The following is a 57,671-nucleotide window of genomic DNA, read 5'->3' on the forward strand; positions in this document are numbered from 1 at the left end:
TACCGGTGCGTATATGGCGGAAATTATCCGTTCTGGTATTCAGTCAGTAGACCGTGGACAAAGTGAAGCCGCCCGTTCAATCGGTATGACATCGATTCAGACGATGCGTTATGTTATTCTGCCGCAGGCTATTAAGAACGCATTCCCGTCAATCGGCAATGAGTTTATCGTTAATATTAAGGACAGCAGTGTTCTGTCAGTAATCGGTTTCTCAGAGTTATTCTGGCAGGCAAAAAGTATTGCCGGTTCAACGTTCTCAACAAGTGAACCATTCTTAGTTGTTGCGGTAATGTATTTTATTCTGACTTACGCGACAGCGATGCTTCTGAATTATTTTGAAGGCCGTATTAATCATACTAAATCAAGCTTCCCAGCTTCTCAGACTGTGGAAGATTCAACATACTAGGAGGTTGTCAAATGGAGAATATTATTGAAGTCAATCATTTACGCAAAAGCTTTGGCAGCCTTGAGGTATTAAAGGATATTAACTTTAATGTTGAAAAGGGCGAGGTAGTTACCGTCATCGGTTCTTCTGGTTCTGGTAAATCAACAATGCTGCGCTGCATCAATCTGCTTGAGACGCCGGACAGCGGTGAAATCCTGGTAAATGGCGTCAATGTCATGGAGGGAGATATCAATAAGCACCGCAGTGAGGTGGGAATGGTTTTCCAATCCTTTAATCTATTCAATAATTATACTGTGCTTGATAACTGTGTGCTCGGCCAGACTAAGGTTTTGAAGCGTTCACATAAGGAAGCGGTTGACAAGGCACATCAGTATCTGAAAAAGGTCGGCATGGATGAATTCGCGGATAAACCTAGTACCTTATTGTCTGGCGGTCAGAAGCAGCGTGTCGCGATTGCCCGTGCTTTATGCATGGATTGTGTGGTACTGCTGTTTGATGAACCGACCAGTGCGCTGGACCCGGTAACCGTCGGTGAGGTGCTTGATGTTATGAAGCAGCTGGCTGATGAGGGCTTGACTATGGTTGTGGTTACTCATGAAATGGGTTTTGCCAGAGATGTCAGTGACCGCGTCGTGTTCATGGAAAACGGTGTTATCGTAGAAGAAGGCAAGCCTGAGGATATCTTCACGGCGCCTAAGAGTGAAAGTCTGCAGCGTTTTCTAGGCCGCTTTATTAATCAAAATTAAGATGCTCCGGCATCTTTTTTTTCAATGGAAAGCGTGCTAGAATGGATGAAGATAGTTGGAGGAGCTTATGAAAATGGAAGTAAACAGAGATTTGATTGTCGATATTACAAGAGATTTTATTAATACGCCTTCACCGGTGAGCTATTATGATGAAATTCATCAGCTGCTTGAAAAAACCGCGGCACGATTTGGCTGTGAGGTCAGCTATGACCGCAAACGGACGGCTTACATCACCTTAGCGGGTGAGGATGATTCAAAATGTGTTTGTGTCGGCGCGCATTTGGATACGCTGGGCATGATGGTACGTCAGATTAATCGTGATGGAACGATTATGACCAGAGCCTTAGGCGGCGTCAGCTATGCCAGCTTGGAGGGCGAGAGTGTCATTGTCCATACCCGTAATGGTCAAAAATACAGCGGCTTGATGATGTGCAAATCACATTCCGTTCATGTCTTTGATGATGCCCGTACTGTTGAACGTGATGAAAACAGCATGATGGTCATTCTCGATGAAGAGGTAAGCAGTGATGAAGAAGTCTATGCGTTAGGCATTGAGCATGGTGATATCATATCGGTAGAACCGCGTTTTCAGCTGAGTGCTTCAGGCTATATTAAAAGCCGCTACATTGATGACAAAGCCGCGGTCGGAGTGGTATTCGGCATGCTGGATTATCTTAAGCAGCATCAATTAAAACCTAAGTATAAGACCTTATTGGCATTTCCTATTTATGAGGAAATCAACCATGGCGGTGCTTATGTGCCTGCGGAAGTCAGTGAATATGTAGCTATTGATATCGGCTTGATCGGCCCGGATTATCATGGCAGCGAACATAAAGTTTCCATTTGTGCCAAGGATGCTTTTTCACCTTATGACCGCGGTTTAACAACTAGAATTATCGAACAGGCCAAAAAGGTTGGAGCCGATTATTGTGTTGATATTTTTTACCGCTATGGCACTGATGCGAATGCGGCAATCCGTGCCGGCAATAATCTGTATGCGGCTGCGTTTGGCATGGGCTGTCTTTGTTCCCATGGAATGGAGCGCACCCACATAAAAGCTCTTGAGGAAACTACAAAATTATTGATTGCTTATGTATTAGATTTATAGAAAAAGAAGGATCGCATCCAAAGGACAGCACCCATAAGGAAGTAATTTAGTAACCGCAGGGCGGCATAGTCAAAAGCTATGCCGTTCTGCTTTTTCTCTGCCTTTCAATGGTCTGCTTATCCTCGTCTGTTCCAGTTCTCCGATAAAGTTCCAGACAATTTCTATCCACTGTCTGCGGTGTCCGGTGGACTTGTCCGGCGCATAGACTATGATTTTCTTCACAAACTTATTGACGATAGTAGGCGCTAATTCCCGTATTCCCACTTACTTGCGGTAAACAGAAGAGAAGCTGTCAAAATCCGTCTTGTCCATCTGAACAAAATGTTAAAATAGTTTTCCACTGTTTTCTGTACCCCATTGACACATACTTTCCATAATTGGGAGCAAAGAACGACCTTTATTAGAAAGACTGTATTCAACCTTAGGTGGAATTTGCGGATACTCTTTTCGGATAATAAGACCATCTGCTTCCATTGCTTTTAATTCCGTACTTAAAGTTTTGAATGTGATTGTTCCGATTTTTCGTTGCAATTCATTGAAGCGAATTGCTTCATATTCAACAAGCCAGTAAAGAATGACCAATCTCCATTTTCCGCCAATCATGGATAGGGTATAGCCAAATGGTGTATCAGTTAAAGACTCTATTCTCTTTTCAAATTTTTCCATACTCATAGTAGATACTTTCCTTTACGATAGTATTTGTCAAAAAAGTGCGTACTTTTCTTTTTGACACTTTATATATAAAATAACATAAAGAGATAAATCAAACAAGGGGTGCGAACTTTTATGAAGAAAAAAATTTTGATTATTTTGGGTGGCGGACGTTCAAATGGAAATACGGTACAGTTAGCTAAAGCATTTATGAGAGGAGCCACAGAAGCCGGGCATCATGTGCAATTTATATCATTGAATAATATAAATGTGAATGGTTGTTTAGGCTGTAATGCTTGCCGCTATGAAAAGCCTTGTGTACAAAAAGACGATTTTAATTCTCTTATTCCAAAGATAAAAACAGCAGACTTAATTGTATTTGCTTCACCCTTATATTTCTGGACTATATCATCAAAAATCAAAGCATTCATTGAACGCTTTTACTGCATAGCAAAGCAGGATGAAAATCCACCTTTGGGGCGGTATGAAAAATACCCGATACACGATTGTGCTTTGCTTATGACTTCTGCTGATAACTTTTTTTGGACGTTTGAGCAGGCTGTTTCTTACTACAAATTTACGTTGATAAATTATATTGGTTTTCAGGACAAGGGTATGCTGCTTGCTGGTGGCTGTGGTAATACAAATGGTAAACCGCAGATACATTCAACAAATTATTTAAGAGAAGCGTTTGAATTTGGAAAAAGAATATATGAAGATGAAGAAATGTACAGAAATAAAGGAGAAGAAGATGAAGAAAGTGAAAATAACTATTTTGAAAACTATGTTAAATGTTGAACTTGCAAAAGAATATGGTGTTGATGGTCTGACCGTCTGCCCTATGATGAAGGAAGGGCAGGTTTTCTTTGCTGACTATGCGAAGCCAGAAGGGTTTTGCGATGAAGCATGGAAAGCTATTTATCAGTATGTTTTTGCTCTGGCACATGGAATGGGAAAAGAGTTATTTTACTACGGCGACTGGATAAAAAAACCCGGTGTCGCCATTTGCAGCTGTAATGACGGATTGCGACCAGTTATTATGAAACTTGAAGCTACTGAAGATGAAGCGGAAATTAATTACACATCAGTTAGATAGAAAAATCAAACAACAACAAAACCGTTACTCTGACGGAAAACGATTGTTGTGATGTTAAGCGGCGGCTTTCATAAATCACAATCAAAGCCGCCGTTTTCCTTTTCAAAATGAAAATACGGAGAGTGTATTAAAATTGCCTGTTTTTAAGAATTTGACGGTATTAAATGCTCAAAAGCATTGGAGGTATGCTATGTCCTTTTTCTATATATCGAACACTATGAAATCATCAAAAAAAGCCTGTCTAATTCAACGGGATATTATGACTATAAAGATGAACACACATATCATGTAGTATGTTTTAATAATTCGTATTACTCAGCGCCTATACAGTTTTCTATCGTATGGGCGCTTGTTGTAATAGCCCCCTACTGGGAAGAAAGGGGGTGAGAAAAATGAGTTATTCCGAAGAATACAGGGAACATATTGAGTACGCCTTTGCAGCCTTTTGTAAAATCGTTCTCCGTAACGCCGCCATGTCTGCCTATCGGGATATTGGCAGAAAATGGAAGCACGAAATCTCTCTTGATTATCTCATGGACGAACAATATTATAACCCGTCTACGACAGATAGCTACTTTGAAGAATCGATAAAACTAACACAACCGACGGAATTTGTAGTGTGTGGAGAGATAATCGAAATTGAAGATGAACGATTAGCAAAAGTGTTTTCCACTTTGCCGAAACTGCGACAGGAAGTTTTGGTACTGTATTTCTTCTTGCGATATACGGATAGGAAAATCGGAGAAGTGTATGGCAGAAGCCGTACAACGGTAAACTACTGGAAGTTAGCCGCATTGAAGCAGCTAAGAAAAGAATGGGAGAGATTGGAGCATGAGGAACGAAAAGCTGATACCTTTTGAAGTGCTTGAAAAAGCGGTTGCCAAAGAGCCGGAAGCTATACACTTTGTCTTGTGCCATTACAGAGGATACATAAAATATCGGTCTGTATTTCAAGGGCATTTTAACGCCGATATACAAGATAGATTAGAAGCACAGCTAATTAAGGCAATCTTTCAGTTTCGCTTCGACAGGTAGGAAATAGCAAAGCCAAAGAAAACCGTCAAGGATAAAATACACGCTTCGCGTCCTTGACGGTTTTCTCTGTCTTTGTTGTTAGGCAACTAAGAGGGGGCAATCGGATAAACTGCTTGCCCCCTCTGTAAATTATCCTATATGTGAAAACGGAATGTCTGTATTTTCCTTTCCTTTCGCTTCCGTTCCGTGAGTTTTGTTATTAGGGAAAGAATTATTGGAAAGGAATATTTGTAATTCTTTAATCTTTATTTTATATATCTTTATTTAATTGCATTGGATTTTCCAACGTTGGAAAATTTAATATAGGTAGATTTAATATCGGACAATTTGACGCTTTTATAAAACGACTGAATTTCGGGTAAGAATGTTACGCAGTAGAGGGCAAAATCCCCTTGATTTATGCGGTTTTCAGATCATGAAAATTATATAGCCGATATTTTATACTTAAACCCTCAAAATTGGCGTTCTACTGCGTAACAAAAAGCAGAGAGCTGGCTACTTATGAAAGTGATTTACTCTCTGCTTTGCTGCACTTGTTTGTCGGCCGTTAGATTAGTTCGTTTTTAAAACTTCCTTATCGGCATTCATCCAATTTTGCGGTCCTTTATGATTTGTTAGCTACCAGCGCGCGCAAGGCTTGATATTTATCCTTGGCGATATCCAGGTAAACTTGTTCATGACGGGATTCAGCCATCATCATAGCCCAAGTACACCAAAGGACATCTTCAAAGATTTCCCATTCTTTCAGTTGATTTAAAAGCAGAATGTCAGGAGCAGCGTTAAAGTAAGCGAGATAAAACCGCTGCCGCAGCTCTTCATCAAAAATTTGATTTTCACTGAGAAATGAAATGACATCAAAAAGCGGATCATTCATGGCCGCGTATTCATAATCAATCAGATATAGCCGATCTTTTGAAAATAAGAGATTGCCGCTGACCAAATCGTTGTGACAAAGCACCTGATGCTGATTCTGACTGGCAATCTCACGCATCCTTGCCTCATAACAAGTTAAATCATAGATTGGTTTCTGCACGTGAGCTTTATATTGCAGATAGCGCTCATATGGATCGAAGGCATAAGGGCAATGTAAGTCTGCCTGATGGAATTTTCTGAGCAGCCGGCCGACCTGTTCAATTTTATCCTGGGCGGTGCAAGGCTCATATTCCTGACAGTCAGGGATAAATTCTGTAATCTTGATGCCGCTTTTTTCATCGTAATAAATAGTAGGTACGTCAAAGTCCAGATTTTGAATGGCTCGTAATGCGGCTGTTTCGTGGCTTCGGCTGACTACCTGTTCGTTATCGGCACGGGGAACTCGGACAATATAAGCCTGATTTTTTGTTTCAGCATAGTAATTATGGTTGGTCAATCCTTTTTCATATCGTTCAAAGCGAACTAATTCACCAAGGATCTGTTCAATCGTATTTTTAAGTTTCATAAAATCACCTGTACCAATGATAGCATATTTGACTGAATTTTAGTATAATAGGGCGTAGAGAATTGAAGAAGGTGAAGGTATGAAGGTCGTGCTGACTACTTTAAATGCAAAATATATCCATAAGAATTTAGCTCTGCGCTGGCTTTATGTAACCTCGCCGATCAAGGAGCAGGTTGTATTAAAAGAATTTACCATCAAGGATGCTCATGAAAAGGTGCTTGACTGGCTGATTGCACAAAAGGCGGATGTTTACTGCTTTAGCTGTTATATTTGGAATATTAAGCAAACCCAGCTCTTGATCAAGGATTTGAAGCGGCAGCATCCATGTACGGTTTTAGCCGGCGGCCCTGAGGTGACTTTTGAATCAGAGGCTCTGCTTCAGGAGGGCGTTGATGCCATTAGTATCGGTGAGGGAGAATTGAGTGTTTGGGAGTATATCCAATCCATCATCGATCAAAATCCGCATCCTATATTAGGGATAAATACATTGGCTTATCCTGATACGACGTATGCTTACAGTGATCTGACGTTTAATGAAGCGTGTGAGAGTCCTTATTTTCTTCCTTTTGATGAAGCGGATATGGATAAACGTTATTTATATTTTGAAACCAGCCGCGGCTGTCCGTATGGCTGTGAATACTGTCTCAGCTCAACGGATAAGCGGGTGCGTCAGTTTTCAGAGGCTTATATCTTTAAAGAACTCGCGAAGATCAGTCAAAGCAAGGTACGTCAGGTAAAGTTTCTTGACCGTACCTTTAATACAGATCCTAAACGAGCATTGCGGATTGCCCGCTACATCAATGAACATTGTACTGGGCAAATTTTTCAGTTTGAGGTGGTAGCGGAAACCCTGAGTGAGGAGCTGCTTGATTTCTTCATCAATGAGGCAGACAAAAGCCGTTTCCGCTTTGAGGTAGGTGTTCAGTCATTTAATGGCAATACATTAAAGGCGGTAGGCAGAATTCAGAATAATGAACGGTTAAAGGAAGTCATTCACCGCATGCGTGAGGCAGGTCTTATTCTTCATGTAGACTTAATTGCGGGTCTGCCTTATGAGGGCTTAGCTTCCTTTAATGCTTCTTTTAATGAATTGTTCTCCTTAAAAGCGAGTGAGCTTCAATTAGGAATCTTAAAGCTGCTTAAGGGTACCAGCCTGAAACGAAAAGCTGAATTGTATGATTTTGATTATGACAGCGATCCGCCTTATGAGATTTTATCGACGAAGTGGCTCAGCAAAGAGGAACTTTGCAGTATTAACCATACAGCCTTGGCGGTTGAGAAATTTTGGAACAGCGGTAAATGCCGCAGGGCCATCGATACTTTTTTAGAGCTAAAGCTAAGGGAGAACGCGTTCAGCTTATTTATGGCTTTAGGTCAGCGCTTAGCTGAATACGAACGGCGCTATCATGACCATGATTTGTTTCTGATTCTGAAACAGGAACTGAGTGATTGTGATGAAAGACTTGTAGAGGCTGTCTTAATGAATGATTATATGCGTTTGTTTAAACAAAAGCCAAAACGATGGAATACATATCGTGTTGATCACGAAACGATGAAGCATTGTTTTCAGCTGCTGATTGATGCTCATGAGAGCAGTCAGAATGAGCTATACCATTATGGCTGTGTGGAGTATGCGTATTCAGAGGGAATTTGTTACCAAGTATGTGTTTATAATGCCAGTCAGACTTATCCAAAACGCTGGCTGATTAAAGAAAAGGAAAGGATTGAGAAAATATGAAAGAAATATTAATTGCCACAAGCAATCTGCATAAAGTTGAGGAATTTAAGAAAATGTTAGAACCGTTAGGCTATACGATTAAAAGCTGTCTGGATCTCGATGAACCAGTAGAAATTGATGAAACCGGAACGACATTTGAGGAGAATTCTTTGATTAAGGCACGGACGCTTCATGAGATGTTTCATACCGCGGTTATGGCTGATGATTCTGGCTTAGCGGTTGACGCGATGGATGGGGCACCTGGTGTATACAGCGCACGTTTCATGGGGCATGATACGAGCTATACGGTAAAAAACAATGCGATCATTGAGGCGGTTAAAGGAAAACCGCGCGGGGCACAGTTTGTCTGCGCGATTGCTTATGTTGAGGAAGATGGCACTGAGCATGTGTTTAAAGGTGTAGTTGAGGGTGAAATCGCAGAGACAATTATCGGTGAGCATGGCTTTGGCTATGATCCGATTTTCTACTATCCGCCTTATGGCACCACCTTGGCAAATGTGAGTGATGAAATGAAAAATGCCGTATCACACCGCGGCCGCGCATTGAAACAATGTGTGGAATATCTTGAAGGAGGCAGATAAGATGATTCATGTAGTTTTATATGAGCCGGAAATTCCTCAAAATACCGGTAATATGATGCGTACATGCATGGCAGCCGGATGTAAGCTGCATCTGATTGAGCCCTTAGGCTTTTCACTTGATGAACAGCATCTGCGCCGTGCTGGCATGGATTACATCAGTGAATTAGATTATGAAATTCATAAATCATGGGATGATTTTGTTAGTAAAAATCCTGCTGAGCATTATTATTATCTGACCCGCTATGGCAAGAAGGCACCGTCACAGTTTGATTTTACTGAATGCAAGGGTGATCTGTATTTTATCTTAGGGAAGGAAAGCACCGGTATTCCTAAATCCATTTTAAGCAAGGATCTGGATCATTGCATGCGTTTGCCGATGAAGGCCAGCGCCCGTTCGCTGAATCTGTCCAACTGCGCGGCAATCATTGTCTATGAAGCGCTGCGGCAGCTTGATTATCCAGGCTTGAGCCGGGTTGAAGTAATTAAAGGTGAAGATTGGATCTATGAATAGGATTGATGCCTTTTTAAATACCCGGGCTAAACGCAGCTGTCTGTTTTCACTTATCCTTTATGGTCTTTTATGTTTTATTACAGCGCTGCATGTTTATTTGGGAATGGTAGTCATTAAAGCGGCAACCTATGAACAAATCGTATCGTTATTGAATATGAAAATTGTTCAGCTGGCTTTTTTGGGACGGATGGTGCTTAGCTTTATCTCAACAACATCGATTTCACTCTTGCCGCTGCTGTCAACCTTCTTCCGTTCATTATATTTATATGAAATTTTATTCTTTTTATTTTCGATGATTGTTATTTTCAGTCATGCTAAAACACGGCTTGAAAAGAGTCTGAAAAAGATGACTTGTCTGAATTTGTGTGTCTTTTTGCTGATTTGTGTGCTGTTTGCGATTGCGGCGATGATGGCGATGAAGTCCGGTTCCTTATTTTCCGGCTTCTCATTAATTCACTTATTTGGTTATGGCTTAATTGCCGCTAATGGTCTCTTATTGATTCTGGATGGCTTTGCATTTTGTCAGATTTTGCTGATTGATTATCCTCAGGCGATGGCTTATGATGTCATCGAGGAAATCCAGTGAATACCCTGAAACGGGCGGCAATCGGCTTGTTTTGTCTGCTTCTTTTAGTTGGCAGCATCATACTCGCGGTATGGATTGTGCGTCCGCAGTGGCTGCAGCTAAAGCCGGATGAAAAGGTTGAAGCGGATCACGAACCGGAACCAATCAAACCCGTTGAACCCAGTAAACCGGTGATTGTGAAAACCCGGGCTGAGGAACTGCTTTCGGAAATGAGTCTGGAAGATAAAATCGGTCAGATCTTTTTTATCCGCTGTCCGCTTGATGAGGAGCTTGAATCCGTGATGGAATTGCAGCCCGGCGGTGTGATTTTATTTGGCCGAGACTTAAATGGAAAAACCAGTCAGGAAGTGATCGATAAGAATGCGCTGCTGCAGTCTATGAGCAAGCTGCCTTTACTGATCGGTGTTGATGAGGAGGGTGGTATTGTTAATCGTGTCTCCTGGAATCCAGCCTTAGTGCCGACGCCTTTTCCAAGCCCGCAGGCATTATATAATGAAGGCGGTCTGGCCGAGGTCAGTCAAGACGCTAAAACTAAGAGCAGCTACTTGCTGGCGCTTGGCATCAATGTAAATCTAGCGCCGGTAGCCGATGTGACTGATAATCCTGAGGATTATATGTATCCGCGAACGGTTGGCTTAGACAGTGAGGGAACAGCCGCTTATGTGGCAGCGGTGGTTGATGCGATGAATGAGATGCAAATCGGTTCCTGTCTGAAGCATTTTCCCGGCTATGGCAGCAATATCGATACTCATGAAGATATTGCCGTTGATGAACGGGCAAAGGAAGTTTTTTATAATCAGGATTTTATTCCCTTTAAAACGGGTATTGACCATCAGGCGCCAGCCATTTTAGTCGCTCATAATATTGTCACCTGTTTTGATGAGCTGCCGGCTTCCTTATCGCCGACGATTCATGAATTATTGCGCAATGAACTCAATTTTCAAGGTGTTATCATGAGCGATGACCTATCAATGCAGGCAATCCGTAAGTTTACCGATGAAAAGGAACCAAGTGTTGAGGCATTTCTGGCGGGCAATGATTTACTCATCATCACTGATTTTAAAGCTGGGGCAGCGGCAATGAAGCAGGCAGTTGATGAGGGCAAGGTCAGTGAGGAGCGCTTAAATGAATCAGTGCTGCGTATTTTAAACTGGAAGCTGTCATTAAATTTGATGGATTAAAAAAAGTCACAGTGAATATTCACCATGACTTTTTTTCAATGTTTGAACTCTATTAATTAGAATTCTTTTAAGTTAGATAAGTTAGTTGACTCATCGCCATCGTTGATACCACGGATATGACGAGCGCCATCACGGCCAGTAAATGGCAGAGCGTTTTCAATCATTCCGTTTTCAACAGCTTCCAGTGCTTGTTCGTAATCGTATACTTTACCAGTATTTGATTTAAATTCCTTTAAAGTACCATCAGGGTTACGACGTGCAGCTACAAACTTTTCTTGCTTAGAGCTTTCTTTAGAAGATTTTTTCATTTTTTTTTACCTCCTGATGTTATTGTAGACAAAGCTAAAATCATTATCCAAAATTGATGTTGAGAAATTTTGGAAAATTTATTAATGTATAGAATTAGTGAATTGCTGCATTATTTAGGATAGCCATTGTGTACTTCGTTTGAATTTTAACTGCTTTTATCGTATAATATCAAAAGAGGTGATTTGATGATTGAAAATATTAATGACTTATTGTCGATCTTATGTCTGCTTGGACTAATCGGCGGCATTGCTTTTATATCCATCAATCATCTGCTTCAGAAAAGGCTTAAAAAGAAAAGAACACTGGCAGGTAAGTTTTACCGCGAATGGTAGAGGAGGATTTCATGTTTTTACAAGCAATTAAACCAGCTAATGGACCGGAAGCAATCGGACCCTATTCACCGGCTGTAAAATTAGGTGATTTCGTATATGTATCCGGACAGCTGCCGGCTGATCCAAAAAGCGGCGATATTGTTGGGACAACCATTAAGGAACAGACTCAACAGGCTATCGCTAATCTTGAAAATGTATTAGCTGAAATGAATTTGGAATTGCGTCATGTCGTTAAGACAACGGTATTTATGAGTGATTTGAATGAATTTAATGAATTTAATGAGGCTTATGCTGAGGCATTTACCGCTCCATATCCAGCCCGCAGCTGTGTGCAGGTAGCCGCGCTGCCTAAGGGTGCTAAGGTGGAAATTGAATGTCTGGTTATCGATACGTTGATTTATGAACAGCAGATGGCAGCTTCAAGCTGTGGCGGCTGCTGCGGCGGCTGTGGCTCTGAAGGCGGCTGCGGTTCTGATTGCGAAGGCTGTCAATAAAGTGCAGAAATGCACTTTTTTCTTATATTAATCAATTTCCGAGGCTTTTGAATCATAATCTTACAGTTAATTGTAAAAATAAAGTTCTCGCTGTGCAGTTCCATGGTACAATGGTACTGTGCGAGGGAGAAAGGGGAATGTAAGATTATTTACTTTATTAAAGGTAACGATGAAGAGTGTACCATTATTTATGAAGACTTAAAGTGGGGGAGGGTTGAAACAGAGCATATAGACTGTTCGGCATTGAAGCTGATCAAGGCAATATGCGCTCATCATGAGCTTGATTTTGATGGCTGCCGCAAAGCGGTGTCAGTGAATCATGGCTTTAAACAGAAAATACCGGTATTTATTAAAGAGAACTGGCTGCTTCTTTATCCCTTAACCGCTTTACGGGATAAAAACAGTATCTGGATCAATTATTATGCAGTTAGGCGTATCAGCGGCAATGCTGAACAATCAACGCTTGCGTTTGGCCGCCGTGCTTCTTTTTCAGAAAGAATGATTCAGCGGGCATTGGCCAAGCCTGATCAGCCAAAATCGAAGGCGAGTTATAGCTTTGCGTTTGATGTGCGGATGATCCGCCAACAGACTGAGCGATGCCGCCGTGTGGATGATTTTGTCAAACAGCGCCGTTATGAAATCTTAGATTAGCTTAATCAGCAGACGCACTGTCAATTATTTACCAAGGCTCGCACAATGATGGGGAAATTTTTTAGAAATGGTTGTAAATAAAGGCAGAACGTGTATAATAAGTTTGCTGATTAAAGGAAATTAGAGGTTTATCATGATAAATAAGAAAACAAAGAAGGATCTGTTTACACTGATCTGTGTTATTATCGGCGCGCTTATCATGGCTGTTAATATTAAAACCTTTGTAAGAGCAGGAAATTTATTTCCAGGCGGCTTTACAGGGCTGACAGTAATGATTCAGCGTATAGCTGATGAGTATTTTAATGTGAGTGTGTCTTATTCATTCATCAACATCACGTTAAATGCCGTACCGGCGATTATCGGATATAAAACAATTGGTAAGCGATTTACGATTTATTCATGTCTGATGATTTTGCTGACCGGTATTTTTGTCGATTTTCTGCCTTCTACACCGCTGACGTATGATCCATTGCTGATTGCTGTTTTCGGCGGTATTTTCAATGGTGTCGGCATCGCATTCGCGTTAAGAGGCAAAGCCAGCAGCGGCGGTACTGATTTTATCGCGGTCTACTTATCGGATAAGCTGCATGCGCCGGCATGGAATTATGTGCTTGGATTAAATGCGGTGATGCTGGTGGTAGCTGGTTTATTATTTGACTGGAATCAAGCATTATATTCAATTATCTTCCAGTTTGTATCGACGCAGGTTGTCGGCGCGCTGCATGTGCGTTATAAAAAGGTTACGGTGCATATTATCACCAGTAAGCCAGATGATCTCTCTGAGAAGCTGATGATTTATACGCATCATGGCATTACGCGTTTTGAGGGTCATGGCTGTTATTCAAATCAGCCGAGAACTTTACTTTATACAGTAATATCGACGGAGGAGTTAAAAGAGGTTATCCGTTTTGTTCATCTTGTTGATGATAAGGCATTTATAAATGTAATGAAAACCAACAGTCTGGAAGGACGTTTTTATCAGGAACCAATTAATTAATGAAGAATAATCTGACTTTTAGTTTTTATTCTTCGCACCACTTCATAAACTTCAATGAGGTGGTTTTTTTGTTTACTAAGAAATGCCGTAAAATGACAATTTATATTTTGTTATGTACATTATTAGGAATCCTGACAATCGGCAGTTCAAGCCGAGTTTGGGCTTTATACAAGTTTAATGATGCCGCGTATTTTATTAAACGGCAGGCAGTTTTTGCTTTTATCGGTGTTTTTGTGATGATGATGGCATCAAAAGTCGATTTAATGAAGCTGAAGGCACATAATAAAGGTATCTATCTGGCTTGTATGGCATCACTGGTTCTGGTATTGATACCAGGGTTAGGTGTACAGCGAAACGGCAGCCGCAGCTGGTTTGGCGTTGGATCATTGCTTGTTCAGCCTTCAGAGTTTTTTAAGATAGCGATTATTTTGATGTGTGCGCAATGGCTCGCATCCCGCAGCCGGATAAAAAGCTTTATGAAGGATTTATTAATGGTGGCAGCTATGACGCTGGGCGGTTTTTTATTGATCCTGCTGCAGCCGGATTTTGGCAGCGGCATCGTTATGGTTTGTTCAATCGTGGTAATGGTCTTGGCAGCCGACAGCCCGCTAAGCTATTTTGTACGGGTTGGCTTTTTAGGGATTCTCGGCTTTGGAGCTTTGATCTTATCGGCACCTTATCGTTTGGCCCGCATTACATCTTTTATTGATCCATGGCAGGATCCTTTAGGCAGCGGCTTTCAGATCATTCAGTCGCTGTTTGCTATCGCACCGGGTGGTTTATTGGGAAAGGGCTTTGATGCCTCGGTACAAAAGCATTTCTATTTACCGGAACCGCAGACCGATTTTATCTTCGCTATTTTTGCAGAGGAATGGGGCTTCATCGGCTGTGCGCTGCTGATCCTGCTCTATATATTGATTATCTATGAAGGTGTGAAGATTGCAAAGAATTCAACCAATGCTTATCTGGCTTATGTAGCCATCGGCATTATCTCATTATTTGCTATCCAGGTACTGATTAATCTGGGGGTTGTAGTCGGTTTGTTTCCGGTAACTGGGATTACCCTGCCGCTGTTCTCCTATGGCGGTTCATCACTGGTGGTAATGATGGGCTCATTGGGTCTTTTGATGGGGATTGCAAATCATGATTCGGCAGCATAAAATTATGCTATAATAAATAAAACGGAGTGTGAGAGAATGAAGATTTTAATTGCTACCGGCGGAACCGGCGGTCATATATATCCGGCTTTGGCATTGGCTGATGCAGCGTGTAAGCAAGATCCGAAAACAGAAATTCTGTTTATCGGCAATCATGACCGTATGGAAGCAAAAGAGATTCCCGCTCATGGTTATGCATTTAAGGGACTCAATGCAAGCGGCTTGACCGGCAATGTGTTTAATAAGATAAAGGCAGTGACATTGATGGGTATTGCTTTTACTAAGACAAATAAGATCGTGAAAGAATTTAAACCGGATATTGCGGTAGGCTTTGGCGGTTATGTCAGCGCACCGGTAATGATGGCGGCTCATCATAATCATGTACCAGTAATGCTTCACGAACAGAATTCAATTGTTGGTGCCGCAAATAAGCTGTGCGCCCGTTTTGCGGATGCGATCGTGCTCTGCTATGAAAAGTGCTTCGATGAGCTGGGCCGGGAAAAGACGCGTCTGCTGGGCAATCCGCGGGCCAGTATCGCCAAACAGTCAGTCTTTGATGAAGCGTATTATAAATCGCTGGGCTTAAGCATGGATAAACCATTGGTTTTGATTGTTATGGGTTCATTGGGCTCAACTTCGGTGAATGAGGCAATGGTTACCGCGTTAAAGGAAATGAAGGCGGATATCCAGATTCTTTATGTCAGCGGCAAGCAGAATTATGAGACTATGAAGAATAAATTCAGCAATAAAAACATTAAAGTTGTTGATTATGTCAATCAAATTGCTATAATGGAAAAAGTGGATTGCATTATCTGCCGTGCGGGCGCAACAACGGCTGCGGAAATTACGGCATTCGGCATCCCGGCTATTTTGATTCCATCCCCTTATGTAGCGAATAATCATCAGTATTATAACGCCAAGGTACTCGTTGATAAGAAGTGTGCTTATATGATTGAGGAAAAGGATCTGAATGGTAAACTTTTATTTGAAAAATTGAGCCGGATCATGAATAATTCAAAGCTGCGGGAAGAGATGCATGAAAACATGCTGAAGAATGGCTTCGTTAACGCAAGCGATGATATTCTGACCTGGATGAAGGAATTGGTAGGGTGAACTGAATGAATGATGTTGAAATCAAGCTGCAGATGTACGGTGATCTATTAGTCGATGCGCCGCTGTCTGCACACACTACATTTAAAATCGGCGGCAAGGCAAAATACTTTTTATATCCTAAAAGTACGCTTGGCTTGATGCGGGTTTTAGATATCGCAAAAGAAAATGGTTTGGAAGTAAGAATTTTTGGCAAGGGCAGCAATATTCTTGCCAGTGATGAGGACTATGCAGGATTGATTCTCTGTCTTGATCGTTATTTCTCAGATTTTTATTTTGAAGAAGATGGTACGTGCATCACGCAAAGCGGCACATCTATTATATTGTTGGCTCATGAGGCGATGAAACGCGAGCTGAGCGGTTTGGAATTTGCGAGCGGGATTCCCGGTACATTAGGCGGTGCGGTATTTATGAATGCCGGTGCTTATAAGAGTGAAATCAGGGATATTCTTGATAAGGTATTTGTCTTGCAGGACAATAACTGCTGCTGGCTGAGTGTTGATGAGCTGGCAATGAGTTATCGCTCTTCGATTTTTCAGAAGCAGCGTGACTGGATTATTTTAGCGGCTAAGCTGAAGCTTTCTAAAGGCAATGGCGCAGAGATTCGTGATCTGATGGATTCAAGGCGTCAGCGCCGCTTAGCTTCACAGCCATTAAATATGCCTTCAGCTGGCAGTATTTTCCGCAATCCTGAACAGCTTCCGGCATGGCAGTGCATTGAAGAGGTGGGCTTGCGCGGTTATCAGATCGGCGGTGCGATGGTTTCGGATAAGCATGCAAATTTCATTGTGAATGCTGATCATGCAAGTGCGAATGATGTGATTGAACTGATTACTTTGATTCAGCAAAAGGTAAAAGATAAATATCAAATTGAGTTAAAAACAGAAGTGGAGCATTTTAATTGGCCAAAAAGAAAATAGAACTCCAGCAGGAGAATGAACTTGAAAAGCGATATTTGTCGCAGCTGAATCGTAAAAAGAAGATCAGAACACGCAGAAGAATCTTGCGTTTAGTTGGTTTGATCATTTTGGCACTTTTGATCTTTGCATATTTTTCATCAGATATTTCTAAAGTCAAGACATTGTCGGTCAATGATAATATGATTTATTCTGATGAACAGATTTTAGATAAAGCTAAATTAAACTATCAGTCTTCTTATGTGCTGAATCCCGGCTTTTTGATTGAAATGCGGCTGAAGGATGATCCGCTGATCAAGGATGCCTCGGTTAAGAAAACCTGGGGCGGCGGTATTACGATTCAGGTTGATGAAAGGCTGATTATCGGTTATCTGAAGGATGATGCGAATACGCTTCTCGTACAGGGCGTAGGCAGGCTGGATGCCAGTGAATTGAGTCAATTGAATGCGGCGATGATTCCTAGAATCGGCGGCTTCAGTGAGGAACAGCTGACAATGCTTGATGAGGCTTTTGCGAATGTAGATAAGGAAGTCATGCCTTTGATTTCTGAATTGGAGCCTTATGTCACCAGTTATGATGAGAATATGGTTCAGTTTGTCATGATTGACGGCAATCGGGTAACGACTTCAATGAAGGGTATTGAATTGCTGAATAGCTATCGTTCGGTTTTAAAAGAACTGGAGGGTACGCATGTCTGTCTGTATATGGATGATATCAGCGGCAATATTTTTAAGGAAGTGGATGATTGTTCGGTGGGCTTAAAGGATCGTGAGCCAAAGCCTGCTGAGGATGAAAATACTGAGGGTAATGAGGGTGAAACACCGCCGTCAGAGGATGAAGAAGATCCGCAGGCATGGGTTACTGATGAAGAAATGCCTTCAGAAAATGAATAGTTTTTGCATTTGTTCAGAAATACGGTTATAATATTAGTTATTAATAAGGAGGTTGCTTTATGTCTATTTCAAAGAGCACACAATTTGGTAATATCAATATCTCTATTGAAGCGATTGCATCTTTGGCGGGTGGGGTAGTCAGCGAATGTTACGGCGTTGTCGGTATGGCTTCTCAAAAGGTTTTAAAAGATGGTCTTGCTGAACTGCTGAAAAAAGAAAATTATTCCAAGGGAGTTGTCGTTCGTCAAAACGAAGGCAAGCTTGAACTTGATTTATATATTATCGTTTCACATGGTGTTAAAATCAGTGAAGTTGTTCATGAGGTTCAGAAGAAAGTGAAATATATGCTTGAAAAGAGTCTTGAACTTGATTTTAATGTAATCAATGTTTTTGTTCAAGGCGTCAAGGTGATGAAGTAGGGTATGACTATGGAAAAAATGAATGGTGCCATCTTTAAAAAGATGCTGGAAAACGGAGCGAACAATCTATCGAATCATTTTACGGAGATTGACGCGCTGAATGTTTTCCCGGTTCCTGATGGTGATACAGGGACAAATATGTCAATGACTTTTAATGCGGGCTATAAGGAAACTTTACAAACTACGCATGACAGTGTAAGTGATATTGCTAAGGTATTGTCTAAGGGATTGCTGATGGGCGCCCGCGGTAATTCAGGCGTTATCCTGTCACAGATCTTCAGAGGCCTTTATCAAGGCTTAGAGGGCATGAAGGAAGTGAACGGCTTTCAACTGGCTGCTGCGTTTGTTCAGGGCAGCCGGGTTGCTTATAAGGCGGTTATGCGTCCGGTTGAAGGAACAATTCTTACAGTTATTCGTGAATCTGCGGATTATACGTATGATTTTGCATCTAAAAAGGCAAATGTTACTTGTACAGAAGTGATTGACAAGTTGGTTTTGGAAGCCGAGGAATCTTTAAAGAGAACACCGGAATTACTGCCGGTTTTAAAAGAAGTCGGTGTTGTTGACAGCGGCGGCGCGGGTTTGGTTGCGGTTTTGAAAGGCTTCCAGGCAGCGCTGCATGGCGAAAGCATTGAACGAGCTGAAGCTAATGAAACAAGTGAAATGGCTGCGGCTAATCTTGAATCAGAGGAATTTGGCTATTGTACAGAATTTATTATTCGTTTAAGTGCTCAGGGCATGGTAGCCTTTAATGAGGATGCACTTCGTGATTCATTATCCAGAATTGGTAATTCATTGGTTGTTGTTCAGGATGAGGATATCGTTAAGGTTCACGTACATACGCTGACCCCTGGTGATGCTTTGAATCTTGGTCAGCGCTATGGTGAATTTGTAAAGCTGAAGATTGAAAATATGTCACTCCAGCATGAAAATGTTATGATTAACGCAGAGACTGAAAAGCAAGCGGCGCCGCGTAAGAAATATGCGATTATTGCTGTTGCGGCTGGTGATGGGCTGTCTGAAATGTTTAAAGATCTGCGCGTTGATTATGTAATTTCCGGCGGTCAGACGATGAATCCATCGACTGAGGATTTTGTGGCGGCAATTGCTAAGGTGCATGCTGAGAATGTATTTGTATTGCCTAATAATTCTAATATTATACTGGCTGCTCAGCAGGCAGAAAGTGTGTGCGATGAAGAAAATGTCATTGTCCTGCCTTCTAAATCAATCCCACAGGGATATGCTGCATGCATCAATTTTAATCCGGAAGTCGATGTTGATGTCAACAAAGCTGAAATGACGAATGGCATCGAAACGGTTAAGACTGGTCAAGTAACTTTTGCAATCAAAGATACGACTTTTGATGGCATGGAAATCAAAGAGGGCGATTACATGGGTATCATGGAAAAGGATATCGTTGTATCGACCCAAGATAAATTTGAAGCGACTAAGGCTCTGCTGGATCGTTTGATTGATGATGACAGCGAGTTAGTTACGATTTTCTGCGGTGAGGATATTACCGATGCAGAGACAGAAAAGGTTGAAGCTTATATCAATGAAAAGCATCCGCATGTTGAGGTGGAAATGAATCAGGGCGGTCAGCCGGTATATTCATTCATCATTGGTGTAGAATAACAAAAACAATGAAAAGTGCCAATAATAGGGCACTTTTTTGTTATATGTAAATAGTTTTAACGTTCATTTGGTATTCATATTTATTTTAATATAATGAACACCTTCTAGTTTTTTTGTAAGTTCAAGTATTTGCATAACCAGTAGATAGGATAATAGTTACTTCATATTTTTGAATATTGATTGTGAAATTGAATTTGATTTTATTTAATTTATATATTCTTTTGTTTCAATCTATTTGATGATACAATATATACAAATCAGAATTATGAAATGATAAAAAATGTTGAATTTATAAAAATATTATAAAAGACGAGTAATTAGATTGTATCAAAATGAAAAAATGCTTTTACTTTTCTTAGCATTTTGCAGTGGTGTATACAGCCGATTAGCAATTAAAAAGAGGAATCACAATGGAAAAAGAATTACAAGTCAACGGTTTTAAGCTGCACGCAGTATATAATGATGAATTTATTAATCAGCAACTCATGCCCCTGATTGCTTCATGGCAGCAGCAGGCTGTCAAAAAGCAGCGTCGGATCATAGTTTTCCTGGCCGCGCCGCCGGGAGCCGGTAAGTCAACATTGGCATTATTCATTCAAAGCTTGTGCGATGATATTCAGGCATTAAGTCTTGATGGTTTTCATTACCCCCAGCAATATCTAAAAAGTCATTCGCTGGTACTTCATGGCGAGGAAGTTTTGATGAGCAAGATAAAGGGCAGTGCCGAGACATTTGACACTCATGCTTTTAAAAAGCACCTCGAACAGCTTACAGGAGATGATTGCTGGTGGCCGATTTATGATCGCAATCTGCATGATGTCATTGATCATCAAATCCATGTGACAAAACCTATTGTTTTGATTGAAGGTAATTGGCTGCTGCTTAATGAGCTGCCATGGAATGAATTAGTCAAAGCAGCTGATACTACGATGTTCATCCATGCTGAGCTGAAGCTTTTAAAAGAACGCTTGATCGAACGTAAAATCAAGGGTGGTTCAAGTTCTGAAGATGCGCTTCTTTTTTATGAAACAAGTGATAAACTTAATTGTGAAAGAGTAATGCAGCATAGTCTACAAGCTGATATTGAAATTAATGAATCCATGATGTTTTAGGGCTGTAAGCCCTTTTTTCTTTTTTTGTATAGAAATTTCTTGTTTTTGAATCAGCAGAGGTTTATACTTTTCTATGCTGGAAAGAGGGTGAATATATGAAGTGTATGGTTATTATATTGAATAAGACTGAGGTTTTAGATGATCTTTTAACTAAATTAGGGGATAACGGTATCAATGGTGCCACGATTTTATCATCAACAGGTATGGCACACCGGCTGCTGAATGAACGTGAGAATGAGGCAGAGCGTTTCATTGGTTCACTGCGTTTTCTGTTGAATCCAGAACGTGAAGAGAATAAGACGGTTCTGGTAGTATTAAGGGATGATCAGGTATTGTTGGCACGGGCTGCTGTGCATGCTGTTTTAGGCGATTTAAGTAAGCCTGATTCAGGTATCATGTTTACGATGCCAGTTGATTTTATTGAAGGCGGAAGTTTTAAAATATAGGAAAGAGGGATTGTTTTGTCTAATATATTAGTACAAGTGTCCATCATTTTCTTTACCGGCCTGCTTTTTGCGCGGCTTGTGAAATACGTTAAGCTGCCTTCAGTTACTGGGTATCTGATCGGCGGTCTGATTTTGGGACCGCATGTTTTAAAGCTGATTACGTTAGAAAGTGTTGAGACATTAAAAATATTTTCAGAAATAGCGCTTGGCTTCATTGCCTTTTCAATTGGCAGTGAATTTAAGATGAGCTATTTCAAAAAGGTGGGCATGACACCGATTGTCATCGCTTTTATGGAAGCTTTTGTAGCCGTGTTTCTGGTTGCCGCGGCTTTGATTATAACAGGAAATGACATTAGTTTTTCAATCATGCTGGGAGCAATTGCGGCAGCGACCGCACCGGCTGCAACGATTATGGTTATTAAGCAGTATAAGGCTAAGGGATCAGTGACCGAGACTTTGCTGAGTGTAGTTGCTATTGATGATGCGGCGGCTCTGATTGCCTTTGGCTTTGCTTTAGCGATTACGAAGTCAATGTCAGCGGCGGAGAATACGAATTTGCTGCTGTCTCTGCTGAGTCCATTTAAAGACATATTGATGTCTGGGGTTATTGGCTGTGTGCTGGGCTTAGCATTTACTTATTTGCTGCGTTTCTTTAAGGATAGCGGTAATCGTCTGTGTTTAGTTGGCGGCTTCATTCTGCTTGCCATCCCACTAGCTAATGCAACAGGTGCTAGTTCTTTGCTTGTCTGTATGATTTTAGGAGCAGTATTCTGTAATTTATCTAATTCATCGGATGCCGTCATGTCAATGATTGACAACATTACACCGCCGCTGTTCATGATGTTCTTTGTTTTATCAGGTGCTGAGTTAGACACTTCAGTATTGGGCAGCATTGGCATCATTGGTGCGGTTTACATTATTGTTCGTGTCGTCGGTAAATGGCTGGGTGCTTATCTGGGTGCTGTAATTATGAAAGCCGACAGCAAGGTACGCACATACCTTGGACCATGTCTGATTCCGCAGGCAGGTGTAGCCATCGGTCTGTCATTGATTGCGGAAAGTGCAGTGCCGGGACATGGGGCAACCATTCGTGCGGTTATTTTATGCGGAACGATGGTTTATGAATTGATTGGGCCATTTATTACGAAAATGAGCTTACAAAAAGCCGGCGAAATACATCCAGGCGCATAGACAGAACTTCGGTTCTGTTTTTTTGTGTTATAGGAAATTTCATTTTCAAGCATCAAAGCATTAATATCTCATTATGAAAAGTTATATAAAAAATAATGAGGTTGATGAAATTAACGTGTGGATATGGTATGCTATAAAAACATATATTTAATCATTTATAGTAAGCATTACCTAGTTTCTTTTGTATCAATCGAATGTCAGCTTACAGCCACATTAGCCCTATTTAGATAACATGAAAAATCAGTTCAATGAATCAAAGTGAATAGACCTAAACTAGAAGAAAAGGCGGTTTACTTGATGGAAATCATTGAACTGATCAAAAGAGTTCCTGTATGGATTTGCTCGGGTGCGACTCCCATACCAATAGGTAAAACGAGAGAGACATTGAAATACAGGAAGGAACAGCGCCGCGAGAAAGGCAGCTGGGTGTCTTCATTGATGGCAAGATTTCCTGAAGGATTGAAGGAAATCATTTTCTTGTTTATAAAAGCACCCCGAAGGGTGCTTCAACTATTCTTTACGAAAGACATCTTCCATATGTAATTCAAACATAATGTTCGGGGCTACATAATATTGATCACGATCAATTGTAACCGCTGGCATGGTAGCACATTTAATTCGATCATCTTCTTGATAATAGACATTGTAGACCGGAATGGTATCGTAAAGATAATCTTCGGTGTTATAACCAACTGTGACGGTCAATACTTCATTGATTTGCGGTGGGATTGCCATTAATTGATTAAACTGACGAATTGCATCATCAACACTAAGCAGCGTTGTATCGCATATCTTGGTTCCTATGATTGGTGTGTAGGAGATACTATTTAGTCCTTCCTCTTTAAACCTAAAACCAAGCTGCTGATAGCTGGCGGCGAATAATTGTTGGCTCAAAGTGAGATCAGAGCGATTTTCCTCAAGCCTTGTCCAGTAATCTAATTCATGATTGGTTGCTATGCTGCTGGCGGAAACCTCCTGAATATCAGCTATTGGCTTATCCAGTGTCCATAGATTTTTGAAGATTCGCTCATAAGCAGTCAGCATTTCACGCTGATAGAAGGCTGTGTTCTTCTCAGTATTGGCTTGTGGGTCAATGTATCTCGTGTAATTTGAATCTGGATTTTTAGAATATGGGAAATCGGTCGTATCAGCATAAGGCAAGTCGATGCTCAGTACAACGGTGCCATGTTCATTGATTCTTAAGTAAAACAGGTCAGTATCAACGGTCAATGATTTTTGGGTCGAATCCATCCGATGGGAACGGGTTAATATGAAATCATCTGCATGGAAGTTGAGGGGTTCATAATACTCTATTGATTTAATCGTGGCATTAAAATAGTTACAGATTGCATCAGCCATGCTTTGCATATCGGCTTCACTTAATGATGCTTTATGATAGATAGGGAATAAAGCATCACTTGTGAAGTTTGTTAAGTTCCAGCGTGAGCTTTTAATTGCTTCCAGCTGTTTTTCAGTATAGAAGTAATACAATCCGCCAGCTGCCCCAACACCGCCGGCTGCTGTATATGAGAATTTTGCATCCTTATTTTGTTTAATCATCGTTAAATCATTAGGCAGAGAAACTTGAAGTGACAGCGGTGCTGAATTAATGGCTGCATTGGCAATTGCCTGCTGCTCTTTAGATTGTTTTGAATCAAGATATTCTTTGTCAAGCTTAACTGCCGGTGCCTGCATTATATGATAGGTGTTGGGTTCTTCACTGTTTTTGTAGTAGAGCTGATAAACTGGAATGGTTTGTTTTAACTCAAACGCATTGGCGTAAAACAGTTTGCCATCATAGATTTTTTTAATTTCCGGCATCGTTTCATCATCAATGAATAATTTCAACTGTTCGATTGCCTCATCCACACTCAGCAGGTCAGCGTTTCCAACTAAAACTTTCGCTGGTGCATGATAATCGATTTGTGTCAGACCATGCTCATCAAAGCTTAATGTCAATGTGTTGTAAGAAGCATTAAACTGTTTTTCTTGTTGTTGAGAAGCGGCCTCTTGAATGGTAGCCGAAGCGGTAATGACACCTCTAAAACCACTTTGATAAGTAACACTGATTTGTGGTTTTGTGTAGGATACCAATTCTGTGAGATGTTGTTTATAAAAACTTCTCGCAAGCTGTTTGATAAAAGAACTATCATTAAATTCATTGGTGGTGTAAGCTTGTTTACTCACTGAGAGCGGTTCATCAAATCGCAGTGAATAAGACCCGTTTTCATAAAAATATAAGCGATGGTTATCACCGTCTAGATAAATATTTTCACGGTCATTCTCACTGAAATTCTTACGGATTCTGTTTGATTTTAATCCAAACAGAGCTTCAATTGCTTCTGCCTGTTTCATCATTTCATCAAATTCAAGCAATTCATATGTATAAATAGGCAATGATTTCAATTTGGACAGCTTCTTGATGTTCCATGGCTGATTCCTTAAATCATTAGGATTGTTCACTTCTGTAAATGGAAATGGCTGGGTATCACCGTTAAAGGGGTAATACAAATGCTGTAAGTCCGCGGCTTTAATTGGACAGACACTTAGGGACACACCGAGTAGGAGTGTCAGCAAGACTTTTAAATGTTTCATATGTTTTCCTCCCTGATGAAAGCGTGACTTATCTCCCCAAATAAAAACGCTCTCATTTCTTCTACCTTTACTCTAACACGCTTTCAGCATTTAAACCACAACATAAATCAATATGTGAAATAATTATTTTAATCTTGGCAGTCTTAAAAGACCATTGAAAAGCACCCCAAAGGGTGCTTCAACTAATTATCGGAAAGCTTGATCAATATGCAGTTCAAACATAATGTCCGGTGCTACATAATATTGATCAGGGTCAATGGTTACCGCTGGTATTGTAGAACAAATGATGTGTTCATCCTGCCAATAATAGATGTTGTAGACAGGAATGGTATCGTAAAGATAATCGCCATTATTATAGCCAACTGTCACCGTTAATATTTCATTAATTTCAAGCGGTTTCGGACCTATGGCAGGTGGCAGTAATGACAGCTTGTTAAACTGTGAAATCGCATCGTCAACACTAAGCAGTGGGGTGTCGAATACCTTTGTACCCAAGATTGGTATGTAGGTAACGCTGCTAAGACCTTCTTCTTCAAAGGTGAAATCAAGCTGCTGATAACTAGCGGTAAATAATTGCTGGCTCAGACTGACATCCGTTCTGCTTTCGTATAGTTTAGTCCAATAATAAAATTGATGATTAGTACCAATATGAGAACAAGAAGCTTCCTGAACATCAGCGATTGGATTATCAAGCTGCCATAAGTTTTTGAATAGCTGTTCATAGGCAGTCATCATTTCACGCTGATAGAAGGCAGTATTTTTTACTGTATCGGATTGCGGATCAATGTATCCTGAAAAACCAGTTTCAGGATTTTTAGAATATGGCTTATCAGAAGGTTCAGAATAAGCTAAGTGGATACGCAGCCAGATTGTCCCATGTTCATTAATGGTCAGATAAAATTTTTTTGTATCAATATTCAGTATTTTTTGAGTATGATTACCTCGGTCAGCGCGTTGATAGATGTAATCGTCAGAATGAAAATCAATAGGTTCATAATATTGAGAAGATTGAATTGTCACATCAAAATAATCACAGATTGCATCGGCAATGGCCTGCATCTGCGCATGCGTCAGAGAAGCTTTATGATAAATAGGAAATAAAGCTTCATCTGTAAAATTTGTTAGATTCCAACGTGAATTTTTAAGCGTTTCAATTTGTTTCTCGGTATAGAAGAAGGACGGACCGCCAGCTGCGCCGACACCTTCCAGAGCGGTATAGGAAAGCGGGGTATCATCAACCTGTTTAATCACTGTCAAATCATCAGGCAATGGAATTTGAAGCGGATTTTTAAGTGGTTCGACTGCTTCATCAACTGTTATTTCTTTAGTATTCTCAGGTTTGATAGCATGCAGATATTCTTTATCAAGCGCAACTGCCGGTGCCAGAATTTCATAATAGGTATCTGGTTCATCATTATTTGTGTAATAGATTTGATAGACGGGTATTGTTTCCCTTAAATCAAAAGCGTTGCTGTAAAATAATCGGCCGTCATATATTTCACTGATATCCGGCATCAGATTTTCATCATCAAAAGCTTTTAGCTGTTCGATTGCCTCATCTACACTTAATAAGCGAGCATCATTGACCAAAACATTTACTGGTGCATGATAATCAATGCCTGCAAGCCCTACATCGTTAAAGCTTAAAGTTAATGTGTTATAGGCCTCATTCAATTGTATTGTCTGTTCATCCTCAGCTCTTTCATAAAAAGTAGCGGTTGCAATGATGAAATTTCTGGGGGTACGATAGGTATCAAAATGGATCTCTGGATCATTGAAGGGAATGAGGGTTTCCAAATTTTGATGATAGAAATTTTCTGCTAATTCTGTAATAAATGCTTCATTTTTCAATTCGTCCTCACTGCAAGATCGCTTTGTGACATAGATTGGTTTATGCATAAGCAATGAATAAGACCCTGTTTCATAAAAATATAAATGATGCGTATCGCTGTTTAGGATAACAATTTTATTGCCATCATCTGCTAAATTCTTGCTGACACTCTTTGATTCTAAATCAAGTAATGTTTCAATTACTTCTGCCTGTTTCATCATTTCATCAATACTTAAAGACTGATAGGTATAAATAGGTAACGCTTTAAGCTTTTTTTAATTTTGAATATTCCATGGCTGATCTTTTAAAACATCAGGATTATCCACCTCAGCATGCGGATATGGATAAGTATCACCGCTGAAGGGGTAATACAGCTGCTCTAAGTCCTCTGCCTTTTCTGAACATGCACTTAAAGATATGCTCAGCAAGAACACCAGCAATAATTTTAATCGTTTCATTTTATTTCCTCCCTGATGACAACGCTTTAATTTTCCCCAAATAACGCTGTCACTTCTTCTTACGTTTACTTTAACATTCTTTCACAGCTTAAACAATCACTTGATTCATAACTTGCCCAATAATTATCTTGTCATGGCTGATTCAACACGTTCATCCTTTGCAAGCAATCAAGGAACTTGCTATAATAAATAACGAAAGGCGGTTTCTATGGAATTAAAAAATTAAAAATCACTGATAAAAAAATAGAACTGCTGACGCTGATGGGCATCGACAGCGGTGAAGCCCTGCTCGCTCATTATCCGTTTCGTTATGAGGAAATCGTACAAAAGCCTTTTAACGAATGGCAGAAGGACGATAAAATTACCTGTGAGGGAATCATTGTTTCGCAGGCCCGGGTGCTGCGGTTTGGCTCCAATCGTTCCATGACTAAATTTTCAATTCTGATAGATGAAGAGGTCATCGACTGCACAATCTATAATCGGCCATGGACGAGCGCTTTTGCTATGGAAAAAAAGATTACGGTTATGGGGACGTATCAGGGGGATCATAAACTGGTATGTACGAATTATAATTTTCAGCCGATAAGTGAACAAATAGGCTTGCATCCGGTATATTCTACGCGTGAGGGAATCAGTCAAAAGGATTGGCAGAAGCTGATTCAAAAAGCGATTGACGGCATGCTGAGGGAGGTTGAGGATGTTATTCCTGAAGATTACCGTCAGAAATATCATCTTTTACATAAAAGAGATGCCTTGTATTTTATTCATAAGCCGCCAAGTATGAATCATGTCAAACAGGCAATCCGTACTTTAAAGTATGAAGAATTTTTAATGTTTCAGCTTTGTATGCAGAGTATGCGGCTTGAAAATAGTCAGAATAGAGGGATTGAAAAGCATTTTTCAATTGATCAGGTGATGGAGCTGAAGCGTTCGCTGGCTTTTGAATTAACTGAGGATCAGCAAAACGCAATCATGGATATTCTTCATGATTTAAGCAGCAGCAAAAGTATGATGCGCTTAGTGCAGGGCGATGTAGGCTGCGGTAAAACCATGGTTGCTGCTTTTGCGTTATATGCATGTATCTGCGCCCATAAGCAGGGAGCATTTATGGCACCAACGGAATTGCTGGCTAAACAGCATACCGCAAATCTGAAACGCTTGTTTGCTGATCATGATGTGGTCATTGAATTATATTGCTCATCACTGAAAAACAGTGAGAAAAAAGATATTCTTGAACGCTTGAAAAATAATCAGATTGATATATTAATAGGTACGCATGCCTTATTTCAAGAGGATGTAAGTTTTTATGATCTTGGCTTGGTTATTGCTGATGAACAGCACCGTTTTGGCGTCCAGCAGCGCCGGGCTTTATTGGCAAAGGGTGAAAAGGTTGATTTTCTTTTGATGAGTGCAACCCCGATTCCGCGTACTTTGGCTTCTTCATATTATGGAGATCTGGATGTATCAACGATCGCACAGCTGCCAAAGGGCCGTTCAATCATTACTACCAAGGTTGTTAAGTCAGCTTCCATGAAGCCGATTCTTAATGAAGTATTGACGCTGATTGATGAGGGTAATCAAGCTTATGTCGTTTGTCCATCCATTGAAACGAATGAGGAAATGAAGATTAAGGGTGTTGAGGAAATCTATGAGGGAATGCGCAAAACTTTAAAGGGTTATAATATCGGTTTAATTCACGGCAGGATGAGTACCGAGGAAAAGGATCGGATCATGAATGATTTCCTCGCAAAGCAGATTGATGTGCTGGTTGCAACGACCGTCATTGAGGTGGGTGTCGATGTCAAGGATGCGAATATTATGGTAATCTATGATGCTCATCGCTTTGGCTTGAGTCAGCTTCACCAGCTGCGGGGCCGTGTTGGCCGGGGGAATCGGCCAGGTTATTGTTATTTGCTTTCATCAAGTAAAGATGAGACTAGCATGGCGCGTTTGAAAATATTGGAAAATACATCGGATGGCTTTGAGATTGCCAAGCAGGATCTGATTATGCGTGGTCCCGGTGATATTCTCGGTATTAGGCAAAGCGGTGTACCGGGCTTTATATTAGGCGATTTTGTGCTGGACAGCAATGTTTTGGAAACCGCGCGTCAGGATGCCTGTGAACTGCTTAAGGCATTTGCCCAAGGCGCTTATCCTGATTTAAAAAATCTGGTGATGAAGACAGTTGATAGTACAAAATATTTAGATTAATGGTATAATAGTTTTGGTTTAGGGTAAAAGGAGACAGATTCATGGATATTTTTGATTGGCTTAGTGAGAAAGGGATTCCATATAAGAACAAGGACTTAATCATGAATGCCTTTGTTCATTCCTCATATGTTAATGAGCATAAGACTTTTTTAGATGATAATGAACGCTTAGAATTTATGGGGGATGCGGTACTTCAAGTATGGACTACAACGAAATTATTTCTGCTTGAACCGCCGCTGCACGAAGGTGAAATGACAACCTTGCGCGCTCAGCTTGTTTGCGAAGAAGCGTTGGCGCAGTATACCCGCACGTTAAAATTAAATCGTTTTCTGCTGCTGGGAGTCGGTGAAGAAAAAACCGGTGGCCGTGAACGTGATTCAATTCTTGCTGATATGTTTGAGGCTTTATTAGGAGCGGTCTATCTTGATTCCGGATATGCTTCCGTAGATAAGATTTTAGAAGAAGTGATTACACCAACCATCAACAAGCCGAAGAGTGAAAAGGTTATTGATTATAAAACTAAGCTTCAGGAATTTATACAGTCTGACTCACGCAAAACGGTACGCTATGAAGTAGTTAATATGAGCGGTCCCAGCAATAAGCCTGAGTTTGAAGTAGTTGTGCTGTTAGATGATATTATTCTTGGCCGCGGTGTCGGTTTTTCAAAGAAGAAAGCGGAACAGCAGGCGGCGCGGGATGCTTTTGAGAAAATGGTAAAATAATAGAGATGAAAATCATAATGCTGAGGCTATGATTTTTTTCTTTTGAAAGGAGAAGAATGCGATGAAAAAATTAATGATCTTATTTTGCTGTCTGATGATGTTTATCTGTCCGATCCAGGCGGTGGAGCAGCATTCTTTAACGATTGAAAGCAAACAGATGCTGATTGTGAATATGAATGATTCACTGAATCTTTATGAGAAGAATACCAATGATTTGATTCAGCTTGAATCAATGACAAGGCTGGCATTTGCAGTTATAGCGATAGAAAATAAGGCTCAGTTTAATCAGACTCGGGCCGGTAAGGATTTTGATACAGCTCTGTTGGATGCAATATCTTCAAAAGAAGGTGCCCGTGATTTGGCGGCGGCGATGATGGGTGAAACGCGGATGATTGAGCTGATGAATGAAAAGGCCCAGGCGCTGAATTTAATTAAAACGAATTTTGTGAATGTTGACGGATCACTGGATATCAATCAGATCACCACTGTGAATGAACTGATGCAGATACTGAAGATGGGAATGGATTATCCTGAATTCAGGCAGATGCTTACAGCTTCTCAAGCTTCTATCAAAGAGCGGTGTGATGAACTGCACTTAGAAAGTGATTCATTGATTGGCGGAATTAAGCTGAGTGATGCAATGCTGACGCTGCATCTGAAAAATGGTTTGACTCTGCTTTGCTTGAGCATGAATGGCTCAGGCGATAAGGCATATAAAGATATGGCGGAAGCAGTGGGCTATTTTTATAAAAATTATCAATGGGTAAAGATCATTGATGAGGGAGAAGAAATCGCCCAGCTGCCGGTAAAGTGGGGAGATACACATAGTGAGCTGACATTTATTTCAGATAATGATTACTATGCCTTGCTGCCAATAAATTATAATGAAGCTGACATTATCAAAGAGGTTGTCAAATCTGTTACCTTGGAGGCACCGGTTGAAGAGAATCAGTATGTGGGTGAGTATATTATCCGTTACAGCGGTGAAATTGTACTGACGATCCCGCTTTTTTCTAATCAGCAGATTGACCGCAGTATTTTCCGTTATGGTTTTGATGTCGCAAAGGACTGGCTGATGAATCATCCGTTTTATGCACTTATTGGCGGCGGCATTTTAATACTTTTGCTGATTCGTGTGATTTTGCGTAAATATAAGTGAAGTATGATATAATTCAACATATAGAAATGAGGTTTAAAATGAACGAAGTTTTAGAAAGCCTGCTTATTAAAATTGGTCTTGAAGAAGATCTTGAATATTTTAAAAATGGTCAGCTGATCGATAAGGCTGAATATCATGCCCTCAGCAAGTCTTTACGCATTCGTGTACAGCTTGATGAGAGTCTGCCCTTTGAGGTTTGGCAGCGTTTTAATTCGCATTTAATGACGGCTGCCCGCGCCAAGGTTGATCTGACGATTGAAACCAGACAGGATAAGCCGACGATTTTAAAACTGCGTGCCTATCTTGAATATGCGCAAAGTATTCAGCCCAAGCTGAAGCTTTTTGAAAGCTCAATGCCGCGGCTTGAGGATAAACGCATCATCTATGCTTTTGCGGATGCGGTAATGATTGATGAAGCGATTCAAACAAAGCATTTGTTAGAAGGCTTTTTGAAAAATGTCGGTATTGATCTGCCGATTTTAGTCCAAGAGCTGAAGAGTGAGACGCAGCAGGTAGAATTTAAAAAACCTGAGGCCGCACCGGCTACGGTTTATGAAGAAAAGAAAATGAGCTTTGTGCCTAAGAGCAAAAAGAATCAGACGTATATTGATTTTAAAATCAAGGATATCGTTGAGGCTTGTTTCCAGATTAAGATTACCGGTAAGATTTTTGAAAAAGAGAACCGGGCTCTGCGTACCGGCAAGCATATTCAGACTTTGTATATCGCAGATGCCGAGGATGCGATTGTCATCAAGCGTTTTGAGCGTGGAGCTTTGACGCTGGAGGTTATGGATGAAATTAAAATCGGTGATACTGTGGCAGCTTATGGTAAGGTTGAATTTGATTCCTTTTCAAGAGAGCTGGTCTTTATGCCTGACCGCATCGATAAAATTGAAGAAGTCAGACGTATGGATCATGCAGAGAAAAAGCGTGTTGAACTGCATGTGCATACAAAATTAAGTGAAATGGATGGTGTCAGCGGCATCAGTGAATATATTGATGAGGCTGTACGCTGGGGGCATGATGCGATTGCGATTACAGATCATGCGGTCGTACAGGATTTCCCAAAAGCCCAGCGCTATGTAGAAAAAATTAATAAAGGCCGTGAAAAGCCGTTTAAAATGATTTATGGGGTTGAGATGTATATGGTTGATCCCTTCCTTGAAATTGTTAAGAATGCTGATGATACGCTGCTGGAAGAGGGAAGATATTGTGTCTTTGACCTTGAGACAACAGGCTTATCGACACGTTTTGACCATATTATTGAGTTTGGCGGTGTGTTAGTTGAAAATCGTGGCATTACATCGGCTAAACAGATGTTTATTAAACCGCCGGTGGAATTGTCTGCTTTCACAACCAGCTTAACAAACATCACTGAGGAGCATCTGCGCAATGCACCGACAATTGAAGAGGCGATGGATGAGCTGTTGGCATTTATCGGTGACCGTATTTTGGTAGCCCATAATGCCCAGTTTGACGTTAACTTCTTAAACGATGCTTTGATTCGTATGGGACGTGAGCCATTAAAGAATCCGGTGATTGATACCTTAGATCTGTCAAGAAGTCTGCATGCTGACCGCAAGGCTCACCGTTTGGGCAACATCGCGCGTGTTTATAATATCCGTTATGATGAGGAAGTAGCTCACCGCGCAGATTATGACGCGAAGGTACTGGCACAGGTTTATTTGAATATGCTGAACGATCTGAAGCATATCAAAACCCTAAAGGATCTGGCGGGTATGTATGATGAATCATGTTTTAATAAGGTCAGAGATAAGCATATCATGGTGCTGGCTAAGAATAAGGCTGGTCTGAAAGAGATGTTTGAACTGATTACTTTATCGCATACGAAGTATTTATCGTATAACTCAAAGAATACAAACAATGTTGTCGCAGAACCAAAGATTTTCCGAGAGGAAATCGCGAAGCGGCATAAGAATGGCAATCTGCTTTTAGGCAGCAGCTGTCTCAACGGGGAAGTATTTGAAATTGCGCAGACACGCGGTGAAGATAAGCTGAAGGAAGTAATTCAGTTCTATGACTATATCGAGATTCAGCCGCTTGGCAATTATATGCATCTGGTTGAGCGCAACAGCATTGGCAGTAAGGAGCGGCTGATTGAAATCTTAAAATCAATCATTAAGGCTGCACAGGAATTAGGAAAAATCGTTGTTGCAACCGGGGATTGTCATTATGTTCAGCCTGAAGAAAAGCTGATTCGTGATATTTATATCAATTCACAGGCAATCGGCGGTAAACGGCATCCGCTCTATATCTATAATGCGCAGCGCCGCCGCATGAGTCAGGCACCGGATCAGCATTTGCGTACAACCGATGAAATGCTTGCCGAGTACAGCTATCTCAATCATGATTTAGCCTATGAGATGGTTGTGACAAATTCAAATAAAATTAATGATATGATTGAAGATATCAAGGTTGTTTATGATACTTTGTTCCCGCCTGATATCAAGGATTCTGATAAAAAGCTGGCGCAGATCTGTTATGAGAATGCGCATAAGAAGTATGGGCCACAGCTGCCGGAAATTGTTGAGGCACGGTTAAAGCGAGAGCTTGACAGTATCATCGGGCATGGTTTCTATGTTGTTTATTACATTTCTCATCTTTTGGTTAAAAAGAGTCTTGATGACGGTTACATGGTAGGCAGCCGTGGTTCGGTTGGTTCCAGCTTTGTTGCGACAATGGCGAATATTACTGAGGTTAATCCATTGGCTCCGCATTATGTTTGCCCGAAATGCCATTATGTTGAATTCTTTACCGATGGCAGTGTTGCTTCCGGATTTGATTTGCCGGATAAAAAATGTCCGGTCTGCGGTGAAATGATCCGCGGTGACGGTCAGGATATTCCATTTGAAACATTCCTTGGCTTTGAGGGTGATAAGGTTCCTGATATCGATTTGAATTTCTCCGGAGATTATCAGCCGACCGCGCATAATTATCTGAAAGAAGTATTCGGTGAGGATCACGTATTCAGAGCTGGTACGATTGGTACAGTCGCGGAACAGACTGCCTATGGATATGTAAAGGGATATGAAGAAGAAATGGGCATGGAAACTCATATGCGCAATGCTCAGATTCTGCGGCTGGCTAAGGGCTGTGAGGGTGTAAAACGAACAACAGGTCAGCATCCAGGCGGTATTCTTGTAGTACCGAATGAATTTGATGTGCATGATTTCACACCCGTGCAGTTTCCAGCCAACAACCCCTTTGCTGATTGGAAAACAACGCATTTTGAATTCCATGATATTCATGACAATCTGTTGAAATTTGATATCTTAGGGCATGTCGATCCTACGGCAATGAAGCTGTTGGAACGTATTTCCGGTATTGATCCGAAAACGATTCCGATGAATGATCCAGAAACAATGAAGATTTTCTCCTCTGTTGAGAGTCTGCATATTGATACGAGCAAAAATACAGAAAAAACTGGTGCTGCCGGTATCCCTGAATTTGGTACACCTTTTGTACGCGGTATTCTGGAATTGACCCGCCCGACAACCTTTGACGAATTAGTGCGTATTTCCGGTTTATCACACGGTACTGACGTTTGGTTAAACAATGCTGCTGATCTGATCAAGGAAGGTAAATGTACACTTAAAAATGTAATCGGGTGCCGTGACGATATCATGGTTTATCTGCTTCACAAACAATTGCCGCCAAAGCTTGCCTTTACAATCATGGAAAGTGTGCGTAAGGGAAAAGGCTTAAAGGATGAATGGATTCCTGTTATGAAGGAACATAATGTTGATGATTGGTATGTGGATTCATGCTTAAAAATCAAATATATGTTCCCGAAGGCACATGCTGTCGCTTATGTTATGATGGCGGTGCGTATCGCTTGGTTTAAGGTTCATAAGCCGCAGTATTATTACTGCATGTTCTTCTCAATTCGCTGTGATGCTTATGATATTGATACGATGATTGCCGGTGAACAGGCAATTCGGGCGCGTATGGCAGAAATTACTCAGCGGCTAAACAGTAATGAATTTAAGAATGATGTATCCAAGAAGGAAAAGGATATTTATTCTACACTGGAGCTGGCACTTGAAATGGTGCTGCGCGGTTATCGCTTTGGTAATATTAATTTGATGAAGTCAGCGGCATCGGAATTTATCGTTGATCCGGATGATGAAAATGTGTTGATTCCGCCATTTACATCGATTGATGGTCTGGGTGCCAACGTTGCTGTCACGGTAATTGAAGAACGAGAAAAACGTCCGTTCCTATCTAAACAGGATCTTTCTGAGCGGACAGCGCTTAATGGTACTCATATCAAACGGCTTGAGACGATGGGTGTGTTAAGTGATCTTCAGGAAGAAAATCAGCTTTCATTATTCTAAACAGTATCTTCGGGTACTGTTTTTTTTGCTTTACTAAGTATTTATGATATGCTTAAGCTGTCAGGAAGTGAGTATTGATGATAAGATTATATAGAAATACGGATCAAAAAGCGGTCATGAGCATATGGCTGCAAGCTAATCTTAAAGCTCATTCCTTTATATCGGCTGATTATTGGCAGTCGCATTATGAAGAAGTAGCGAAGATGTTGTCGTCAGCAGAGCTTTTGGTTGCGGAAAATGACGGCAGAATCTGCGGCTTTATCGGTATGTATAATGAAATGATTGCGGGCTTGTTTGTTGATGAGCATTATCGCGGCAAAGGAATCGGCAAAATGCTGTTGGATACTGTCAAGCAAATGAACTCTCAGCTTCATTTACAAGTGTATAAAAAGAACAAGCAGGCTCTGCATTTTTATCAAAGAGAATCGTTCAGTATTGAAAAAGAACAGCAGGATGCGGCATCAGGGGAGATCGAATACGTGATGAAATGGGTAAAAAAGAAGTTGTAAAAGAATTTTGACAGGCAATTCTATGCTATGTCAAAGAGATTTGATAGACAGAACAGGCTGTTGCTGAGACAATGCCGATGAAAGGAGAAACTTATGGAGATAGGAAGTAAACTGAAAGAAGCTCGTGTTCAATGTACGATGACACAGGAGCAGGTGGCTGAGGAGCTTCAAGTAAGCAGACAGACGATATCGAATTGGGAGAATGAGAAATCATATCCGGATATTCTCTCTGTCATAAAGCTAAGTGATCTCTATAAGGTCAGCCTTGATGAATTACTGAAAGGAGACATTAAAATGATCCGGCACTTGGCGGAGAGTACGAATGTTGTTACCAGCAATAAAAAGCTGCTGACAATGATTGCATTGAATGGCTTGCTGCTGATTTTGTTTCTGCTTTTTAACGGCATTATCGCGCAGAACAAATATTTAATTATGATCTGCGCCTCAACGGCTATTATCAGCACCACATTTCTGTTTTATCAGATTATTAAAAAATTCTAGGAGGTCATCATGACTTGGTTAACCATTGTATTTGTATTTATTATTTTATTAGGAGCTGTTAACCTGTCTTATCAGGTTTACAAAATAACAGAATTGGATGCCCGCTGCCGGGGCTTGAAGCATCCTAAATTCTGGGGGATATTTTCTATCGGCGGTAATTCGGGCAGCGGCGGGTTGCTGCTGTATCTGATTGGCAGACGCAAGTACCCCATAACAATGAATGAAGAAGAGCGCCAGACAATCGAATCACGCAAGAAAAAGGCGGGTGTGGGCCTTGCCTTTATTGCGGTGGGTGCCGTTTTCATGATTATCACAATCGTAAGCATACAGGGAAATATTTGATTTCTGAATCAGGATTTGCCATGCCTGCATGAAAAATGGGCGCAGAATCTCAGGTAAAGCAAATTTCGATTTAGGTTTAGGTTAAAATTTAACTTTTCACTTCAGAAATTTAATCAATCTAACGTGCAGTACTTGATTTGAAAATACAACTATGCTATACTTATTTCGTAGAAATAAAGGATGGTAATTGTTAATTGCAAGTAACCTATCTACACATATTTTATTTATGTGTGGTAGGTTTTTTTTGTTAAGAGGGAGGTTCTATATGATTATCCAAAGAATTTTAACCAATAATGCAGTAATAATCCAGAATTCTAATGGAAAGGAGCAAATAGTTTGTGGTAAAGGTATAGGATATAAGAAGCATATAGGTGATAAGATTGATGAAAATATAGTTAACCAAGTATTTGTATTAACTAGAAATGGTTTGACAAAGCAATTAGAAGAATTGCTTTACGATATACCGATTGAATATGTACAAATATCTAATCAAATAATCGAAATTGCTAAGCTTGATTTAGGGAGAAAGTTAAATGAAAGCTTATTGATTACTTTAAGTGATCATTTATATCAATCTATATCTCAATTTCTGGATGGTGTTAATTTAGCAAATGCTTTCCTTTTTGATATTAAACAATTTTATGAAGTAGAGTATGAAGTTGGATTAAAAGCTCTTGCTTTAATTGAAAAGAAATTAAAAGTAAAACTACCAGAAGCAGAAGCTGCAAATATTGCACTTCATCTAGTGAATGCTGGAAATGATGATTCAACTCTCGAAGAGATTTATACAATGACTAAGATAATACAAAGTATAACTAATATTATTCGTCATTATTTCTCTATCGAATTCGATGTTAAATCTGCATATTATTATCGATTTATAGTACATTTGAAATACTTCGCACGCAGAGTACTTGAACATAAACAGTATCATGAAGACGATCTAGATTTGTTAGAAATTGTAAAAACAAAGTATAAGAATTCATATGGATGTGTGTGTAAAATTGAAGAATTTATGAAGAAAAAATATGACTATAAGCTAACGGACGAGGAGATGCAATATTTAACAATTCATATACAACGTGTGGTTTACAAGACGATAAAGGATTAAAATTCTTTATTAGAGAAAGGAGTGATGTAGTCATAAAAATAACTGTTAAATGCAAGAGTAATAAAATCATATTTCAAAGGATGGTAACATTAAGTTGGCTTAACCTTCATTAATCAAATAAAATGGAGGAAAATAAAAATGAGTAAATATGAAAATTTAGCAACAGATATTATAAAAAATGTTGGCGGTGAAAAGAATATTAATCAATTAACACATTGTGTTACAAGATTAAGATTTAATCTATATGATGAATCAATTGCAAATGATGAAAAATTAAAAAACTTAGATGGAGTGGTAACGGTTCTTCATACTGCAGGACAATACCAAATAGTTATTGGAAATCATGTTGGAGATGTTTTTGCAGAAATTATAAAAATTGCAAATATCAAAACAGATTCAACAACAATACATAAAAGTCAATCAGATAATCGATCATTAAAGGATAAATTTTTAGATTTAATAACTGGTATATTAGTACCATCAGTCACAATGTTATGTGCCTGTGGAATGATAAAAGGTGTAAATACATTATTATCTTTTTTAGGCGTGTATTCTACTGGTGATGGCTTATACTCTTTATTAAACGCTATCGGTGATTCAATTTATTATTTCTTTCCAATTGTAATTGGTTACAATATGGCTAAGAAATTAAATATGAATTTGTATTTAGGGTTAATTATTGGTGCTTCTTTATGTTATCCAGCTATCAATGGAGTTGATCTTTCAATATTTGGTCTACATGTGAATGCAACTTATACTGGAACCATATTGCCGGTTATTTTGATTATTGGATTGGCGAAACCGATTGAAACATTTTTTAATAAAATTATACCAAGTGTAGTAAAGTCTTTTTTGACACCAATGCTTACATTGATGATTGTTGTACCAATTGGATTTGTAGTAATTGGACCAATAGCTAATACAATAGCTACATTTATGACAGAAATCATTATTTCGATTTATGAATTTAGTCCGATTGTTACAGGCTTAGTCTTAGGCGGAACATGGATGGTTTTGGTTATTATGGGATTTCATATAGTAATATCAACGGTATTCGTTTTGAATGTAATTGCAGGTGTTGCTGATCCAATATTACCAATGTTCAGTTTTGTTAGTTTTACTCAAACAGGAGTAGCTTTAGCAGTTTGGTTAAAAACTAAAGATATACAACTTAAGGGAATTTCTTTTTCAGGAGTTATTTCTGGGATATTTGGCATTACAGAGCCAATAATTTATGGAATCATGATTCCTAAAAAATTATTTGTGTCTTCATTAGTTGCTTGTGGAATTACTGGTGCGTTGACTGCAATGTTTAATATTCTATGCTATACGATGGGTGGAGCAGGAATATTTATGTTTCCGGCATTTATTGACCCTATGGATCCTTCTAAAAGTTTATTTAAATCAATCTTGGTTGCAATATTAGCCTTCGTAGTAGGTCTAGCGATTACTCTGTTTGTTTACAAAGAGAAAAAAGGTGAAGCATTAGGGCAAAAAGCAGATGAAAAAACGTTGGATGGAAAGAAAGAGATAATTTTGAGTCCGTTAAGGGGAGTAGTAAAAGAACTATCCGAAATTTCTGATGATGCATTTAGTCAAGGAGTATTAGGAAAGGGAGTTATGATTCAACCTACTGATGGAAACGTATTTTCTCCATGTAATGGCACAATAAAAACACTATTTCCAACCAAACATGCAATTGGTATCATTTCAGATAGTGGTTGTGAAATACTAATTCATGTTGGTATAAATACAGTTCATTTGAATGGAAAGTATTTTGAGGCACATGTAAAACAAGGAGATCGTGTGAATGTTGGAGAGTTATTAATGACATTTGACAAAGAAAAAATAGAAGAAGAAGGATACTGCTTAGACACTCCTGTAATTATTACCAACACTAATGATTATATTGATATAATTGAATTTGAAATTAATGAAGAAATTTCAACTGATGATACGTTATTAGTTGCTTTAATTTAGGAGGTACTTATGACATTTCCAAAAAATTTTTTATGGGGTGGAGCTACAGCAGCAAACCAATTTGAAGGTGGTTATGATAAAGGTGGCCGAGGATTATCTTCACTAGATATGGTTACAAATGGTTCAATAAATGAGCTACGTCAAATAACAAGAAGTACAATTTCTGATAAGTATTATCCTAATCGAAAAGCAAGTGATTTTTACCATCATTATAAAGAGGATATAGCATTGCTAGCAGAAATGGGAATTATGATATTTCGTATGTCAATCAGTTGGTCAAGAATATTTCCAAAAGGGATAGAGAATACACCAAATGAAGAAGGTTTAAAATTTTATGACAATGTATTTGATGAATTAAAGAAATATAATATCGAACCATTAGTAACAATTTCTCATTTCGATATACCATTAAATTTAGTTGAAAAATATAATGGCTGGGCATCATCAGAAGTTATTGATTTATATCTAAAATATTGTGAAATTATTTTTAAAAGATATAAAAATAAAGTTAATTATTGGATTACTTTTAATGAAATTAATGCAGGTGTTACTGGTGTTTCAAGTTACCAAGGATTAGGTATACGTAATGAAGGGACAATTAGTTATAGTGATGTGGAAGATGATCCACAAATAAGGCTCCAAGCATTGCATTATCAATTTGTTGCTGCCGCAAAAGCTGTAGTCATGGGGCATGAAATCAATCCCAATTTTAAAATAGGATGTATGATTGGAAGTTCAATTTGTTACCCATATACTTGTCACCCTAAAGATATCATTCATGCACAAGAACGAAATCAACTTTATAATTATTATTGTGCAGATGTGCAAGTTCGTGGTGAGTATCCATATTATGCAAAGCGAATTTGGGACAATGAAAATGTATCACTTCATATAACTAAAAATGATGAAGAGATACTAAAAAAAGGAAAAGCAGATTTTCTAGCTATATCCTATTATGCAACGATGTGTGTAAGTGCTACGCAAACCGGTGAATCTGCATTAGCAAATTTGAATCTTGATACACTTAGAAATCCTTATCTTGAAAAAACAGACTGGGATTGGGTGATTGATCCAGATGGCTTAAGGTTTACGCTTAATGAAATGTATGCTAGATATCAGATTCCATTAATGGTTGTAGAAAATGGGTTGTCAGCTTATGATGTTTTAGATGAAAATATGGAAATACATGATCCATATCGAGTAGAATACTTTAAGGCACATATTCGAGCAATGAATGAGGCAATTGAAGATGGAGTTGATTTGCGTGCTTACACTACTTGGGCACCAATAGATTTAGTTTCAGCGATAACAGGAGAAATGAAGAAAAGATATGGTTTCATTTATGTTGATTTTGATGATTATGGTAATGGTACTGGAAAACGATATAAAAAAGATTCATATTATTGGTATAAAAAGGTGATAGCATCAAATGGAGAATCGCTAGATTAAAGAATAAAGAACATCAAAGTGTGATGTTCTTTTACTGAGATACAGACAACACTAATCAAATTATTATAAATGGTCAATTCCAAGTAATAGATCCGTTTAGTGTGTGGATAACGAACCTGTTAATTCTCTGTTTTTATTCTGTGATTAAACATTTGAGTTCAACTTTAGAAGATTCCAGCTTTGTAAGATGATTTAACTCAAACGTTTTTTAAGACCTAAAGCAAGAAAAAATTCTGAAGAATTTTTATACATTATGGATTGGCTTTGAATTCGTTTTTAGATGATAACGAACTTTCTGCTTCAAATCAATGTTTTTGACACTTAAGAGTTGTTGAACAATCAAGGATAAAGGGTAGTAACTGCAATATTCAAGTAATTTGTTTGAATAATGACATCTAGGGATAACCTTCTCTTTACGCCTTGTGATACAATGAGATACTTCATTAAGGCAAGTCCCAATCTTCCAGTTAGTTACATTCGCAACATACTTCAATTTGGCTAGATGAGCTTTATAATAGAAATTAGGAAGAGTACAATGTTTAGCCTCTTTACACCTATTGCTGACATAAGGGAGACGCAGACAGGTTTTACAGTCAGGATAAGGAGAATAATCATTGCATAAGGATAAGTAGCTAGCAAAAGAACAATACTTATTTTACCATAAGTGCGGGATTGCATAGATGTGTTTTAGACCTCATGAATTTTTGAAAAGTAATGGCTGCTGTTTCTGGACTTTAAAAAATAATTGAGTGTAAAGCAAATTTCCGCTTATTTTTAGCTGAAAAGCTTGAATTTATTGGCATTGCGTGGTACACTAACAATGTATAGAAAAGCGAGTGGACGAAAGTCCACTCTTAATTTTGTCAGAATAAGGAGAAACTATGGATCAATTGGCAAAAATCAAAGAAGCAGTGCTTCCGCTGTTAAATGCCCATGACATTCAGTTATATGATGTCTGCTGGACGAATGAAGGAAGAAATAAGATCTTACAAATCGCGATCATGCATGCGGATGGCAGTATGGATATTGATGGCTGTGCTGAAATGGCTGAGCTGATCAGTGAAAAGCTGGATGAAATTGATGTAATCGCTCATGAATACATGCTTGAGGTATGTTCACCGGGAGCTGAGCGTGTTTTACGTTCGCTTGATGAAGTAAAGGGAGCTGTCAATGAGTATATCTATGCCAAGTTCATCAGTGAGGTCAAGGGACTGCGTGAGGTTAAAGGTGATTTACTGGCTGTGGAAGATGATGAATTGCTGATTGCTTATATGGATAAGGCAGTAAAAAGACAATTGCGCGTAAGCTATCAGAATTTGTCACTGATACGTTTATCGGTGCGTATTTAACGAAAGGAAAGAAAATAACGACATGAAACTTAAAGATTTTATGAAAGCAATGCAGGCAATTGAACAAGACCGTTCATTGTCACAGGATATTGTTGTTGCCGCATTGAAAGAAGCGCTGGCAAAGGCATACCGCAAGCACATTGAAATTCCTGATGCGCTGGTTCGTGTAGATATCAATGAAAAATCAGGTGAGATCAAAGTATATCAACAGCGTGCCGTAGTTGAAGAGGTTGAGGATGATGAATTGGAAATCTCATTGGCGGATGCGAAAAAAATCCGTCAAGAGGTTGAGCTTGGCGATATGATTGAAAATGAGGTCAGCATTGAAAACCTTGGCCGTGCGGCTGTCATTTTGGCGAAGAATGTAATGAAACAAAAAATCAGAGAAGCCGAGAAACAAGCGGTTTATGATGAATATTGTGACAAGCTTGACGATCTGGTTGTCGGTACAGTTGAATCCGTAGAGGAAAAATTCTGCGTTGTCAATATCGGCAAGACATTGGCTTTGATGCCAAGAGTTGCGCAGATCCCTGGCGAGCATTATTATGAGGGTCAGCGTCTGCGTGTTGTTGTCAGTGAAGTAAATAAAGAAACTAAAGGCGCTCAGGTACTTGTATCAAGAGCTGATGGTAACTTAGTTAAGCGTTTATTTGAAAAAGAGGTTCCGGAGATCTATCAGGGCATTATTGAAATCAAGGCGATTGCCAGAGATCCTGGTGAGCGCTGCAAGATGGCGGTTTATTCAAAAAATGAAAACATCGATCCGATCGGTGCTTGTATCGGCCCGAGAGGTTCCCGCGTTCAGGTGATTATCGATGAGCTGCATGGTGAAAAAATCGATATCTTTGAATGGAGCGATGATGTTACTGAATTGATTAAAAATGCACTGGCACCGGCTGAAATTTTAGCGGTTATTCCTAATACTGACCGCCGCGGCTTGCTGATCGTTGTTAATGACAATCAGTTATCTTTGGCAATTGGTAAAAAAGGTAAAAATGCCCGATTGGCTGTTAAGCTTACCGGCAATAAGATTGATATTAAGTCAGAGAGTGAAGTAAATGCTTTAGGCATTGACTGGAAAGCAATTGCCGCTGAACAGAAAGCAAAACAGGCTGAGAAGCTGGCACTTGAAAGAGCCGAAGCTCAGCAGCGGATGTTTGAAGAACGTGAAATGGGCAATTCTGAAATTGATGATGAATATTTGGCAAATGAATTGCAGCCAAGCTATGAAGAAGTGGCTGCTGATGAAGTTGTCAGTGAACCGGCTTTAGAAGTAAACAGTGAAGCGGAAGAAGCTGCTGAAGCTGAGGCTGAAGAGGTTGCAGAAGTTAAAGAAAAGGCTGAGGTTAAAGAGGAACGCGCTGAGACAGATCTTGAAAGAGCCGCCCGCATCGCTAAGGAAAAACAGCGTGCAGAAGGCTTGAATATCAAGGAAAAACAGGAATATGTTTCGAAGTTTGAACAGATTGCTGGTGCGCCTGCTGCCAAACCAACAACAGCTGCGAAGCCTAGATGGAAGAAGGAAAGCGACGAAGAAGAAAAACGCCGCAAGCCGACTTTTGATCTGAAGAAGGATTATGAATTGAAGCCGATTTATTCTGAAGAAGAGCTTGAAGAAATCGCCAAACGTGAAGCCGAAGAAAAAGCGAACGATTGGATCAATGATGAAATCGACTTTGATGAATTTGATGAATATTACGAAGAATAGGAGGGATGTTCATGAAGAAAATTCCGATGCGTAAATGTGTCGTAACCCAGGAACAGCTGCCTAAGAAAGAATTGATCCGCGTTGTGCGCACACCTGAACAGCAGGTCGTTATTGATAGCACGGGCCGCACTAATGGCCGCGGTGCTTATCTGAAAAAGGATCTGGCTGCCATCGAGCTGGCTAAAAAGAAAAAAGCGCTGGCAAGAGCATTGGAATGTGAAATTCCTGATGCCATCTATGAACAGCTGACAGCATTGGTGAGCAATGAACAATAAGGCAATGGGTTTGCTTGGCTTAGCGGCCAGGGCGCGCAAGGTGATCAGCGGTGAAGGGGTTCTCACCAGTATTCAAAATGGCAGTGCTAAGCTCGTGCTGATTGCGTCGGATGCCAGTGAGAATACAAAGAAGAAATATGTAGATAAATGCACATACTATAACGTGGAATTTGATTTTGTCGAGACATCGGCAGAACTGAATCAGGCAATGGGTACTTTCAATCGGAAAGTCATTGCCGTTGCTGACGAGGGTTTTGCGAAGAATCTTCATACTTGCTTGAAAGGCTAGGTGATATAATGGCAAGACAGACAAATAACAGAAATAGAAAGAATAACAACCGGAATAATAACTTTACTCCCAAGAAAGAACGGGTAGAGGTTAAGGCAATTACGTATTCCGGCGTATTGACGGTAGGTGAACTAGCTGAGAAGCTGCACCGCAATGCGAGTGAATTGATCAAGGTATTATTCATGCTGGGAAATATGGTTACCATTAACTCCACATTGGATGATGAAACGATTGAATTGCTTTGTATGGAATTTAATGTAGAATGTACGAAAGAAAATATTATTGAAGAAACTAATCTTGAAGAAGAATTAAAAGAAAATGAAGACGATGAGTCTACATTGGAATCACGTCCGCCGGTGGTTACGATCATGGGACATGTTGACCATGGTAAAACAACCTTATTGGATACCATTCGTAAATCAAGAGTTACTGAAGGTGAATTTGGCGGTATCACTCAGCACATTGGTGCTTATCAGGTGAATGTCAAAGGTAAAAAGATCACTTTCTTAGATACGCCGGGACATGAGGCATTTACTGCCATGCGTGCACGCGGTGCTCAGGTTACGGATATCGTCGTTATTGTTGTAGCTGCTGATGACGGTGTTATGCCGCAGACAAAGGAAGCCGTCGATCATGCGAAGGCAGCAGGTGCGCCGGTTATCGTGGCTGTCAACAAGATTGATAAGCCAGATGTGAATACAGACCGCATCATGGGAGAAATGTCTGATTTAGGTTTAATGCCTGAGGAATGGGGCGGCGATACGATGTTCTGCCCAATCAGTGCTAAATTTGGTCAGGGCGTTCCTGAATTGCTGGAATCCATTCAGATTCTTGCCGAGGTTGAAAACTTCCGTGCCAATCCGAACCGTTTAGCTACAGGTACGGTTATTGAAGCAAAATTAGATAAGGGCCGCGGACCGGTTGTCAGTCTGCTTGTTCAAAAAGGTACCTTAAAATCAGGTGATGTACTGGTTGTTGGTTCATGCTATGGACGAGTACGTAAAATGGTTGATGACCATGGCCGTGAAATCAAGTCGGCTGGACCTTCTTCACCGGTTGAAATTATCGGTTTAAATGATGTGCCGGTTGCCGGTGATGTTTTCCGTGTCTTTGATTCGGAAAAGAAGGCAAGACAGATCGCGGAAACCAGAAATCAAGTAAGAATTGATGCTGAACGTAATTCATCCAGCGCCTTAACGCTTGATGATCTTGCCCGTCAGATTGAAGAGGGTAATATTCAGGAAATCAATGTTATCGTTAAGGCAGATGTTCAGGGCTCGGCAGAGGCGGTTAAGGCTTCACTGGAAAAACTGGATGTTCAGGGTGTACGGGTAAATGTAATCCGTTCTACCGCCGGTGCGATCACCGAGAGCGATGTTGTATTAGCCAGTGCTTCAAATGCTATCGTTATTGGTTTTAACGTTCGTCCAAGCGCTAATGTTCGCAAGAAAGCGGAAGAGGAAAAAGTTGAAATCCGTCTGCATAACATTATCTATAAAGCATTGGAAGAAATGGAATTGGCCATGAAGGGTATGCTGGCGCCGGTTTATGAAGAAGTTGTTATCGGTCAGGCTGAAGTGCGTCAGACATATAAGGTTTCAAAAATCGGTACGATTGCCGGCTGTATGGTTACTGATGGCTGCTTAAAGAAAGAATGTAAGATTCGTCTGATCCGTGATGGCATCGTTATCTATACAGGTAAGCTGGCTTCTTTAAAACGTTTCCAAAATGATGCGAAGGAAGTTCAGTCAGGCTATGAGTGCGGCTGTACCATTGAAAATTTCAATGACATCAAAGAGGGCGACATTTTTGAAGCTTATGAAGATCAGCAGGTAGAGGTTGCTTAATATGGGATTAAAAAAGGATAAGATGGATAATATTATCCAAAAAGAAGTCAGTGAAATTATTCAATTTGAACTGAAAAATCCTAAGATTGGTTTTGTGACGATCACTGATGTTGATGTGACTTCAGATATGTCTTATGCGAAAATCTTTGTTTCTTTTTTAGGACAGGATGCCCGCAAAGAAGCTGGTTTGAAGGCATTAAATCAATCAAAGGGGTTTATCCGCAGCGAATTAGCCAAAAGGCTGACGATCCGCAAAACACCGGAATTGATTTTTCAGCTTGATAATTCGCTTGAAAAAGGGAATAAGATTGAAAAAATTCTACATGACATTAATTCAAATAACTAAATAACTGCTTCGGCAGTTATTTTATTAGCAGGAGGACGTATGAGTATTTTAACTGTTGAAAATATCAGCCACAGCTTTGGCGGACGGAGCATATTAGAAAATGTTTCCTTTCGTCTATTAAAAGGCGAGCATGTGGGGCTGGTAGGCGCTAATGGTGAGGGGAAATCAACCTTTCTGAATATCATTTGCGGTAAATTGGAACCAGAACAGGGAAAGGTTGAATGGTGCAACCGTATCACGACCGGTTATCTTGATCAGCATACAGTATTGGAAAAAGGTAAGACGATTCGGATGGTTTTACAGGACGCCTTTGCCTATCTGTTTAAATTAGAAGCTGAAATGATTGAGATGTATGAAAAGATGGGTGAGTGCAGTGAGGAAGAATGCAGCCGCTACATGGATGAAGTCGGCATTATACAGGAAATGCTGGATCATAATGGCTTTTATATGATTGATGCGAAAATTAATGAAGCAGCCAGCGGGCTTGGTTTGCTTGATTTGGGATTGGATCGGGATGTTTCAGAGTTATCCGGAGGTCAGCGCACCAAGGTGTTATTATGTAAATTATTGCTGGAGAATCCGATGATTCTGATTCTTGATGAACCGACCAACTATCTGGATGAGGAGCATATACGATGGCTGACGAATTATCTTCAAAATTACGAGAATGCTTTTATTTTGGTCAGTCATGATGTGCCTTTTTTGAATGATGTAGTTAATATTATTTATCATGTAGAAAATTGCACACTGACGCGATATGTCGGCGATTATCAGAAGTTTGAAGAGGGGCTGGCGATGAAGCGCCGTCAGATGGAGGCGGCTTATAATCGTCAGCAGAAGGAAATTGATGAGCTTCAGGATTTCATCCAGCGCAATAAAGCAAGAGTTGCAACTCGTAATATGGCAGCTTCAAGGCAGAAGAAACTTGATAAGATGGATCTTCTGTCTAAACCAAAGATAAAAATTAAACCGGAGTTTACTTTTTTAACTGCCAGAACACCGGGCAAGGTTCTGTTTAAGCTTAATGATCTGGTAATTGGCTATGATGAGCCATTGACTCGTCCGATCAATATGGAATTTGAACGCAACCGCAAGATTGCAATCAAGGGAGTAAATGGCCTTGGTAAGTCAACGCTGTTAAAGACATTAACTGGCTTGCTTCAGCCATACAGCGGTGAAGTGGAAACTGATCCGTATCTTGAAATTGGTTATTTTGAACAGGAAGCGGTAAATAATACTAAAACAGCTTTACAGGAAATATGGGATTGCTTTCCGGGCTGGACAAATAATGAGGTACGCTCAGCGCTTGCGAAATGCGGCCTTACGACGGATCATATCGAAACCAGCATGATGGTTTTATCCGGCGGTGAAAACGCAAAGGTCAGATTATGCAGGATTCTGAATCAGGAAACCAATGTACTGGTACTGGATGAACCGACGAATCACTTAGATGTGGAAGCTAAGGATGAGCTTAAAAAGGCCATCAGAGAATACCGCGGCAGCGTGATTTTAGTATCACATGATCCGGAATTTTATGAAGATATCGTCGATGAAGTGTTGAATGTTGAAGACTGGACAACCAAGGTGTTATAATGATTAAGAAGCTGTTGATTCTGCTGCCTTCACTGATTCAGGCATGCCTTTGTCTGCTGCCAAGAAGCGGTTTGGTATTAGCGCTGAGCTGCATTCTGGTATTGCTTCAGGGCGGCTTGTGCGCGTGGATGGCTCAGCCTTTATGGTTCAGCCTGCTGATTACATTGCTGGCGGCATTGCCGGGGGCAGAAACGCAGAGCATTCTTATACTCTATCTGCTGATTTTGAATCTATTGGCTTATTTTTGTATTAAAACGATTGTTGCTATTTATCAAAAGTGAGGAAATTCTATGCGTGAATCCATAAAAGAATTAAAAAATAAATATCTGATTAACCATTTGCTCAGCCGTGATGAAGTAAGCATTGAGCTAGCGAAGGGGGTAACAGATGATGAGGAATACTGTACTTTAATGTGGCTTTTAGGTGTATTATATCAGGAAGAAGGCAATAAAAATGCGGCAACCTATTGTTGTCTGCGGGCAAATGAAATCTGGTGCATGAATCAGCTGAAACCTAAGAAAAGACGGTCAGAACTCATATTTACTAACTTTATTATGGATACAGAAATGGAAACTTTTATTCAGCAAAAGATTGCCTTTATGAAAGATAAATATAAACATATTAAGCGTCAGCTTATTTATATCAGCATCTGTTTCGGCTCCTTAGCTTTTTTGATTTCATTTTTCTTTTTAAAGCTGAGTATTGGTGCGGCAATTATTGAATGGGTCTGTTTCTCAGTGCTTTCTTTCTGGTTTACCTATGGCCGCAGCAAGGATCGCTTTTATGTCCTGCAGTCAGAAGCCAGCGGTAAATATTTAAGTGAAGCGGATATGAATTTTGATAAGAAATATCTCTAGCCTATACATTGTGTCTCTTCTTTCATAAGATAGCTTGAAAGGAGAGATTTATTATGTACACACGTTATATCTTGAAGCAGGGCGACCGCGGCATTGCCGTTAATAAGATGCAGGCTTATTTGAATATGTTTCAGCGTGCCGGTTATATCCGTACCGCTCAGAGCGAGGATGGCATTTACGGCACGAAAACGGCTACCGCAGTTAAAGAATTTCAAGTGTTTGCCCGTTTAAATCCAGATGGTGTCATCGGCAGCAATACTTGGGATACAATCATGGAAACCTTAAAATTATTAGGGGTTACAACTAATATTCCAGTAGCCAGCAGTTCTTATTATCTGACAAGCGGTAATACGGGAATCGATGTATTTAAGATGCAGGAATATATTAACAGCATTGCATCGGTGAATCCATGTCTGCGTCCGGTAACTGTCGATGGTGCTTTTGGCAATGCTACAAGAATTGCGGTTCAGCAGTTCCAATATTTGAATAATATGGCAATTGACGGCAAGATTGGCCGGGCCACTTGGGATGAAATCGTTAATCAAGTCAATAAAATGGGCAGTTAGCAGTAAAAGTGGTACACTATCATTGAGGTGATTCAATGAAACACGTAAAAATGATGATGTTATCTACATGCCCGCATTGTAAGAAAGCTTTTGAAATGCTTGATGAGCTTAAAAAGGAACATCCTGAATATCGGGATGTTGAAATTGAAGTGATTGATGAGCAGAAGGAAGAAGAAAAAACAAAGGGCTACGATTATTGGTATGTTCCGACATTTTTTGTAGATGATCAGAAACTCCATGAAGGTGTACCAAGTATTGCGGCTATTGAGGCTGTATTGAAAGCAGCTATTGAATAGCATAAATTAAAGAAACGGTAATCGATAGTGATTATCGTTTTTTCTTAATGTTTGAGTTAATATTGTGATTTATGATAGAATATTACAAAAGGGAGAATCATTATGGAGAAGCAATTAACCAAACCCTTGCAGCGCTCAATGCTGAGGGCTAAGGCAGGGATGGTCTATTATGGGATGAAAAGACGGCTGCTGTGGGTAAGGATGAAAAAGCAGTTTGCGCATGAGTTTCAAAATCCGCTGCCTTATGTGATTTTTAAGCATCAGACACCGCTGCTGCGCGAGCTGAAAGATGTTGAGATGCAATATCAATATAATAAAATTATTAATTTAAAATTAGCGGTCAAAAAAATCAACGGCATTGTGATTCATCCGCATGAGGTATTCAGTTACTGGCAGCTGATCGGCAAGCCGACAAGGCGTAAGGGATATGTAGATGGCATGATTTTGGATCATGGACATTTTTGTTACGGCATCGGCGGCGGTTTATGTCAGCTTTCCAATCTGATCTTCTGGATGAGCATTCATACGCCTTTGACGATCATTGAACGGCATCGTCATGGCTACGATGTATTTCCGGATGCCAACCGCACGCAGCCCTTTGGCAGCGGTGCTACCTGTTTCTACCCGCATGGAGATTTGATGATCCGCAATGATACGGATCAGGATTATCAATTAAATGTAGAGGTTGGAGAAACGATGCTGATCGGTTCATGGCGTGCTTTGGCACCCCTTGATGTCAGCTATACAATTATCGAGAAAAATCATGAGATGAAAGCCGAAACATGGGGATACAGCCGGCATAATGAGCTGTACCGTCAAGTTTATGACCTTGATGGGCAGCTGCTTCATGAAGAATTTCTGCTTTCTAACCATGCGATGATGATGTATTCACCTTATCTTGAATATGAAAAAAACGCTCAAAGCTGATGCTTACAGCGTTTTATTTTCTAAGGATGGCACAATCAGCTTCAGATGCTGTTGGTGGACAATGATTTTAGGGTTTTTTAATTGTTTGATTTCACCGTCGATACAGACGTTGATTTCATGCTCAGCTTCTACCTGTACCTCATGGCATTGACGGTAATGGACAATCTTTTGATATTGCTTTTGAAGATGCTCACCGCGCTTGTAGACATTCATCAGCTGCAGAATTTTAAGCCTTGATACCGAGGGGATCAATACTAAATCGATCAGTCCGTCCTGCATGTCTGAACATGGGGCTGCCCGATAGCTGCCGCCGTAATATTGGCCGTTTGCCATGACTGCGAAGGTATAGTTCTTATGCGGCAGCCGAATGCCGTCAGCAATCAATTCAAAATGATTCTTAATAGATGTTAAGAAGCAATAAAATACAGAAATATCATAAGCCTTGGCACCGCTGATAAAAGGCAGCCGTTTAAAACGTACCATATTCTGGGCAATACTTGAATCAAGACCAATATTAATTACATTGATGCTGAAATGACCATTCACCTCAAGCAGATCAATCTTGCGGGCTGGTGCTTTAATTAATTCTTTCAGATTAAGGAAAGCATCCATAGCCTGACTGCCGAAGCTTTTCACAAAATCATTGCCGCTGCCGATGGGAACCGGCGCTAGTTCAACATTTTCATGATGAACGATGCCGTTGACAATCTCATTCAGCGTGCCGTCACCGCCGCAGCTGTAAATTCTTACCGGCTCATTGCTCATGGCATAGTGCCTGGCAATATCGGTAGCGTCATGAACGCCTTTTGTCACTTCAATGCGATAGGTACCCTCAACGGCTTCTTCAATGAATATTTTGTTGACCATCGCTGCGATATGCTTTGTCTGATCACTTTTGCCGGCAGTAGGGTTAATGATAAATATATGCTTCATAAACTTCTCCCTTTTTCATTAAATTCATTATAGCTGATTTAAAGATATACAGCAATCATATATGATGAATGAATAGTCTTACAGATTAGTCATAGAGCTATACATTTATTGTGAAAATGTTATAATAAGACATGTAAAGGAGGACATTATGGAACCAACTTTAATATTCTGGATCATTGCGTGTATCGCATTCATCTTAATTGAAGCTATTACACAGCAGCTGGTAGCTGTATGGTTTGTGGTTGGCAGCGCCTGTTCATTACTGGTTTCACTGTTCGATGTGTCATTTGATCATCAGATAATTATTTTTATCATTGTTTCTTTATTGACACTGATTGCATTAAGACCATTGCTTAAGAAATTTATGAGCGGCAAGTTTGTTGCGACCAATACAGAAAGCAACATCGGTCAGCTGGCATTAGTAACAAAAGAATTTGATCCATTAACGCTTGAAGGCAGAATTTTGGTCAATAATATGGACTGGGCTGCTAAGAGCATTGACGGACACTGTTTTAAAACTGGTGAGAAAGTTATCGTTCAATCCATCGAAGGTGTTAAGTGCCTTGTGAAGATGGCTTAATAAAAAAGGAGAAAAAATTATGTTTTGGATCGTTATAGGATTATTTTTGCTGTTTATTATTGCTTTCCTGGCATTCCATGTGCGGATTGTTAATCAAAGTCAGGCTGTTGTTGTAGAACGCTTAGGGGCTTATCAGACAACATGGGGTACAGGGGTTCATTTCCTGCTGCCATTTATGGAACGTGTAGCAACTACGATTTCATTGAAGGAGCATGTAGTTGATTTTGATCCGCAGCCGGTTATCACTAAGGATAACGTTACGATGCAGATCGATACTGTTGTTTATTTTCAGGTTACTGATCCGAAGCTTTATGCTTATGGTGTCAACAATCCAATGATGGCTGTTGAGAATTTAACAGCGACAACTCTGCGTAACATCATTGGTGATTTGGATCTTGATGGCACATTGACTTCCCGTGATTTAATTAATACTCAGATGCGTGCAATTCTTGATGAAGCAACTGATAAATGGGGAATTAAGGTTAACCGTGTAGAGCTGAAGAATATTCTGCCGCCGCGTGAAATTCAGGATGCGATGGAGAAACAGATGAAGGCTGAACGTGAACGCCGTGAAGCAATCCTGCAGGCTGAAGGCCGTAAGACAAGTGAAATCTTAATTGCTGAAGGTGAAAAGGAATCAGCGATTCTGAGAGCGGAAGCGGTTAAGGAACAGAAGATTCGTGAAGCGCAAGGTGAGGCTGAGGCAATTGAATTAGTTCAGAAGGCATTGGCTGATTCATTAAATGTATTGAGTGCGGCAACGATTTCTGATGAAGTCTTAAAGCTTAAGAGTTTAGAAGCACTGCAGAAGGTAGCTGACGGACAGGCTACGAAGCTGATTATTCCAAGTGAAATTCAGAATTTGTCCAGCTTGATTGCTTCAGTGAAAGAATCAGGTACGTTATAAGAACACAAGGCTGCGTAATGCAGTCTTTTTCTTTTGCCTGAACTATTTATTATAAGCAGATGCGGGATTTATGATGCGGATGTCTATCTTGTTTATCAGGATGGATAATTTCTTAAAATTTTTATGCAGGAAATCATTTTCTTAAGATAGAAGCGTTTTAATGCAGATAAACATGTGATATAATTGACATGAAAACTCATGTTATGTTTTTCGTATAGTCTGAATTCATCCACTATGTGAAGAATTTGACAATTAAAAAAGGGAGAGAAAATTATGAGCTTATTTACACATGAAGCGAGACAATTCAAATTTGATGTATTAAGAGAAGTTGCACGCCGTACTTTCGAAGGAAGGCTAAGTGAATCAACACCCGATGAATTAGCTATGCTGCTGATTCCTACCAGTCAGGCTTCATTTCGATGCTGTGTCTATAAGGAAAGGGAAATCATTCGTGAAAGAACCAGAATGGCAGCTGGCAAAACACCGATTGTAAGCAATCAGCCGCATAATCCAAAGCAGATTGTCAGAGTGCTGGAAGCGGCATGTGACGGCTGTACGATTCATAAAATATGTGTGACTGATAACTGCCGTAAATGTATGGCTAAGAGCTGTCTGGCTTCCTGTCGTTTTGATGCGATGCGGATGGGATCTGATTCTGCCTATATCGATTATGATAAATGTAAGGAATGCGGCGCTTGTGTTAATGCCTGCCCATTCCATGCAATCGTTGAGACGCAAAGACCGTGCCGTAAGAGCTGTCCGGTAGATGCAATCTCAATGGATGAGTATAATATTGCCAAGATTGATGAAGGTAAGTGCATCAACTGCGGCGCCTGTCAGTCAGTTTGTCCATTCGGAGCCATTGAGGATATGAGCCAAATGGTGCCGGTAGTTGAACAGCTTCGTGACAAGGCTTCTATGACGGCCATTATTGCTCCGGCGATTCAAGGTCAGATGGATAATGCAACATTGCCGCAGATCAAGCAGGCAATTCGGCTGCTTGGCTTTGATGAGGTATATGAGGCTGCCAGCGGTGCTGATGCGGTTGCCTGGTATGAAAAACAGGATCTGCTGCATCACAAGGCAGAAGGCGTACAGATGACAACTTCATGCTGTCCGGCTTTTGTGAATATGGCCCGTCTGCATTTCCCGACAATCTATGAAAAGAATGTCAGCAAGATGGTATCACCGATGGAAGCAATCGCTCGTTATATCAAGTCAGTCAAGGATACAAAAGTAGTCTTTATCGGTCCGTGTGTTGCGAAAAAACAGGAAGCGATGGAAGACTTCTCAGTGGTTGACTATGTACTTACTTTTGAAGAGCTGGCAGCAATGCTGACGGCTCAGCATATTGATGTTGAAGGTGTTGAACCGCGTGAAGGCGATGAACCAAGCGCTCATGGCCGCGGCTTTGCCATTGGCGGCGGTGTCAGCAAGGCGGTTGCACAGGCGGCCAAGGAATGTGCTGATGAGGATGCGATTACCTCACTTTATGCCGATGGTGCAGCAGAATGCAAAAAGAATCTGCTGATGATGAAAGTAGGGCGTTTTAACGCTGATATTCTTGAGGGTATGTGCTGTCCGGGCGGCTGTGTCTGCGGACCGGCAACGATTGAAAATCCAATGAAAGTAAAACAGCGCATGACTAAAGAAAATGCCGCAATCAAAGATAAACCGATTAAAGCAACACTGGAAACATTTGATTTCTCTAAAATTAATCTTCATAAATAATCTAAGGAAAGAGGAAACAGTTATGGTAACAATTGAAATTTGTATTGGAAGCAGTTGTTTCGTGAAGGGAAGTAATGAAGTCGTAGAGTTGTTGAAGAATTATATCGCTGAACATCATTTAGAGGAAAAGGTACAGCTTAAGGGCGCTTTCTGTATGGGACAGTGTACGAAAGGTCTGGGTATTAAAGTGAATGGCAAGATTCTTGAGGGTGCTACGCTTTATAATGTGGTAGATCTGCTTGAACCTGAATTAAAGGAATTGTTATGAGTAAAATCATCGCATTAAAGGAAAATAATTGTAAAAGCTGTCTTAAATGCGTCCGTAACTGTCCGACTAAGGCAATTACTTTTGAAAGCGGCAGCCCGGAAATCATTGAAGAAGAATGCTTATCATGCGGCCGCTGTTACTTGTTCTGTCCGCAAAGTGCAAAAGAGGTGCGCAGTGATCTTGAGCGTGTGAGAGCATGGCTTAAGGCTAAGGAAGAAGTTGTTATCTCAGTAGCGCCGTCTTATCCAATTGTATGGCCTAATTTCAGTAAGCTGAAGCAGGCACTGCTTGAGGTGGGTTTTAGTGCGGTTGAAGAAACCGCGCAGGGAGCTGCGGTAGTATCGTCACAATATGTCGGTTTGATGCGTGAGCAGTCGATGACGAATATTATTGAAACGTGCTGTCCGGTTATTGTCAGGTTGATTGAGACAAAATATCCATCATTGATCAGTCAGCTGAGTCCCATCGCGTCACCGATGATTATTCACGGCAGAATGCTTAAGGAAAAATATCCGAATGCGAAAGTGGTTTTTTTGAGTCCATGTGTGGCTAAGCAGAATGAAGCATTAGATGAACGCTTTACCGGCAGTGTTGACGCAGTGATCAGTATGCCGGAAATGGATGAATGGCTGCTTGATACGGAGCTTTATGATGAAGAAGCTATTGAGCCGCAGGAAAATATTGCCCGGCTTTATCCAATCAGCGGCGGTATTATTAAGACGATTGATAATTTCAGCGGCTATAAGCGATTAGCCGTAGAAGGTATAGAACGCTGTCAGACGGCGCTTCAATCAATTGAAAACGGCCATCTTAAAGGATTCTTTTTTGAGATGAATGCCTGCTTAGGCGGCTGTCTGGGCGGCCCGTATTTATATGCTTACAAGGAAAATGAATGGCTGGCTCAAACGCGTATTTTAAAGGCTGAGGAAGCTGGGAAAATCGATTATCAGGACTGCTCGCTGCCGGTGAGTGCTAAATGGCAGGATGATCATGTTGATCAGCCTGAATTCAGTGAAGCGGCAATTGATGAAGTTCTGCAGTCGATGGGCAAGGCGGATTATTCAAGACAGCTCAACTGCGGCGCCTGCGGATATGATACATGCCGTGAAAAGGCAATTGCGGTATTGCTTGGCAAGAGTGATCCGAAGCATTGTCTGCCATACGCTTTAGAGAATGCAGAATCTATTTCTAATTTAATTATTGAACATACACCGAATGGTATTATTGTGCTTG

General features: G+C 40.2%; 61 protein-coding genes (2 of these 61 running past the window's edge). 53 read left to right on the top strand and 8 right to left on the bottom strand.

Annotated elements, in window-relative coordinates:
- The 3 genes from DAHG_RS06255 to DAHG_RS06265 all read left to right on the top strand — a co-directional run.
- A protein-coding gene (locus DAHG_RS06255) for an amino acid ABC transporter permease (RefSeq protein WP_022937487.1) crosses the window boundary here: on the top strand, positions 1–406 show its 3' portion. 374 nt of this gene lie to the left of the window's left edge; only the last 406 of its 780 coding nucleotides appear in the window; the start codon falls outside the window, past its left edge; its stop codon occupies positions 404–406.
- An 11-nt stretch (positions 407–417) separates the two neighbouring features.
- On the top strand, positions 418–1,152 hold the full coding sequence (locus DAHG_RS06260) for an amino acid ABC transporter ATP-binding protein (RefSeq protein ID WP_022937488.1): 735 nt from the start codon (positions 418–420) through the stop codon (positions 1,150–1,152).
- Between the two features lie 73 nt (positions 1,153–1,225).
- A complete protein-coding gene (locus tag DAHG_RS06265; protein ID WP_110370616.1) occupies positions 1,226–2,260 on the top strand; it encodes a M42 family metallopeptidase in 1,035 nt (344 codons plus the stop codon).
- 69 nt (positions 2,261–2,329) lie between these two features.
- Here DAHG_RS06265 and DAHG_RS20865 read toward each other — a convergent pair whose 3' ends face one another.
- Both DAHG_RS20865 and DAHG_RS06270 read right to left on the bottom strand, forming a co-directional pair.
- On the bottom strand, positions 2,330–2,524 hold the full coding sequence (locus tag DAHG_RS20865; protein ID WP_205408105.1) for a DUF4368 domain-containing protein: 195 nt from the start codon (positions 2,522–2,524) through the stop codon (positions 2,330–2,332).
- 60 nt (positions 2,525–2,584) lie between these two features.
- On the bottom strand, positions 2,585–2,932 hold the full coding sequence (locus tag DAHG_RS06270) for a winged helix-turn-helix transcriptional regulator (protein ID WP_022937490.1): 348 nt from the start codon (positions 2,930–2,932) through the stop codon (positions 2,585–2,587).
- 114 nt (positions 2,933–3,046) lie between these two features.
- Between DAHG_RS06270 and DAHG_RS18955 the strand changes: the two genes are divergently transcribed.
- The 4 genes from DAHG_RS18955 (at position 3,047) to DAHG_RS06290 (ending at position 5,042) form a co-directional block, all read left to right on the top strand.
- Positions 3,047–3,709 carry a flavodoxin family protein gene (locus tag DAHG_RS18955; RefSeq protein WP_022937491.1) on the top strand — a complete coding sequence of 221 codons (663 nt, stop codon included), beginning with the start codon at positions 3,047–3,049 and terminating at the stop codon, positions 3,707–3,709.
- Positions 3,663–4,007, top strand: a complete 345-nt coding sequence (locus tag DAHG_RS06280; RefSeq protein WP_022937492.1) for a TIGR04076 family protein — start codon at positions 3,663–3,665, stop codon at positions 4,005–4,007. Before DAHG_RS18955 ends, DAHG_RS06280 begins: the two co-directional genes overlap by 47 nt.
- A 392-nt stretch (positions 4,008–4,399) precedes the next feature.
- The gene (locus DAHG_RS06285) at positions 4,400–4,867 is read left to right on the top strand and encodes an RNA polymerase sigma factor (RefSeq protein WP_022937493.1); all 468 of its coding nucleotides are present in this window, start codon (positions 4,400–4,402) and stop codon (positions 4,865–4,867) included.
- Positions 4,839–5,042, top strand: coding sequence for a helix-turn-helix domain-containing protein (locus DAHG_RS06290; RefSeq protein WP_022937494.1), 204 nt, complete (start codon positions 4,839–4,841; stop codon positions 5,040–5,042). Before DAHG_RS06285 ends, DAHG_RS06290 begins: the two co-directional genes overlap by 29 nt.
- A 604-nt stretch (positions 5,043–5,646) precedes the next feature.
- Here DAHG_RS06290 and DAHG_RS06295 read toward each other — a convergent pair.
- The gene (locus DAHG_RS06295; protein ID WP_022937495.1) at positions 5,647–6,480 is read right to left on the bottom strand and encodes a phosphotransferase; all 834 of its coding nucleotides are present in this window, start codon (positions 6,478–6,480) and stop codon (positions 5,647–5,649) included.
- Positions 6,481–6,559: 79 nt separating this feature from the next.
- Between DAHG_RS06295 and DAHG_RS06300 the strand changes: the two genes are divergently transcribed.
- Genes DAHG_RS06300 through DAHG_RS18960 form a run of 5 tightly spaced genes read left to right on the top strand, consistent with a single transcriptional unit; the run spans position 6,560 to position 11,077 of the window.
- Positions 6,560–8,218: a B12-binding domain-containing radical SAM protein gene (locus DAHG_RS06300; RefSeq protein ID WP_022937496.1), complete on the top strand. Its 1,659-nt coding sequence runs from the start codon at positions 6,560–6,562 to the stop codon at positions 8,216–8,218.
- Positions 8,215–8,799, top strand: a complete 585-nt coding sequence (rdgB, locus tag DAHG_RS06305; RefSeq protein ID WP_022937497.1) for an RdgB/HAM1 family non-canonical purine NTP pyrophosphatase — start codon at positions 8,215–8,217, stop codon at positions 8,797–8,799. Before DAHG_RS06300 ends, rdgB begins: the two co-directional genes overlap by 4 nt.
- Before the next feature lies 1 nt (position 8,800).
- A complete protein-coding gene (locus tag DAHG_RS06310) occupies positions 8,801–9,310 on the top strand; it encodes a tRNA (cytidine(34)-2'-O)-methyltransferase (protein ID WP_022937498.1) in 510 nt (169 codons plus the stop codon).
- On the top strand, positions 9,303–9,896 hold the full coding sequence (locus DAHG_RS06315) for a hypothetical protein (RefSeq protein ID WP_022937499.1): 594 nt from the start codon (positions 9,303–9,305) through the stop codon (positions 9,894–9,896). The genes DAHG_RS06310 and DAHG_RS06315 overlap by 8 nt, the downstream gene beginning before the upstream one ends.
- Complete coding sequence (locus tag DAHG_RS18960; RefSeq protein WP_022937500.1) at positions 9,893–11,077, top strand: glycoside hydrolase family 3 protein; 1,185 nt, start codon at positions 9,893–9,895, stop codon at positions 11,075–11,077. The genes DAHG_RS06315 and DAHG_RS18960 overlap by 4 nt, the downstream gene beginning before the upstream one ends.
- 56 nt (positions 11,078–11,133) lie before the next feature.
- On the opposite strand, the gene DAHG_RS06325 is transcribed toward DAHG_RS18960, so the two are convergent.
- Positions 11,134–11,385: a DUF3892 domain-containing protein gene (locus tag DAHG_RS06325; RefSeq protein WP_022937501.1), complete on the bottom strand. Its 252-nt coding sequence runs from the start codon at positions 11,383–11,385 to the stop codon at positions 11,134–11,136.
- Between the two features lie 186 nt (positions 11,386–11,571).
- Between DAHG_RS06325 and DAHG_RS21110 the strand changes: the two genes are divergently transcribed.
- The 14 genes from DAHG_RS21110 (at position 11,572) to DAHG_RS21115 (ending at position 23,283) form a co-directional block, all read left to right on the top strand.
- The gene (locus DAHG_RS21110) at positions 11,572–11,718 is read left to right on the top strand and encodes a hypothetical protein (RefSeq protein WP_022937502.1); all 147 of its coding nucleotides are present in this window, start codon (positions 11,572–11,574) and stop codon (positions 11,716–11,718) included.
- Positions 11,719–11,729: 11 nt separating this feature from the next.
- The gene (locus tag DAHG_RS06335; RefSeq protein ID WP_022937503.1) at positions 11,730–12,212 is read left to right on the top strand and encodes a Rid family detoxifying hydrolase; all 483 of its coding nucleotides are present in this window, start codon (positions 11,730–11,732) and stop codon (positions 12,210–12,212) included.
- A gap of 102 nt (positions 12,213–12,314) precedes the next feature.
- The gene (locus DAHG_RS06340) at positions 12,315–12,863 is read left to right on the top strand and encodes a competence protein ComK (RefSeq protein ID WP_084744394.1); all 549 of its coding nucleotides are present in this window, start codon (positions 12,315–12,317) and stop codon (positions 12,861–12,863) included.
- A 133-nt stretch (positions 12,864–12,996) separates the two neighbouring features.
- The gene (locus DAHG_RS06345; RefSeq protein ID WP_022937505.1) at positions 12,997–13,860 is read left to right on the top strand and encodes a YitT family protein; all 864 of its coding nucleotides are present in this window, start codon (positions 12,997–12,999) and stop codon (positions 13,858–13,860) included.
- Positions 13,861–13,928: 68 nt separating this feature from the next.
- On the top strand, positions 13,929–15,020 hold the full coding sequence (ftsW, locus tag DAHG_RS06350) for a putative lipid II flippase FtsW (RefSeq protein WP_022937506.1): 1,092 nt from the start codon (positions 13,929–13,931) through the stop codon (positions 15,018–15,020).
- A gap of 36 nt (positions 15,021–15,056) precedes the next feature.
- Positions 15,057–16,130 carry an undecaprenyldiphospho-muramoylpentapeptide beta-N-acetylglucosaminyltransferase gene (gene murG / locus DAHG_RS06355; RefSeq protein ID WP_022937507.1) on the top strand — a complete coding sequence of 358 codons (1,074 nt, stop codon included), beginning with the start codon at positions 15,057–15,059 and terminating at the stop codon, positions 16,128–16,130.
- Positions 16,131–16,135: 5 nt separating this feature from the next.
- Entirely contained in the window at positions 16,136–17,047 is a 912-nt protein-coding gene (gene murB / locus DAHG_RS06360) for a UDP-N-acetylmuramate dehydrogenase (RefSeq protein WP_022937508.1), read from the top strand.
- The gene (locus DAHG_RS06365) at positions 17,029–17,937 is read left to right on the top strand and encodes a cell division protein FtsQ/DivIB (RefSeq protein ID WP_022937509.1); all 909 of its coding nucleotides are present in this window, start codon (positions 17,029–17,031) and stop codon (positions 17,935–17,937) included. Before murB ends, DAHG_RS06365 begins: the two co-directional genes overlap by 19 nt.
- Before the next feature lie 59 nt (positions 17,938–17,996).
- On the top strand, positions 17,997–18,356 hold the full coding sequence (locus DAHG_RS06370; protein ID WP_022937510.1) for an Asp23/Gls24 family envelope stress response protein: 360 nt from the start codon (positions 17,997–17,999) through the stop codon (positions 18,354–18,356).
- Between the two features lie 9 nt (positions 18,357–18,365).
- Positions 18,366–19,991, top strand: a complete 1,626-nt coding sequence (locus tag DAHG_RS06375; RefSeq protein WP_026880844.1) for a DAK2 domain-containing protein — start codon at positions 18,366–18,368, stop codon at positions 19,989–19,991.
- Positions 19,992–20,401: 410 nt separating this feature from the next.
- A complete protein-coding gene (locus DAHG_RS06380; RefSeq protein ID WP_022937512.1) occupies positions 20,402–21,103 on the top strand; it encodes a nucleoside/nucleotide kinase family protein in 702 nt (233 codons plus the stop codon).
- A gap of 95 nt (positions 21,104–21,198) precedes the next feature.
- A complete protein-coding gene (locus tag DAHG_RS06385) occupies positions 21,199–21,549 on the top strand; it encodes a hypothetical protein (RefSeq protein WP_022937513.1) in 351 nt (116 codons plus the stop codon).
- 15 nt (positions 21,550–21,564) lie between these two features.
- Positions 21,565–22,740, top strand: a complete 1,176-nt coding sequence (locus DAHG_RS06390) for a cation:proton antiporter (RefSeq protein ID WP_022937514.1) — start codon at positions 21,565–21,567, stop codon at positions 22,738–22,740.
- A gap of 297 nt (positions 22,741–23,037) precedes the next feature.
- A complete protein-coding gene (locus DAHG_RS21115; RefSeq protein ID WP_146211907.1) occupies positions 23,038–23,283 on the top strand; it encodes a hypothetical protein in 246 nt (81 codons plus the stop codon).
- On the opposite strand, the gene DAHG_RS06395 is transcribed toward DAHG_RS21115, so the two are convergent.
- The 3 genes from DAHG_RS06395 to DAHG_RS06405 form a co-directional block, all read right to left on the bottom strand.
- Positions 23,251–25,335 (bottom strand): hypothetical protein, encoded by a 2,085-nt coding sequence (locus DAHG_RS06395; RefSeq protein ID WP_022937515.1) that lies wholly within the window; start codon positions 25,333–25,335, stop codon positions 23,251–23,253. The two genes, DAHG_RS21115 and DAHG_RS06395, sit on opposite strands and share 33 nt — an antisense overlap.
- A gap of 186 nt (positions 25,336–25,521) precedes the next feature.
- Entirely contained in the window at positions 25,522–27,387 is a 1,866-nt protein-coding gene (locus DAHG_RS06400; RefSeq protein WP_146211908.1) for a hypothetical protein, read from the bottom strand.
- A gap of 54 nt (positions 27,388–27,441) precedes the next feature.
- Entirely contained in the window at positions 27,442–27,624 is a 183-nt protein-coding gene (locus DAHG_RS06405; RefSeq protein ID WP_022937517.1) for a hypothetical protein, read from the bottom strand.
- A gap of 213 nt (positions 27,625–27,837) precedes the next feature.
- Here DAHG_RS06405 and recG point away from each other — a divergent pair, with 213 nt between their 5' ends.
- The 22 genes from recG to DAHG_RS06515 all read left to right on the top strand — a co-directional run bounded on the left by recG (position 27,838) and on the right by DAHG_RS06515 (position 52,019).
- Positions 27,838–29,835, top strand: a complete 1,998-nt coding sequence (gene recG, locus DAHG_RS06410; protein WP_034456733.1) for an ATP-dependent DNA helicase RecG — start codon at positions 27,838–27,840, stop codon at positions 29,833–29,835.
- A gap of 41 nt (positions 29,836–29,876) precedes the next feature.
- Positions 29,877–30,557, top strand: coding sequence for a ribonuclease III (gene rnc / locus DAHG_RS06415; protein WP_022937519.1), 681 nt, complete (start codon positions 29,877–29,879; stop codon positions 30,555–30,557).
- A gap of 61 nt (positions 30,558–30,618) precedes the next feature.
- Complete coding sequence (locus DAHG_RS06420) at positions 30,619–31,716, top strand: D-alanyl-D-alanine carboxypeptidase family protein (protein WP_022937520.1); 1,098 nt, start codon at positions 30,619–30,621, stop codon at positions 31,714–31,716.
- Between the two features lie 38 nt (positions 31,717–31,754).
- Positions 31,755–36,074, top strand: a complete 4,320-nt coding sequence (locus tag DAHG_RS06425; RefSeq protein ID WP_022937521.1) for a PolC-type DNA polymerase III — start codon at positions 31,755–31,757, stop codon at positions 36,072–36,074.
- Between the two features lie 77 nt (positions 36,075–36,151).
- The gene (locus DAHG_RS06430) at positions 36,152–36,583 is read left to right on the top strand and encodes a GNAT family N-acetyltransferase (protein ID WP_022937522.1); all 432 of its coding nucleotides are present in this window, start codon (positions 36,152–36,154) and stop codon (positions 36,581–36,583) included.
- A 93-nt stretch (positions 36,584–36,676) separates the two neighbouring features.
- On the top strand, positions 36,677–37,084 hold the full coding sequence (locus tag DAHG_RS06435; protein ID WP_022937523.1) for a helix-turn-helix transcriptional regulator: 408 nt from the start codon (positions 36,677–36,679) through the stop codon (positions 37,082–37,084).
- 9 nt (positions 37,085–37,093) lie between these two features.
- Entirely contained in the window at positions 37,094–37,426 is a 333-nt protein-coding gene (locus tag DAHG_RS06440) for a hypothetical protein (protein WP_022937524.1), read from the top strand.
- A 265-nt stretch (positions 37,427–37,691) separates the two neighbouring features.
- On the top strand, positions 37,692–38,537 hold the full coding sequence (gene licT / locus DAHG_RS06445) for a BglG family transcription antiterminator LicT (RefSeq protein WP_022937525.1): 846 nt from the start codon (positions 37,692–37,694) through the stop codon (positions 38,535–38,537).
- 138 nt (positions 38,538–38,675) lie between these two features.
- On the top strand, positions 38,676–40,517 hold the full coding sequence (locus DAHG_RS06450; RefSeq protein WP_022937526.1) for a beta-glucoside-specific PTS transporter subunit IIABC: 1,842 nt from the start codon (positions 38,676–38,678) through the stop codon (positions 40,515–40,517).
- 9 nt (positions 40,518–40,526) lie between these two features.
- Positions 40,527–41,966 (top strand): glycoside hydrolase family 1 protein, encoded by a 1,440-nt coding sequence (locus DAHG_RS06455; RefSeq protein WP_022937527.1) that lies wholly within the window; start codon positions 40,527–40,529, stop codon positions 41,964–41,966.
- A gap of 881 nt (positions 41,967–42,847) precedes the next feature.
- Positions 42,848–43,315 carry a ribosome maturation factor RimP gene (locus tag DAHG_RS06460; RefSeq protein ID WP_022937528.1) on the top strand — a complete coding sequence of 156 codons (468 nt, stop codon included), beginning with the start codon at positions 42,848–42,850 and terminating at the stop codon, positions 43,313–43,315.
- A 22-nt stretch (positions 43,316–43,337) separates the two neighbouring features.
- Positions 43,338–45,023 (top strand): transcription termination factor NusA, encoded by a 1,686-nt coding sequence (gene nusA, locus DAHG_RS06465; RefSeq protein ID WP_022937529.1) that lies wholly within the window; start codon positions 43,338–43,340, stop codon positions 45,021–45,023.
- Positions 45,024–45,034: 11 nt separating this feature from the next.
- Positions 45,035–45,298: an RNase P modulator RnpM gene (rnpM, locus tag DAHG_RS06470; protein WP_022937530.1), complete on the top strand. Its 264-nt coding sequence runs from the start codon at positions 45,035–45,037 to the stop codon at positions 45,296–45,298.
- On the top strand, positions 45,288–45,587 hold the full coding sequence (locus DAHG_RS06475) for a L7Ae/L30e/S12e/Gadd45 family ribosomal protein (RefSeq protein WP_022937531.1): 300 nt from the start codon (positions 45,288–45,290) through the stop codon (positions 45,585–45,587). The genes rnpM and DAHG_RS06475 overlap by 11 nt, the downstream gene beginning before the upstream one ends.
- Positions 45,588–45,595: 8 nt before the next feature.
- Positions 45,596–47,434 (top strand): translation initiation factor IF-2, encoded by a 1,839-nt coding sequence (gene infB, locus DAHG_RS06480; protein ID WP_022937532.1) that lies wholly within the window; start codon positions 45,596–45,598, stop codon positions 47,432–47,434.
- Between the two features lies 1 nt (position 47,435).
- Positions 47,436–47,780 (top strand): 30S ribosome-binding factor RbfA, encoded by a 345-nt coding sequence (rbfA, locus tag DAHG_RS06485; protein WP_022937533.1) that lies wholly within the window; start codon positions 47,436–47,438, stop codon positions 47,778–47,780.
- A 39-nt stretch (positions 47,781–47,819) separates the two neighbouring features.
- Positions 47,820–49,373 carry an ABC-F family ATP-binding cassette domain-containing protein gene (locus DAHG_RS06490; protein ID WP_022937534.1) on the top strand — a complete coding sequence of 518 codons (1,554 nt, stop codon included), beginning with the start codon at positions 47,820–47,822 and terminating at the stop codon, positions 49,371–49,373.
- Complete coding sequence (locus tag DAHG_RS06495; protein WP_022937535.1) at positions 49,373–49,654, top strand: hypothetical protein; 282 nt, start codon at positions 49,373–49,375, stop codon at positions 49,652–49,654. The genes DAHG_RS06490 and DAHG_RS06495 overlap by 1 nt, the downstream gene beginning before the upstream one ends.
- Positions 49,655–49,663: 9 nt before the next feature.
- Positions 49,664–50,230: a hypothetical protein gene (locus DAHG_RS06500; protein WP_022937536.1), complete on the top strand. Its 567-nt coding sequence runs from the start codon at positions 49,664–49,666 to the stop codon at positions 50,228–50,230.
- Positions 50,231–50,283: 53 nt separating this feature from the next.
- Positions 50,284–50,796: a peptidoglycan-binding domain-containing protein gene (locus DAHG_RS06505; RefSeq protein WP_022937537.1), complete on the top strand. Its 513-nt coding sequence runs from the start codon at positions 50,284–50,286 to the stop codon at positions 50,794–50,796.
- A 35-nt stretch (positions 50,797–50,831) separates the two neighbouring features.
- Entirely contained in the window at positions 50,832–51,092 is a 261-nt protein-coding gene (locus tag DAHG_RS06510) for a glutaredoxin family protein (RefSeq protein WP_022937538.1), read from the top strand.
- Between the two features lie 102 nt (positions 51,093–51,194).
- The gene (locus DAHG_RS06515; RefSeq protein WP_022937539.1) at positions 51,195–52,019 is read left to right on the top strand and encodes a VanW family protein; all 825 of its coding nucleotides are present in this window, start codon (positions 51,195–51,197) and stop codon (positions 52,017–52,019) included.
- Between the two features lie 3 nt (positions 52,020–52,022).
- Here DAHG_RS06515 and DAHG_RS18965 read toward each other — a convergent pair whose 3' ends face one another.
- Positions 52,023–52,952, bottom strand: coding sequence for a diacylglycerol/lipid kinase family protein (locus DAHG_RS18965; protein ID WP_022937540.1), 930 nt, complete (start codon positions 52,950–52,952; stop codon positions 52,023–52,025).
- A 148-nt stretch (positions 52,953–53,100) separates the two neighbouring features.
- On the opposite strand from DAHG_RS18965, the gene DAHG_RS06525 reads away from it, so the two are divergent.
- The 5 genes from DAHG_RS06525 to DAHG_RS06545 all read left to right on the top strand — a co-directional run.
- Positions 53,101–53,532, top strand: a complete 432-nt coding sequence (locus DAHG_RS06525; RefSeq protein ID WP_022937541.1) for an NfeD family protein — start codon at positions 53,101–53,103, stop codon at positions 53,530–53,532.
- Positions 53,533–53,551: 19 nt separating this feature from the next.
- A complete protein-coding gene (locus tag DAHG_RS06530) occupies positions 53,552–54,439 on the top strand; it encodes an SPFH domain-containing protein (protein WP_022937542.1) in 888 nt (295 codons plus the stop codon).
- Positions 54,440–54,712: 273 nt separating this feature from the next.
- Positions 54,713–56,170 carry a 4Fe-4S dicluster domain-containing protein gene (locus DAHG_RS06535; protein ID WP_022937543.1) on the top strand — a complete coding sequence of 486 codons (1,458 nt, stop codon included), beginning with the start codon at positions 54,713–54,715 and terminating at the stop codon, positions 56,168–56,170.
- Positions 56,094–56,438, top strand: a complete 345-nt coding sequence (locus tag DAHG_RS18970) for a (2Fe-2S) ferredoxin domain-containing protein (RefSeq protein ID WP_084744396.1) — start codon at positions 56,094–56,096, stop codon at positions 56,436–56,438. The genes DAHG_RS06535 and DAHG_RS18970 overlap by 77 nt, the downstream gene beginning before the upstream one ends.
- Positions 56,435–57,671: the 5' portion of a [Fe-Fe] hydrogenase large subunit C-terminal domain-containing protein gene (locus tag DAHG_RS06545; RefSeq protein ID WP_022937545.1), read on the top strand. The gene runs 434 nt beyond the window's last position; the window shows 1,237 of its 1,671 coding nt (coding positions 1–1,237); its start codon is at positions 56,435–56,437; the stop codon falls past the right edge of the window. Before DAHG_RS18970 ends, DAHG_RS06545 begins: the two co-directional genes overlap by 4 nt.

Source organism: Dielma fastidiosa (genome assembly GCF_000313565.1).
In the GTDB taxonomy this organism is placed as follows: Bacteria; Bacillota_I; Bacilli_A; order Erysipelotrichales; family Erysipelotrichaceae; genus Dielma; species Dielma fastidiosa.

Bases quoted from the DNA above. Each gene is read 5' to 3' on its own strand.
- DAHG_RS06525 (WP_022937541.1), top strand. From the start codon at position 53,101: ATGGAACCAACTTTAATATTCTGGATCATTGCGTGTATCGCATTCATC.
- DAHG_RS06405 (WP_022937517.1), bottom strand. From the start codon at position 27,624: ATGAAACGATTAAAATTATTGCTGGTGTTCTTGCTGAGCATATCTTTA.
- DAHG_RS18970 (WP_084744396.1), top strand. From the start codon at position 56,094: ATGCCGCAATCAAAGATAAACCGATTAAAGCAACACTGGAAACATTTG.
- DAHG_RS06385 (WP_022937513.1), top strand. From the start codon at position 21,199: ATGAAGTGTATGGTTATTATATTGAATAAGACTGAGGTTTTAGATGAT.
- DAHG_RS06455 (WP_022937527.1), top strand. From the start codon at position 40,527: ATGACATTTCCAAAAAATTTTTTATGGGGTGGAGCTACAGCAGCAAAC.
- rdgB (WP_022937497.1), top strand. From the start codon at position 8,215: ATGAAAGAAATATTAATTGCCACAAGCAATCTGCATAAAGTTGAGGAA.
- DAHG_RS06300 (WP_022937496.1), top strand. From the start codon at position 6,560: ATGAAGGTCGTGCTGACTACTTTAAATGCAAAATATATCCATAAGAAT.
- rnc (WP_022937519.1), top strand. From the start codon at position 29,877: ATGGATATTTTTGATTGGCTTAGTGAGAAAGGGATTCCATATAAGAAC.
- DAHG_RS06475 (WP_022937531.1), top strand. From the start codon at position 45,288: ATGAACAATAAGGCAATGGGTTTGCTTGGCTTAGCGGCCAGGGCGCGC.
- DAHG_RS06420 (WP_022937520.1), top strand. From the start codon at position 30,619: ATGAAAAAATTAATGATCTTATTTTGCTGTCTGATGATGTTTATCTGT.
- DAHG_RS06425 (WP_022937521.1), top strand. From the start codon at position 31,755: ATGAACGAAGTTTTAGAAAGCCTGCTTATTAAAATTGGTCTTGAAGAA.
- murG (WP_022937507.1), top strand. From the start codon at position 15,057: ATGAAGATTTTAATTGCTACCGGCGGAACCGGCGGTCATATATATCCG.
- DAHG_RS06315 (WP_022937499.1), top strand. From the start codon at position 9,303: ATGAATAGGATTGATGCCTTTTTAAATACCCGGGCTAAACGCAGCTGT.
- DAHG_RS06295 (WP_022937495.1), bottom strand. From the start codon at position 6,480: ATGAAACTTAAAAATACGATTGAACAGATCCTTGGTGAATTAGTTCGC.
- DAHG_RS06460 (WP_022937528.1), top strand. From the start codon at position 42,848: ATGGATCAATTGGCAAAAATCAAAGAAGCAGTGCTTCCGCTGTTAAAT.
- murB (WP_022937508.1), top strand. From the start codon at position 16,136: ATGAATGATGTTGAAATCAAGCTGCAGATGTACGGTGATCTATTAGTC.
- DAHG_RS06510 (WP_022937538.1), top strand. From the start codon at position 50,832: ATGAAACACGTAAAAATGATGATGTTATCTACATGCCCGCATTGTAAG.
- DAHG_RS06375 (WP_026880844.1), top strand. From the start codon at position 18,366: ATGGAAAAAATGAATGGTGCCATCTTTAAAAAGATGCTGGAAAACGGA.
- DAHG_RS06430 (WP_022937522.1), top strand. From the start codon at position 36,152: ATGATAAGATTATATAGAAATACGGATCAAAAAGCGGTCATGAGCATA.
- DAHG_RS06380 (WP_022937512.1), top strand. From the start codon at position 20,402: ATGGAAAAAGAATTACAAGTCAACGGTTTTAAGCTGCACGCAGTATAT.
- licT (WP_022937525.1), top strand. From the start codon at position 37,692: ATGATTATCCAAAGAATTTTAACCAATAATGCAGTAATAATCCAGAAT.
- DAHG_RS06450 (WP_022937526.1), top strand. From the start codon at position 38,676: ATGAGTAAATATGAAAATTTAGCAACAGATATTATAAAAAATGTTGGC.
- DAHG_RS06490 (WP_022937534.1), top strand. From the start codon at position 47,820: ATGAGTATTTTAACTGTTGAAAATATCAGCCACAGCTTTGGCGGACGG.
- DAHG_RS06535 (WP_022937543.1), top strand. From the start codon at position 54,713: ATGAGCTTATTTACACATGAAGCGAGACAATTCAAATTTGATGTATTA.
- nusA (WP_022937529.1), top strand. From the start codon at position 43,338: ATGAAACTTAAAGATTTTATGAAAGCAATGCAGGCAATTGAACAAGAC.
- DAHG_RS06505 (WP_022937537.1), top strand. From the start codon at position 50,284: ATGTACACACGTTATATCTTGAAGCAGGGCGACCGCGGCATTGCCGTT.
- DAHG_RS06335 (WP_022937503.1), top strand. From the start codon at position 11,730: ATGTTTTTACAAGCAATTAAACCAGCTAATGGACCGGAAGCAATCGGA.
- DAHG_RS06440 (WP_022937524.1), top strand. From the start codon at position 37,094: ATGACTTGGTTAACCATTGTATTTGTATTTATTATTTTATTAGGAGCT.
- DAHG_RS06500 (WP_022937536.1), top strand. From the start codon at position 49,664: ATGCGTGAATCCATAAAAGAATTAAAAAATAAATATCTGATTAACCAT.
- DAHG_RS06260 (WP_022937488.1), top strand. From the start codon at position 418: ATGGAGAATATTATTGAAGTCAATCATTTACGCAAAAGCTTTGGCAGC.
- DAHG_RS21115 (WP_146211907.1), top strand. From the start codon at position 23,038: ATGGAAATCATTGAACTGATCAAAAGAGTTCCTGTATGGATTTGCTCG.
- DAHG_RS06340 (WP_084744394.1), top strand. From the start codon at position 12,315: ATGGTACAATGGTACTGTGCGAGGGAGAAAGGGGAATGTAAGATTATT.
- rbfA (WP_022937533.1), top strand. From the start codon at position 47,436: ATGGGATTAAAAAAGGATAAGATGGATAATATTATCCAAAAAGAAGTC.
- DAHG_RS06530 (WP_022937542.1), top strand. From the start codon at position 53,552: ATGTTTTGGATCGTTATAGGATTATTTTTGCTGTTTATTATTGCTTTC.
- DAHG_RS06265 (WP_110370616.1), top strand. From the start codon at position 1,226: ATGGAAGTAAACAGAGATTTGATTGTCGATATTACAAGAGATTTTATT.
- DAHG_RS18955 (WP_022937491.1), top strand. From the start codon at position 3,047: ATGAAGAAAAAAATTTTGATTATTTTGGGTGGCGGACGTTCAAATGGA.
- DAHG_RS06370 (WP_022937510.1), top strand. From the start codon at position 17,997: ATGTCTATTTCAAAGAGCACACAATTTGGTAATATCAATATCTCTATT.
- rnpM (WP_022937530.1), top strand. From the start codon at position 45,035: ATGAAGAAAATTCCGATGCGTAAATGTGTCGTAACCCAGGAACAGCTG.
- DAHG_RS06495 (WP_022937535.1), top strand. From the start codon at position 49,373: ATGATTAAGAAGCTGTTGATTCTGCTGCCTTCACTGATTCAGGCATGC.
- DAHG_RS06290 (WP_022937494.1), top strand. From the start codon at position 4,839: ATGAGGAACGAAAAGCTGATACCTTTTGAAGTGCTTGAAAAAGCGGTT.
- DAHG_RS06395 (WP_022937515.1), bottom strand. From the start codon at position 25,335: ATGAAACATTTAAAAGTCTTGCTGACACTCCTACTCGGTGTGTCCCTA.
- DAHG_RS06435 (WP_022937523.1), top strand. From the start codon at position 36,677: ATGGAGATAGGAAGTAAACTGAAAGAAGCTCGTGTTCAATGTACGATG.
- DAHG_RS06345 (WP_022937505.1), top strand. From the start codon at position 12,997: ATGATAAATAAGAAAACAAAGAAGGATCTGTTTACACTGATCTGTGTT.
- DAHG_RS21110 (WP_022937502.1), top strand. From the start codon at position 11,572: ATGATTGAAAATATTAATGACTTATTGTCGATCTTATGTCTGCTTGGA.
- DAHG_RS06310 (WP_022937498.1), top strand. From the start codon at position 8,801: ATGATTCATGTAGTTTTATATGAGCCGGAAATTCCTCAAAATACCGGT.
- DAHG_RS18965 (WP_022937540.1), bottom strand. From the start codon at position 52,952: ATGAAGCATATATTTATCATTAACCCTACTGCCGGCAAAAGTGATCAG.
- DAHG_RS06400 (WP_146211908.1), bottom strand. From the start codon at position 27,387: ATGATGAAACAGGCAGAAGTAATTGAAACATTACTTGATTTAGAATCA.
- DAHG_RS06515 (WP_022937539.1), top strand. From the start codon at position 51,195: ATGGAGAAGCAATTAACCAAACCCTTGCAGCGCTCAATGCTGAGGGCT.
- DAHG_RS06325 (WP_022937501.1), bottom strand. From the start codon at position 11,385: ATGAAAAAATCTTCTAAAGAAAGCTCTAAGCAAGAAAAGTTTGTAGCT.
- DAHG_RS06285 (WP_022937493.1), top strand. From the start codon at position 4,400: ATGAGTTATTCCGAAGAATACAGGGAACATATTGAGTACGCCTTTGCA.
- DAHG_RS06270 (WP_022937490.1), bottom strand. From the start codon at position 2,932: ATGAGTATGGAAAAATTTGAAAAGAGAATAGAGTCTTTAACTGATACA.
- DAHG_RS06280 (WP_022937492.1), top strand. From the start codon at position 3,663: ATGAAGAAAGTGAAAATAACTATTTTGAAAACTATGTTAAATGTTGAA.
- infB (WP_022937532.1), top strand. From the start codon at position 45,596: ATGGCAAGACAGACAAATAACAGAAATAGAAAGAATAACAACCGGAAT.